This window comes from Staphylococcus sp. NWU MKU2, from assembly GCF_033283605.1.
In the GTDB taxonomy this organism is placed as follows: domain Bacteria; phylum Bacillota; class Bacilli; order Staphylococcales; family Staphylococcaceae; genus Staphylococcus; species Staphylococcus haemolyticus.
In genome coordinates, this window is record NZ_JAVSMH010000004.1 from 1 (window position 1) to 57,671 (window position 57,671).

Here is a 57,671-nt window from a genome sequence, read left to right on the forward strand (position 1 = left end):
CAAGCGCATTTTCAAATCAGTCAGCTACTGACAAAATGATAAAGTAGGCTGAGACATTTTATTTTGTCCCAGCCTCTAGATAAAAATATTATTTATTTTTTAGCTTGGTAACTATGATATATATGCCTATCATCACTAAAATCACTTGGAAAAAGTTACCAATTAACAAGACGACAATGTAAAACGGGATGATAAAAAGCAGTGCTCCAAAGAATATAGAGAAAAATAGTATAACAAAAGACATGTTCTCAGAAACGTTGATATTCAAATTGTTCCCCAACAACCACCTGATTAAATCATTTACAAACCACACACATTTCCATATACAATACATAAACACTGCCAGCAAAAATATAGAATAAGGTACTACTACTAACATTTGAATAAATGCAATGATACCGTCCATCGATTATCTCCAATTACATATAATATTTTTATTACTGTATAGCGTAGGTTGAGTATTTATTCATGCACTATCTCATTAAAATAAGCACACTGCCATGCTTGTGTCTTAGCTGCAGTGTTATTTAATCCCGTCTCCCAAGGTGGATACACTCTCAATGCCATTTTCCCTTTAGAATCATCACTTTTTAAAATACCTTTCTTGATCAATATATCCTTTGGAAATATAAACTGGCCTCTCCGATTATCATCAACAATATTCACTATTAATTGATTCTCTAAATCATCCTCATTAAAAGGCACATTCGTATTATTTTCATCTTTCTTCCACATAGCGAAAAAGTAACCCTTTTTATTAGGTGTCCTTTGAGCAAATCTACTTTTGAATAGGCCATTTCGAGTTTTTATTTCTACCGCTTCATATTGTTGATTCCATTCTTCTAATACATAAGAAACATCAGAATTTGAAAATAACAATTCTAACAAATGGTAAGATTGCATCGTCTCAATGGATTTCATAAATATCTCCTTTTATGATATTAATTTCACTTACAGCCAATATTATTTGCATTAAATATACTCTGATTTATTAAAATTAATATATAGAACTGTAGTTAAAATTACTAAGTAGACAACCATCCATATATTAATTATAAGAAAATCCTTATTTAAGATAAGCATTATATCTTCATTTAACATCATCATAAAATCACTTATCGGTGGGAAGATCCAAAGAACATAGCTTGAAATAGAAAAAGCTTCAATTATAACAACTCTTAATATTGAAAACAGAAAAATCAACATCATTATTAACCAAACAAATTTATAAGATAGTTTTGGAATTGTTTTTAATAAGGTTGTAATAAGAACGCCCACGATTATTGTAATTATATGACTATAAATACCAATTACAATTTCTATTAGATTAGGTATATGCTCAAATCTAAAAGTAATTATAGGATAAATAATTGCGACTATACCCAACGGTAAAATAAGTAATATTGAAAATATTAATTTATTAGTCAAATATGTACTTTTAGATTTTAGTTGAGTAAATAATAATTGTTTTTTTTTGGAGAGATTCTGCGTCAATAATTGTTACAGTTATCCAACCAGTTACAAATAAAAGAACCATTGATGTGCTAGCAAAACTAGACATGATTGGTTGACCAGAATAAAAATATATAATAATTAGTAACGTAAAAAATGTCACAAAAGGTGCTATTAGCTTATAAGTTCTAATATAGTTTTTAAATTGATACTTAATTAACGCCATTTTTTGTATACCTTCTTACTTCTTCAATAAAATATCCATTATGGATTAATAATGCTATCACTTGATTACTTTGAGATGAATTTACAATAATACTTCCATCTTTGCTCATTTGAAAGTCATGTTCTTTTAAAATAATAGATAATTCTTTTTCTGACACTTGTATAATTTTAATCAACATCTTCATATCCGCATTAGTTGAACTATTATCTATTAGATGATTTTGTTCAATATTATATCGATGGGTAACAAACGTATAATCTACTATTTGTTCATGTGAAGTTAGTACGATTGTTGCAAATTGTTTGAATTGAATTAATAACGACTTTAACTCTGCGATGGCATTTTTATCAAGACCAGAAAATGGTTCATCCATAATATAAATATCTGCTTTTTTAATTAAACACTGGGTTAGATTCACCTTTTGTTGAGTACCTTTAGAACATTCATGAATTCTTTTTTGCAAAAATAGTTCTAAGTTAAACAGATGCGTCAATTGACTTAATTTAATGTCAGATTGATTTTTAATACTTATACTATCAATAAAATCTAGATATTCTTTAACAGTTAAATTAATAGTCATTGGCAAATGATCTGGTGCGTAACTTATGTTACCTTTAACACTCATCAATCCACTAGAAGGTTTCATTATATTGGCTAGCATTTTTAAAGTAACACTTTTCCCTGAACCATTCTTACCTTCAATTAAAATAATAGAGTTATTTGGAAAGTTCATACTCATATTTTTAATAATTGCTTGATGATTAATTTCTTTTGAAATGTTCTTACCTTCTACAGAAAATGTTTGCATTTCAATACTCCTAAATCTAAAAGACGTTATGTTTATTGTATCTTTCTTACTTATAAAAACAAAATTTTACTATTCAAATACATTATATAATTATTCTACAATTTTCATATTTACATTTAATATCTAGACATTAAAAAGCCTATCAAAGTGTTCATACTCTGATAGGCTGCATTGTACTCACGCTATACCTCTATACTAATAACGCTTTACTTTCAATTTCATGTTTTAACTTTTCAATAAATGCTTGAATATCCATTGTTTCATTATCATCATGTGCATATTTTCTAACTGAAACAGTGTGATGTTGTTGTTCATCGTCTCCTAATACTAATGTGTATGGGATTTTATTCAACTGGCTTTCTCTAATTTTTTTGCCAAGCTTTTCTTCTCTATCATCTATAGCAACACGGATATTCTCATCTCTTAGTGCTTCTGCAACTGTACGGACGTATCCGTCATTATTATCTGATACGCCAATTAAATTCACTTGTACAGGTGCCATCCATAGTGGGAATGCACCTTTGAAGTGTTCAATTAAAATACCGAAGAAGCGGTCTAGTGAACCGAATACTGCTCTATGCAATACAACTGGTCGTTCTTTTTCATTTTGTTCGTTAATGTAAGTTAATTCGAATTTCTCTGGCATTTGGAAATCTAATTGCACTGTAGCACATTGATGGCTTCGATTTAATGCGTCTTTAATATGCACATCAATCTTAGGACCATAGAAGACTCCGTCCCCTTCATTAACAGAATAGTCTAATCCAAGGTCATCCAATACATGTGCCAATGATTGCTCCGCTTCATTCCATAAGTCTAATTCTCCTAAGTAATCATCAGGACGTGTTAATAATTCAATACTATATTCAAAGCCAAATACTGAATAAATATAATCAATTAATTTCAGAATTTCTTGCACTTCTGATTTGATTTGAGATTTCATAATAAAGATATGCGCGTCATCTTGGCAGAACGTTCTCACGCGTAGTAAACCATTCAACGCACCACTAAATTCATGACGGTGCACTTGACCAAATTCAGCAATTCGAAGCGGTAAATCTTTATAAGATCTAAGTTCATTTTTGAAAATTAACATATGTCCCGGGCAATTCATTGGTTTCAACGCGTAATCATTTTCATCCACTTTAGTGAAATACATATTCTCATGATAATGGTCCCAATGTCCTGATTCTTCCCAAAGTCGTTTGTTCATCATCAATGGTGTTCTTACTTCATCATAATCGTGTTTCAATTGAACTTCTCTCAAGAAACTTTCCATTTGATTGCGAATGAACTGACCATTAGATAGGTAGAATGGCATACCTGGTGCTTCTTCAGAGAACATGAATAATTTCAACTGTTTACCTAAGCGTCTATGATTTCGCTCTTCCGCTTCTCGTAAGAATTCAAAATAGTCATCAAGTTGATCTTTAGAACTAAACGCTACGCCGTAAATACGTTGCAACATCTTGTTATCACTATTTCCTCGCCAATAAGCACCTGATACTTTAGTTAATTTAAAGTGATTTACAAATTTAGTACTTGGTACATGTGGACCAACACATAAGTCAATAAACTCACCTTGTTGATAAAGTGATAGTTGATCATTACGATGTTCTTCAATAAGTTCCAACTTGTAAGGATTTTCTTTAAAAATGTTTTTAGCCTCAGCATAGCTTAAATCTTGTCGCACAAATTTTAAATTCTCGTTGTGTATTTTCTTCATTTCTTTTTCGATTTTATTTAAATCTGCTTCACTAATGGATTCATCTAAATCGATATCATAGTAAAAACCATGCTCAATTACAGGACCGATTGTTAATTTTACATCGGGATATAATCGAGTAAGTGCTTGTGCTAAGACGTGGGCGGCAGAATGTCGCATTACATTTAAACCTTCTTGATCTTTAAGTGTGTAAAATGTGAGTTCACAATCTTCTTGGAGAGGATGGGTTAAATCAACTAAACGGTCATTCACACGACAAACGACTGCTTCCTTATATAAAGATTGGCTAATAGATTTCGCTACATCACTAGCGCGTACACCTGCTTGATAAGCTTTATTACTTCCATCTGGAAATTGGATATTGATTTGTTGATTAGACATGATACATCTCTCCTTAAACATTCATATAAATAAAAAAACCCGTCCCTACAAGAGGGACGAGTTTGTAACACCCGTGGTTCCACCCAACATTCCATCTCAACTAAGAGATGACACTTTAGCCATGCATTAACGCGCATGAAACGTTACATGTTTCCATGTAATCTATGAAAAGGTAGTAAACTATATTTTAGATTAGGAGTATCTCAGCGTTTATTCCCTCTCTGTGAATCGTCAACATAGCTCTTGTCCTTCAATCGTGTATTAATTTTTTATAATCATATACCTATCTTAATTGTTAGTCAAATGCGCATCAGAATATCAAATTAACTACATTAATTACCTTTTTGACAGTTTATAACTTTTAAAAAAACAAAAATATCTAGCCAAAGCTATATTCACACACTTCAACTAGACATTTTCATTTAAACTTGATATTTAAAGATATTTGGATCATAGATTTTTAATACTTTTACAAATAAATAATGGAAAAATAGCGCAGAAATTAATGGAACAATGATGTACACAATGGCGATAATCAATAAGCCACTCGTTGTACCCATTTCCAATAAATTTAACGATTTAATCGGTCCAACAAGACCAATGAGTCCGAAACCTGCTGAATCGGGTGTACCTTTAATATTGAACAACCCTCCAACAAATCCTGACACACCTGCCGTACATACAATTGGAAGCATCATCATTGGATGACGAATCAGCGTCGGCATCATTAATTTTACTGCTCCAAGTAATACCGTAATCGGAATACCTGGTTTATTTACGCGCCAACTACCTACTGCAAGCATAATCGCACTCGCTGCTACACCAACTGCAGCTGAACCAGCCGCTAAGCCTGAAATGCCAATTGCCAAACCTATCCCGATTGAAGATATTGGTGAAACAATCAATATAGAGAAGATCATCGCAATCAATATAGTCATGATAATAGGTTGCGTATTCGTCAATCCATTGATAACATCTCCCAAGCCTAACGTAATCAATTTAGTGTATGGCAAGATTAATAGTCCAAGTAATCCCGCCACAGCACCACCAACGATTGGTAACACAATCATATTTAAACTACCTAATTTATGACTAATCAATAAAATGATACCGACTGCAATCGATGCAGTAATCATCGTATTAATTAAATCTCCTATACCAACAATGACCCACTTATTATCTGTGAAAGTAGATGCGCCAGATCCTACAAATGCAGCTGCACCTGTAACGGCGGTTTGTAATTGCGTTAATTTAAATTGTCCTGCAATTAATACACCTGTCAAAATTGGAATTGAATATTGAATCCCTTGCGTTACAAAGGCTACTTTCGTAAATATATCGTTATACTGACTTAAATATTCACTTAACTCTCCTAATATTGCGTTTGGAATCATACCTACTACAATTGCTAAAGCTACACCATTTAATACATTAAATATAAATGTTCTGGGTGTTATCATTTCTCTCTCGCCCATAATTCTTATACCTCAAAAAGCTTTCTCTTTTTATAAATTTTAATCTTGATTTTAAAGTATTGAATCAATAATTCAATCACATTAATTTAAATCTTTAAAAAATAAATATGTAACATTCATTATTTGTTCACAACTTGGATATTATATTACATTAACAATTACTAATGTAACCTATTTTTGATTACTATATCATTTTGCATGCAATTTCATAAAATAAATTAGGATGAATATTCATTATAATGTTTATAAATTACACTTTATGTATAGATAATACTAATATCATATTTAAGGTTGGGATACATATGCGTACTTTTCAAGAGGAAGATAAAATTAAGTTACTAGCAGATATTATTGAAATTCAGTCAGAAAATGAAAACGAAATCGAAGTCTGTCATTATATACAAAACTTATTAGCACAATACGATATACCTTCTAAAATATTAAAAGTGAGCGAGACAAGAGCGAACTTAGTAGCTGAAATCGGGAGCGGTTCGCCAATATTAGCGATGAGTGGTCATATGGACGTAGTTGATGCCGGGCGTCACGATAAATGGACTTATCCGCCATTTAAACTCACAGAACATGATGGCAAATTATATGGACGTGGAACGACGGATATGAAGGGTGCCTTGATGGGAATGGTTATCGCACTCATTGAATTAAAAATGTCTGGAGATTTACCTAAAGGAACAATACGCTTACTTGCGACAACGGGAGAAGAAAAAGAACAAGAAGGTGCCAAACGATTTGTAAAAGATGGTTATTTAGATGACATTGATGGCTTAATCATCGGAGAACCTACAGACAACGGGGTATTCTATGCACATAAAGGTTCAATGGCGTGTAAAGTGACTGCCACTGGGGTTGCTGCACATAGTTCAATGCCATTTTTAGGGAAGAATGCAGTAGACACGTTAGTCCAGTTTATAAATCAATTAAATTCAAAATATGATAATATCAAACAGCATGACCTTCAACATGAGCTAGATGTTGCACCAATGGTAAATAAATTTATGAAGGGCACTTTAAGCGAAAAAGAAGAAAACTTCGCATCAGGATTTACATTGATGGGTTCTATTATTAAAGGTGGCAAACAATTCAACTCTGTACCCGAAGAAGCCTCTATTGAATATAATGTAAGACCTGTGCCTGAGTATAATAATGACTTTGTTAAGTCACTATTCCAACAGACAGTTGATGAGGTGAATCCTGAAGCATTGTCGTTTGAAGTCGTAAGTGATCATCGTCCTGTCACAAGTGATAAAAATAGCACGTTAATTCAAGTAATTACTGAAGTTGCACCTCATTACGTGAATGAAGAAGACGTCTTTGTCGCAGCATTCATTGGTACTACCGATGCTTCAAGTCTGTTAGGTGATAATCCTAATAATGTAGATCTTGCTATTGTTGGTCCAGGTATTACGATTATGGCCCATCAAGTGGATGAATATATTGAAAAGGACATGTATCTTAAATATATCGATATCTACAAAGACGTTGCAGTGAAGTACTTGGCGAAAAAGTAATTTATAGATAGAAAATGAGACGTAGCACCGACATTCATACCTTAGTTGGTTAAAGATGTCTAATGCTACGTCTGTTTAGTTAGTGTATGTTTTAACCCTTAAAATAAATCTTTCTCATCTTCAATTAGCCATAGTCTTTTCTTTGGCCTGTTTAGCTTGACTGCGTGTATGTTTCGTGGCAATGGCTTTGATTACAATCATAGCAACACCAATGAGCGACGCTAAAATCAAAGAAAATCCACCTAATTCTTTAAATAATAAACTGCCTTTCACATAACCTGAGGCACCCTCGTCAGTGTATATCTTAGTGTTCGTATCTAACATAATGATGGCGCCATACGTTGAAGTACCTCCAAAAATAATTGCCCAAGGTATCATTTTTCCTAATCCCCAGTACTTATTACGTTTGAAAAAAGGTAAGAAAATGATAAAGTATGGGAACAAGATAAATATAAGGGCAAAGCCAACAGTGAATAAAATAATCCAAAAGAATCCTGTCGCTACCAAGTAATAACTAAAAATCTGATACACACCTAGTGTAATTAAAATGATAAATACTAAAATGAATACATATTTGATAGGGCCATCTAGTTTAGTCGCTATCCTATCATATGTATCTAATGATTTGGACTTACGATAAATAATTGTGCTTGTTAGTTTCATGATTAATACATATAAAACGGTTAATGTAATGAAGATTAGACATTCTTTACCGTATAGACCAATAACGAAGTCTAAAAGTGACATATTTGAACTAGACGACATCTCCAGCTCCTCTCCCAATATAAACATATTCATTACTCCTTTGTTATCTCGTTGTTCATGTTAAATTCAAAGTTTATTGCTTATCCAACGTTTGATATGTAATACAAGCTTGAATATATAGAGCTAACCATAACTCATCAGGATATTTACCATCATTATTCACTGTAATTTGGTTTTGTTCTCCACGCTTATTTGTTTTTTCGCTTTTCTTATAATCTAATGCCGTACGTTCAGCTGATAAAATAATATGACTATGCTCGTCTTTAATCACTGTAGAATGGAATCGATCTGGATTCTCAAAGCGATAAGTTTCCTTTGCCTTATTGACAAAACTATATGGAAATAGACATTTGAAGCCACCTTCTTTTATCATTTTATCTTTTTTTAAAGTACCTATTTCTTCACCATCTAACAGTACTCTATACATAGCATAATTAGTCATACCTTCGACACGTTCAATAATAACTGAATGGTCATCAGATCTAACTTGTGTACCGTGTAAAAGTTTTAAGCCAAACATACTTCTCGTCTTTTGACTATTATCCTTGTAGTAAGGAATATGACATAATCTTTCTTTACCATAAATAGGAATATATTGCTTATCTAAAATCATACCTGGTGCTTGGTAAAAATACTTCCCATTACCATATCCACTATGGTCAACATGGTCTAATTTATCCTCACTGTATGTCTGTTGAGATTTTTTTCAAATTGCATTAATAATCAAATAACCTACACCAAAGATGACGATTAATACAATTAAACCTGTGATTTTCATATGAAACTCCTCAAAATTTGACTTTATTAAGAAATCACTTCCATCTCTATCATACAGTTCTTTTATTTCAGAAAAAATAGTATAAATTAAAAAATTTAGATAAATTTAATATTTGATTTTAATAAATAAACCTATCTTTTTTAGGATTGTTTATAAATTTAACGCTTAGAAGGGAACACTAACCTGTTAGTGACCGTAGTCTACCTTCCCTATAACGTTCATGTTGTTTAATACCAACTGTGACGACAACTATGATAGTTTTTCCCCTATTAGCAAATGATTAACGTAAATCATTCTTTATGTTTGAAAACAAAGTCTCGATGTCTTCAATATCACTGATATTAGGTATAAATATCATTTCTTTCGCATTCGGATACGGCGATACTAATTCATATCCTTCTAGCTTTTCAAGAGGAGACTTTGTGGCTTTAACTAACAATCTATTATCATACAAACCACCTATCACTTTGTCCTTATAATAAATGAGATACTCCCCCATCATACTTCTCGTTTTAATTTTGCTTGAATTAATTTTATTTAAAAATATTTCGTGAAAACTTTTGTCTGTTGCCATTCGACATCTCCCCTTTATTCTATGGATACCCCGATATTAAATAAATTGAGCCATTTTAAATTGAAATCATAGTTATTTTGATATTAAAAATATATAATAACGCTACTACACTTAAAGGAGTTGCTATATCATGAAGACGCTACTTATTAATGCCCACCCAGATTTTAATAATGAATCAACATATACTGTTTAAAAATTTATTTTTAGATAAATATAAAACTATATTTCCAAACGTGGAAATTGAAGAATTAAATTTATATGATATTGATGTACCTCGTATCGAAGGTGATCAATTATTAAATGTTTGGAACAAGCAAAGTTCAGGCGAGTCCCTATCAGATGGTGAAACAAAAATTGCTGATATGTCGGCATTCTTATTAAATCAATTTAAAGCTAATCATCGCATTGTCATTCTAACACCACTTCACAATTTCAATATCACATCGAGATTAAAAGACTACATCGACAACATTATGATTGCTAGAGAAACATTTAAATATACTGAGGATGGTTCTGTTGGCTTAATGATAGATGATTATAAAGCACTATTATTACAAGCAAGTGGTGGTGTCTATACAAATGACGACCGTTATACGCCACTTGAATTCTCATATTACTATTTAAAAGAAATGTTTAAAGAAATCATGGGATTTGATGAGTTTTACATCGCTCGTGCCCAAGGTACGTCAGTCTTACCTGAAGACGAAATCTTAGATGCTGCAAACAAAGATTTAAACAACGTATTCGATGCGTTTTACACACAAAAATAGTTTCAATTACACAAAAAGTGAGCAAGACAATGACATTACCCTAGTTATGTCATCCCGCTCACTTTTTAAAATTTATTAAATTAATAAATCACTACACAATATTATCAATAATTTCTTTACGTAATTTACCTCTGATTTCAGCCATCGTATTTAAATTATATTTTTTATAATCCCCTGAGTTTAATCTGAACGCATGGACACCAATCACTTCATTTTTACTATTTAAGACTGCCCCACCAGAAGAACCTGGTTCTGCCATCATTTGATAATAGCCAATCGGGTTCACATTACGTGCAGTCATCGTGTATTTTCCTTTTGAATGATACATTGTGCCGGCAGGATCATTTTTATATTTACCAGTCGGCTTACCATAGTGGTACATGTGAATAGGTGTGTTTGCTTTCATAGCTTTAATCGAACTTTCTGATGCAATCTTTCTTATCTTCATATACTTTGAAATATCTTCATACGTATACACTAGAGAAACATCACCATATTGCAGCATTTGAACACCAAAGACTTCAAGTGTACGCACTATTTTAGATCCCTCTTGTAATATGTTGATACGCATATTTTGTGGTTGTGACGGTGTTAAAGGCTTATGCGCGTTTTGATCATTAACAACATGATTCGCAGTTAGAATCGTATACTTTCCAATTGCTGTACCAGTGCCATATGTTAATTGTTTTGCTTTTGGATTCCAATTATAAACTGTTGCAATATTGGCATCTTTCGCCTTAGCATGTTCAATGGTTACACCTTTATTGCCTGATTTCTTCATAATTTTTAAAGCGTCATCAATACCTGATTCTTTCGTCGTTTGACCGAAATCACGTACATTATCATCACCAGGCACATTAGATGGCCAACGCTTAGGTGCTTTATTGTAATAATTCTTTTTCGTCGTTGATGATGCTTTTTTAGACGCTTTGACTGTTGTTTGCGCACTTGGTTTCGCAGTTTTAGTCTTAGTTACAACTGCCACTTTCGTAGTTGATTTACTTTTCGTTTTAGTAGTTTGTGCTAATAATTGTGGCTTCGCAGATTGTGTACCCGTTACTTTTGATGCTTTTTGTGGTTTCTTATTTGTTGAGACAACTTTTTTGTTAACCTTAGTTGGTTGCTTTTGTATTTGCTTTTGTTTTGAAAAGTTTTGCGATGAAGGTTGTACTTTAGTACTTTTTGGTGTCACATGTGTTGAAGTAACATGTGCTCGTTTAGAAGATGCCATTGTCTTTTGTAACGAAGCTTGATTGCGATTTGTTACCTTAGACGGCGTTTGTACCTTAGTCTGAGCTACTACAACTTTATCTTTAGATACATTTACTGAGTTATTTTGGTATTTAATGACATGGTGTTGAGATGTTTGTTGTACACCTAAATGATCACTTTTAGTAGAAGCATATGCTTCATTAAATTGAAAAAGAAAAGATAAACACATCGTTATCAGAAAGACTACTAATATAAGTGAATATCTCTTTAATGCTACCCCTTTGTTCACTATACTCATCCCTACTTTCATCATGTTTCAAATCAATTAATTATTGCTTTAATTTATTATATACCTTAATTAATGCACACTACAATATTCATTTTTATAGTTTTTTTAACTTTTAATAAATATTAAAATTATATAATATTGAATTGTCATCACTTTAATTTATAACAATTTATTCACGCGTTCATAAATATACAAAAGGACAGCTAGTAGAATTTAATCTGCTAGCTGCCTATTTTTAATAAATATTAATGATTATTTAGATTTACTATCTTTTTGTTTTCTTTTTTGCAAATAAACGCCAAATACAGGTGCCATTCCGACTATTATAAAGAATAGCGTATAAAATATAATATGAACCAATGTACTTAAAGACATTTGCAATGGCCTCCTCTAATGCTACATTTCATTATCACCATAACATTAATCCCTGCCTAATTCTATCTATTATCCATAGGGAGGTAAGACTTACCTCTTCCTCTAATAAATCAAGACCTCATGACTATCATCACGAGGCCTTGATATGAAACATTAATACCTTTTTTATTATATCGTATTATTCATTCTTAAGGGCTTTTTCAATCGCTTTAACGTTCTCTTTCATAAATGATTGATACGTATTTTTGTCATCATCTTGTTGTTTCGTATGTGAGCCCATATTATAGAATTTAATTGTTTTTGCGTCAGTTTCTTTTCTAACTGTGTCGGCAACTTTGTTAGATACATTTTCTTCAGCTAAGATATATTTCACTTTATCTTCTTTAATTTGTTTAACAATATTTGTTAAATCTTTTTGGCTAGGTTCTTCAGCATTCATATTTTCAATACCTTCTTGTTTGAAGTTATATCTATCAGCTAAGTAACCAATAGAGTCATGTGAAATATAAACCGTTTTACCTTCATTACCTTTAACTGCTTCTTTCATATCTTTATCGATGCCTTTTAAGTCTTTAACTAATTTATTATAGTTATCTTCATAGTAATCTTTATGTTTACTATCTTTCTTAACTAATTCATCTTTAATTTCTTTAGCGAATTTTTGACTAATCACAGGATCTAACCAGATATGAGGATCATATTTGCCATGGTGATGGTGCTCATGTTCTTCGCCGTGTTCATGCTCTTCACCATGTTCATGCTCATGTTCATGTTCTTCGCCTTTTAATAAGTCACTATTTTTATCTAATGTTGATTCTAAAGATAATGTTTTATCTTTATCATTAATGGCTTTGGCAATTTTCTTAGCTACGGGGTCTAAATTATCACCTGTGTATACGAATAAATCTGATTTGCCAATATCAACCATTTGTTTCTGACTTGGGTCATATGTATGTGGGTCTACTCCGTTTGGATAAACTGATTCAACATCAACATATTTACCACCGATTTGTTGCGCAAATGATTTAAGTGGATAAACTGTCGTCTTAACTTCTAACTTACCTTTATGATCAGATGATTTATCACTATCACCTTTGCCACATGCTGCAAGTGATAATGCTAAAACAGCTACAAATAATAAAATAATACTTCTCTTAAACATGTACACATCTCCTAAATCAAAATCATTACGTTTTATTATTTACATTAATCCGTCTAATTGTCAATGCTAATTTTTAAAATTATTAATGTTAGACATCAGAAATGCATTTAATCTCTCTTGATTTATTCATTTTTTGAAAATGTGTATCAATTTAGGTATACTTTTTTAAATAGTAATAATTACGATTTGTTTTTTGGTTTATTTCGCTACCTCAATAACACTGTAAAATCGTAACGTTGGTATCTCATTCAAAGTTAGGAGTTTATTATGGAAATCATTATTGTTGGAGGTTTCTTAGGCAGTGGCAAGACAACAACATTGAACCACCTAATTAAAGACGCATTGAATCATGATATAAAAACCGCATTAATTATAAATGAATTTGGAAAAATGAGTGTCGATAGTCATCTCATTGAGCCAACTATTCCTATCAGTGAGATTGTAGAAGGCTGCATTTGTTGTGCTATGAAATCAAACGTTTCACAACAATTGCATGAATTATATTTAGAACATCAACCAGATCTTGTGTTTATAGAATGTAGTGGTATAGCTGAACCATTGGCTGTTGTTGACGCCTGTCTAACACCTGTCCTAGCTCCAATTACCACTATTAGAAGTATGCTTGGCATCATTGATGCAAAGTTGTACGAGAAGATAGAAACATACCCTAGAGATATTCAAGCGTTATTTTATGAACAATTAAGTCATTGCTCTACGCTATTTGTAAATAAAATTGATATTGCTGATTTTAATCAAGTCGCTCGCTTATTAAGGCATCTAGAGGTCATTAATGGAGACGCAAACATACAAGTAGGACAATGGGGAGAATTAACGTTAAACACATTGTTAAACGTGAAACATTTAGATGCTAAACAAAGAGGTACACTCCATCACGCCATCAATCATCAGTTGATAGACACGCCTCGCTCACAACCAAAAGCAGCGTTCATTGAAAGGTTAACCCAACTCCCACAACAAGTTTACCGTGTAAAAGGATTTGTTCGTTTTACAGATAATGAATTGATACATCTAGTTCAGTATGCTGGAGGAGAAATCGAATTAACACCGATTCAATTCAAATCAGATGTTCCTTTATATTTGGTAGCTATTGGGAAACATTTAGATGATATCGAGTTAGACTTATAACAATAAAAAATCCAACACGAGATCGTGTTGGATTGTCATATAAGCTTTTACTAAACAAAAGTAAAGTAAGCACTATTGAATGATAATGCCTTTATCGGTTGTTTCAATGGTTGCGTCTTTCGGGGCTTTAATCATTTTACAAACCCAATAGAAATCACCAGCACAACATCCTGCATGAAATGTTGCAAAGAAGAAAAAGAGCCCCCGTGGAAACCATCCTAAAAATAACGTCACTATAAATAGCGTTGTAATAATGACAAACGGTGCGATACTACTAATTAAAAACGTAAGCGGTGTGAACGTCCCACCTGGTATCGCACAATAAATCATACCGCTGGCTGCCCCAAAGTAGACTTTATTCTTAGGTGAAAATAGTTTGAAAAATATCCCGTGAATACACTCATGAACAACAAACATAAGTACAATAAGAATAATCACGAATAATGCGTTAACTAACAAAGAATCAAAAAATTTAGGTGCATCCGAAAACTTCATAATAATATAAAAAATAATGCCGAAAACAACAAAGCTAATATAAGAATATATAGCTAACTTATTCGCCAATTTTTTATCTTCTAACAAGTTAATTTCTTCCAAACATAACGCTCCTTTTGAAAGTTTTGTTACTACAATCGTAATATGATTTCGTGAAGTTCACAATGCATCGTTGTTTCATTTTTGATTTATTTTACTTTTAACTTTAAAGAAGCACTCTTATTATTCGCTTTATCTTTGGCATACATAACGAGTGTTGTTCCTTTTTTCTGTGGTCTTATATTAATCGTATATGTTCCTTTAGAATTAACAGTAGCACTTCCTAATTTAGTAGAACCTTTGTAAATATAAACGATTGACCCTTTTTCACCTTTTCCAGAAATCGTTCTTGGTGCCATCTTGCTGACTGTCGGCTTTTTAGGTGCTGTTCTATCTAATACAGTTATTGTTACAACTTTACTTTTATTTTTATATTTATTAACTGTATAAAGTTGTATTTGGCTATTCGCCAATTGTTTAGGTATTTTCATAAAATATTTGCCATCTATTACGGACGCTTGCCCTATCTTTTTACCATTCACATAAGCATACATCGTCATTCCCGAAGATGCTTTACCTCTTATTTCAGTTGAAAAGTCTGCAACAGGATCTACTGAAAATGTTTGTACATTCTCCGTTCTTTCAACTTTAAACTGACAATTAAGTTGATTGTTAGCATACACAGGATCATATCTCATTTCATTACCATATTTATCAGCAGCTAATATTTGATCAATATTCACAACACCTGTCTTAATATAATCCGGAAGTTTAAACTGGAATTTAACTTGCCAGTTACCATTGTCCAATAATGTCAGTGTTCTTGTAGAATGTGTAAACTGCATTGGAATGTATTGGTGTGTGCCTCTTTCATAACCATCTGGTTCAACTGTAGACATATCCGCACTTGCAAACATCAAATCACTTTCATCTTCAATCTCAGCCGTAAGCGTCACAATATCATTAGGATTATACACTTTCTTATCTAAGCTAATGTTCACCACTTTCGGATCATCATATTCTGCTTTACGTGTTGATGAAGCATCAAATGCTGAACCATCATAACCACCTAACGGATCTGCTGTACTATCATTGATTACTTTAATTACAATATTATTGAAGTTACTTTCACAGTTACTATCATAATTATCATTCCAACACTTTATATCTAAATCAAATGCCTCATCCACCATTTTATCTGGTAACTTAATTTCGATTAATGATTCCCAGTTACCATTGGGTTTCTTGTAGAATCGAGTTGTACGTCCAATATAAGCAGTTCTATCGAAATAATAAGGCGGATCACTTATATACCAACCACCATAACGATGAGAAAAAAGTTTAGCTTCATTGTAGATTGGTTTAACAAAATCTTTATTATGTTCAGTATATATTCTTACTGTTTCGCCCGGTTTATATGTTACTTTATCTGTTTCAATACCTAATATACCTTGATAAGTGGTATCGTCACGACCATATTTGTATGTGCTATTTCCTCGTATATCACTCATTCTCTCATCATTATATTCTTTAATTCTTCTAATTTCTTTTTCTTGGTCACTTGTAGCATTAGATGAAACTGTATATTTTCTATTCACTTTAATTTGTGGTGTCGTCGCTTTTGGTGCAATAGTGTTGTGAAGTGTTTTGTTTGAATGACTACTATATTTAACTGCTGTGTTTACATGTTTAGTATTATTTGATGCAGTATTTAATTGTTCTTGCTTAACTAATTTTTTGTCATTTATTTCCTTAGTAGGTGCGGTTGTAACCTTTGTTGATTGTAAATTACTAGTGCTTTTTTGTATTTTTGAAGTGTTGACTTGTGGTGCATCACTCTTAGGAATGATTGATTGTTTTGAAGTCCCCACATCCGACTTAGTTAATGGTATATGCTGTTTTTGTTGTGTTGCATTTACATTTGTATATGTTTGTTGCTTATTTTTAACATTATTTAGACTGCCAGTAGTCTTATTAATGTTATTTTGAACTTTACTATTCGTTTGATTTTGTTGAACTGATTCTTTTGACGTCGCTTGTTGATTATTTATTTTATTCTCAGCTGCAAAAGCTTTCGCTTGATTACCGCTTAAATGATGTGAGAGTACGCCTACTGCAATCATTCCTTGGCAAGCAATGATTGTTTTAATTGTCATTTTAATTAGTCGTTTTTGAGTATTTTCTTTCATCTATCTATCCCCTTAAATTTTTATGTTGCCTTTAATAATCCCACTCTTCTCCATCCCATTCAGAGGTGCTACCATCACTTTTCTCTACTATAATTGCTCGATGGGCTTTATCTTCATTTTCTTTACCATAATTAACTCTATAACTGAATTCACCTTCATCGACTGAGTGTATCCAATCACTACTATCTAACACATCATTCGCAATGGCTCTTGCTTCACTTGTGCTTGCTACTTCATCGCTATCGCTATCATCTGAATTATTACTTGGCAATTGATCGACATTCTCTATAGCTAATACCATGCCATCTTTAATTGTTACTAAGACACTAAAATCATTATCTTTATACGTATCATAAATGAGCGTATTGCCTTCTCTATCGTCAGGTTCACCGTAATGTTCAATGTAGTCGTCTTCCGTTATATTACTTGGTGTGACGATGACTTGACTTACATCATCGTGCTCATCATATAAAACAGCTATATCCCCATACTTTTCATATGTACTACCTTGTAAATAGACTGTGCCATTCGATTGTCCGTATCTCGTTTCAACACCTGAGCGGCTCATACCGTTGTATATTTCTGCATATCCATCCGTTGAAGGAGACTTAGTATATGCCTGGTCAAATTCATCACTAAAAATATCAATTTGCGCTCCTTCAGAACTACTATCTGAAGTATCTGAACTTTGACTTTGTGTCGTATCATTAGAACTGTTATGACCAGTAAATTGGTTATAAGCAAAATAAAGACCATATAAGAGTAAGCTTAGAATGGCGACTATAAGTATTGCTAACAACACTTTCCCAAAACCAGAGCTTTTATGATGGTCATTATCTTGATAATGATATGTATATCGATCATTTACTTCTTTATCTCTGGCAATTCTATTGTGATTACTGTATTGGTTATTTGGTTGATTACTTTGTTGGTTACCTTGTTGATTACTTTGTGTATTACTTTGAGATTCATGTAGCTTAGTTCCACAGTTATTACAAAATGATTGATTGTCATTGATTTTACGCCCACAATTTGTACAATATCTCATTTAACGCTGTCTTCCTTCCATTTCTAGATAATCATTTTGAATTTGGTTTACTTGATTAAGCCCAGATTTCATTAATATAAACACAAAAATCCATGCAATAATAATTAGGAAAACCATTTTCAAATTACTACTTCCTAAAACTGTTATATCTGTATCCCAAATACAATGGAGAATCACAGATACAAAGAAGAAAAATAGAAAGCGCTTATCTAAAATATTAGCCCAGGTAAAATGACGCGCATCTTTAACAATAACTGCTGCTGCACCAATGATAGACGCCCATACTAAATGTCCACCAATTGCTGACCAACCTCTTAAAATAGTAATATCCATAATTTCAGTTAAATCTGGTGTACCAGTACTCAAAATCCCATAATTCAAGATATATCCTGCTGTTTCAAATACAGCAAAACCTGCACCTATAGAGGCACCAATCAATAGACCATTTAGTATCTTGTTTGTTTTAAGATAGTTAATAAATAAGATAACTATTATGGCTTTACCAAGTTCTTCAACTAATCCTATTAAGAACGCGTCAGTAATCGTCATGATTCCATAAGTTTCTAATTCATCACTAAAAGAGACAAAATTATACAAAATGATCGTACTTAGTAGCGAAAATACGCCACCTATAAAAAACATTTTCAATACTTCAAAGAAACTAATATTCTGAAACGCATTAGATTCATAAAAAAATATCAGACCAGAAATAGGAACAATGAGTGCACCTATAAAAATCAATCCAGGTAACGCATTCGTATTCGCAAATGTATTAACTAAAATTAATAAGACCATAAAAGTGATACCTAAAGCTAAAAACACACGTGAAAAGACCCATGGCTTAGCCCATTCTTGTGACACATCTTTAATGTGTGGTGTCGTATTTTTCGTACCAGCAATAAAAATGTCATCAGATTCATGCTTAGCATGAGATTTAAATACTTCTGAAAACATATCCTTCAAATTTAAGTTCAACACTTCCTCATTACCAGCAAGTCTACCAATTGATTTGGTTGTGTTATTGAATAAATTTTTCGCCTCATATGCTAAATTCATATTTTCAGTGATTTCTACTTGTTGATTATTATGAACAAAAGCACCTGGAATCGCTTGAGTATCAGTATTCGTTAAATCATAGCCACAATTAGTACAAAACTTGTCACTCTCATCTACAATTTCATGACAACTAGGACACGTTAAATTAGGTGAAATCTCCTCTTTGTCCACTGTTTTCAAATTATCAGCCATTAAGTCATGACCACAATATTGGCAGAATTTATCATCCCTCTTTACATTACCACCACAAGCTAAACACTCCATTTAGTTGCACTCCTTATTTTTAATTATTACTAATACAAATATTTTAATTTATTTCAAGTAAAAATACTATTTAAATTTAAAGGATTTTTAAAAATTTTAAATAATTAATTAATAGGCGTTGCTATATAGAATTATTATTTATAATAACTAAATGAAGATGCTGCAACTACTTAATAAACCCTCTGAGTAATGATGCTATTTTTATTACAATAATTACTAGATTGTGACCTTTTCTAACTATTCTCTCACAATTTTTATTATTTCTATTGTTTGGAAATTCTACAATAATATTTCATATATTTGAGATTCAGAAAAAAATTGACATTGTAAACGATTAATAGTGCAAATATCGGTACTTTACTTTTAAATTAAAGCGAATTATTAGAAATCCCCATGTTCGTTAATCAGTGCTCGTTTTTATAGCTCTTATCGGCGTGTCATTATTATATATTTGTTATTTAATAGCCCTATCATACACCATTAAAATAGTTTTACAATTTGAGATAATCGATTTTTTTGAGATTTTTTATAAATACACATCGCTTCCCTAGATAATGATAAATTTTCAATTTAAAAAAACTCTATACTATCTAATTTTTCTATTAGCAACTCCGAAACAATCGACACACCTTGCTCATATTTAACACTTTCTAAAATATTTTTTTGGGGCCCTATTTCTAATATTTCTTCAAATTCAAAAGCACTTTGAATTTGTTTTAGTTCTTTTAAAATAAAGTGATATAAAGAAGATTGTTCTAATTTTATTTTAAAGGTTTCTTTAAGTCATTCCATGCAATGGGTGATTGTGACCAATATGCTTTTGATGCAACGAGTTGTAATTGATCTTTATAAATGACTTTCTTCATGAAATTGTGAGCATCGATTTTAATGTAGTTAGAAACAAAAGCAATATCTATTTGGTCTGATGCTAACTTACTCATAATTTCACTTGAACTTCCCATGATCAATTTAATTTTAAAATTATTATTTTTTTGATAAATATCATTAGTCAACTTTGGTAATAACCTTTTTCCGTACAATGGTGTTGCCCCAATAATAACTTTTGTAGTTTATTGTGTTTCATTTTGGTCTAGTACTTCAATTGCTTGATTATACAAAGTAACGATTTCTTTTGCATATTTATAAAACAACTCACCATCATGCGGGCACTGAACCCCTAAAGTGGGAACTTAATAAAAAAACAATATTCTAGGCTGCTAATTCCCTGTATTTTACAGGGGCTAAGTAGCCTAGCTTTTGTTGAATTCGATTATTATTATAGTTTTTAATGTAATTTTCAACAATATCAATTACAATTTGATTCAATGTATCATTTACTAAGCTTTGATCCTGTTTGTTATCTATTTTATATGCAACAATTTCTCCGTTATAAAGATCCATAATTGAAGATAAATACAACATGGGGTTACCGAAAGATAAATAAGTAATATTTGTTGTTAATACTTCCATTGGTTGACTTGCTTTAAATTGTCTTTGTAGTAAATTATCTGTTTTATAACAAGGTTTACCAATGCTTTTAGTCTTTTTAGGTCTAACTCGACAATTTAAATCATTCTTCTGCATGATTCTCTGAATTCTTTTATGATTAACTGCTACTGAAGACAATTGATTAATCAAGGTTGTAATTTTTCGATAACCATAGATGTATTGGTTGTCTTTACACAATTGAATGATTTTTTGCTTCAAGTCATCATTTTTATAGTTCTTGTGTTCCCATCTATAATATGTCAGTTCAGGTATTTCTAAAACATCAAGTATTATTTTTACTGAATACTTATGCTTTAATTGATCAACTAATTTTACGATTACTTTTGGTACCCCTTCCTTTCCAATTCTTTTTACTTTTTTAAAATATCTATTTCAATATCTTTTCTATTATTCTCTAATTTTAATTCTTCAACTTCTGAGAGCTCTTCAGGTTCTTTACCATAAGTATATTGCTTACCGACTTGTTGAGAAAATCTATAAGTTTCCCCATTTCGATACCATCTCCACCATGTTTCCACCTGTGTTCTATTTCTAATATTTAATGTTTCTATAATTTCTTTTATCGAATAACCAGATTTTTTCATCTCAATAGTTTTATACTTGTTTTTAATGAATAAGACACTCTTTTCATAGAAAAAACACCTCCGTATGATTCATTTTAAATGAATTCAACGAAAGTGTTTTTATATTATTCCCATTATTTGGGGGTCAGTGTCATATAATTAAAAATTATTTTTCCTTATTTGTAAGTGCCTAAGTATTCATAATAGGCACTAAACGAACTTCAATGTTTTGTTGTAAATTCTTTTTCATGGCTTGGTGGACAATATAAACGCCATTATCTCTTAACAATAAAAGTAGTAATTCTCCTTCATTAATCCAAGAGTTTAACGCGTGTTCAAAGAATTGACGTCGTTCCTCAAATTGAATTTGTGTCAATTGACGCTTCCCTTTTTTCATCATGACTTTTTGATATTGAAATAAAAAGTCATCTTTATCTCTATAGTGTTGATAAAATGTTCCCCTACTAATGCCACTTTCATCACAAATATCTTTAATACTAATGTCATCATAAGATTTAACATTTAGTAGTGTAATCATACTTTTTTTCAATTTTGGTTAATATTTTATACACACGTTTATCCATGGTTTCTTCGTTCATTTGTGTCGCCCCCATAACATTATTGAACATTTATATCTCATGTGTCTGATTATTTCAATTGATGCATGCAATTGTCGAAAATTGATTTATATTGAATATACAGTAATTAAACAGAGTGTCAAATAAGGAGGTACACAGCATGATGCAGACGATTGCTTCACTTAAAGACGCAGTAAAATCCTATGATAAACATAAAGTTTTAGACCAAATCAGTCTAGACATTAACGAAGGCGAACTTTTGGGACTAATAGGACCTAGTGGTTCAGGTAAGATGTTCTTATTCTTCTTATCTTTATTATTTTATTTATCATTTTAAATATCATCGGACTTAAGCGTTATCGCAAAGTTTAACAATCTATCATATGACTTATAAAAATTGTAGCCTGGGACATAAATTAATATCTCAGGCTACAATAAATTTTAAGGGGCTATTTAATGAACTAGTGTTTATTTACATTTACTCCTTTCTTAATTCTGTCCAACTTTCAAGCTATTATCTATCCTATAAATATATCTAATAGTCTACTTAAAAATTGGTCTTTTGTCAGTTGTTGATCGTGTTTGGCAAAGTAATAGAAATCTGATGAAAATGAGTTTAGCATCAACTTAATCTTAAACTCTAAATCTTGGGTCTGTTGTTGACTAGTGAACTGGTCTTTAATCAAATCTTTCAGTTGTTCATAAAATGGAATATTAATCATTGACTGATGTTGAGAATTTGATTTCTCAATAAAGTTTAGGACATTAAAGTTTGCCTCTTTTAAATCTAAATAAATAGATAAAATACCATATATTTTATCTCTCACAGTCGCATCTTGATGCTGATGTAGGAACGTATCCATTTCATCAAACATATCATGAACCTTTTCATCCATCATCGCTTGGCATAGTAACGATTTACTTTCAAAGTGACGATATAAAGTGCCTACACCCACACCCGCTTTCTTCGCGATTTCCGCCATATTCATCTCACTAATATCTTCACCCTGTGCTAATAGTTGAGTCGTTGTCTGTAAGATGATTGCTTTATTATGCGTTGCATCACTACGTTTTTTCCGTTGATTGATCATCTTATCCCCTTCCAAATGATGTGCTCTCTTTTATGGTTCTAGTCTATTAATTTTAACATCTAAATTGAATTCTTCTTTTAAAAATTGACGATAATTTTCACTTGTCATATCATATTTTTCTTTATCTCGTTGTTTCGTTAACGTTAAATTATTTTGAGACATTGTCGCACGACCATATGATTTAGGCATTGTAACTAGAAGACGTTTAACGAATGTAGAGTTAGGATTAATTTGATTGTATTCAATATTGTAATCAAAATCATGAATGTCTCTAGGTTCTAATTCCGCTTCGTATTCTGTATCCCACTCATTATCTTTCCATTTTTGAATGTAGAATAAGTGATCGTCTACATAAATCGCACGATATTCGCCGTTAATATCTTCAATGATAGCATCACTATCTTGATCAATAATTGGCATAGCACTGATTGGCAAGTCACCATAACCTACATCTGCGACATAATTGACACCATCAATCGGCACGATTAATGACATATGAGATCCTTTAAGACTACGTCCACCACCCGGTGTATGAATAGTTGCAGATACCATATTCGCTGTAAAGCCTTTTGCTTCTAAGTACGCTTTGAAGAAGTGATTCATTTCATAACAGAAACCACCTCGTTGATGATTAACGATTTTTTCATAAATATCGTCTACTTCTACTGATATTCTTACACCATTTTGAACATCGATATTTTCAAAAGGTACTGTTAACATATATCGTTTTAAATAATAATTTAATGCTTCTAAGCTTGGTTCATTATATTTATTTGAATCTATATTTAAATAATTTTCAAGATCTTCAATATTCATTACTAAGTATCTCCTTTTTCCTTTTTTCGTTTTTTAACACTATCTATATTATATTGAATTCATAAATTTGACAAACGGAACACATTCCGAATAAAATAAGTGATAGTTGATTCCATTTGAGAAAAGAAGTGAACTTATGACTCAGACACAACCAACACATTTAAATATAAAACAACGTAATTTAATGATAGCGGGCATGATGATTGGTGCTTTTATCGGCGTCTTAAACCAAACGTTACTTACGACGATATTGCCAGAGATTATGAAGGACTTTGCGATATCTAGTAGTACAGCACAGTGGTTAACGACCATCTTTATGTTAGTGAACGGTATTATGATTCCTGTCACAGCCTACTTAATAGAGAAGTTTTCATTACGTACATTATTCTTTACGGCTGCGACCTGTTTAATACTTGGTTCTTTAATCTGTATGTTAGGGGTTACATTCCCATTATTATTAGTTGGGCGTAGTATTCAAGCGTTAGGTGCAGGTATTTTAATGCCACTGTCTCAAACACTATTATTCATTATTTTTCCTGTTGAAAAGCGTGGTATGGCAATGGGAATCTTTGGACTTGTCATCGGCTTTGCACCTGCGATTGGTCCTACAGCAGCAGGTTGGTTCATCCATCTATTCGATTGGCGCTATCTATTTTTAGTCGTGCTCTTAATTAGTGTGGTTGACGCTATTTTCGGTTTCTTATATTTGAAAAATATTACCGAGACACAACAACCTTCGTTAGATATCTTGTCAGTCATCATGTCTACGTTAGGATTTGGTGGTTTACTTTATGGCTTTAGTTCAGCCGGTAATCTTGGTTGGTCGCATCCATCCGTTTACATGACGATTATCATTTCCATCATTATACTTGCGTTATTTATATGTCGTCAGTTGAAACTATCTTCACCGTTACTCGAATTTAGAGTATTTAAATACCGTAGTTTCACCATTTCGATGACTTTAATTGTATTAATGTTTGTACTCTTTATCGGTAATTTGACTATTTTACCTATTTACATGCAAACCATGATGCATTGGTCATCTTTAGAATCTGGTCTCATCTTATTACCCGGTGGACTCGTCATGGGCTTGTTGTCGCCTGTTACTGGTAGATTATATGACCGTGTTGGCGGCCGAAGTTTAAGTATCACTGGCATGTTATTAATTATGATAGGTGCCTTATTCATGGCACAGTTCAATCCACAGACATCCGCATGGTATGTCATTGTGACATTCTCCATCTTGATGTTAGGTAATTCCATGATTATGACACCAATGACTACACAAGCATTAAACGCTTTACCTGTATCATTGATTGCACATGGAACGGCAATGAATAATACAATTCGCCAAATTTCAGCAGCTATTGGTACGGGTATACTTGTAACACTGATGACTGGTTTCGGTCACCTTTCACCATTACACGGTGCAGCCGGCCTTATCCATGGTCTAGATATGACATTTTATATCGTTGCCTTTGTAGCACTGATAGGTGCATTCATTGCACTCTTCTCAGAAAAAAGACAATCAAATACAACTCACTAATCTTTAATATTATTTAATAGGAGGTGTTAAGCATGTTACTAAGACATGTTATTAACGCATATGTAGGAAAAGAAATTTTTAAAAGTAGTTTACCAAAAGTAAAAAATGACGATGCTATGGCACAACAATTTAAAGAAGGATTCGGATTATCACGTCGTTCAATGCGATTAGCAGGATTATTCGAATTTGTAGGTTCTATCTTTTTATTTAGTTCAATTTTAGGCAAACTTGGCCAAAAATTAGTCGTTGTGGGCACTCTAATGATTAACATAGTGATGGGTACAGCAATCTACAATCACTATAAAGCAGGACATGGTCACCAAGGTGCCAAAGCCGCTTCTAAATTCTTTATGTTAAATGTTCTTAGCTTAATCGAAGTTTTAAGTTTAAATCGTCGTCAATAAAAGATTATATTTTTTAAAACTGGATAAATATTTAATATAGTCATTTAATGAAAGGAGGACAATCATATGTCAAATGCAAAAGCGATTGATACACATGCACATTTATGGAGCGAAGACTATTTAGAGAAATTAGGCAAATTAGGTAGTCAAGGTACAGAGGTTGCTAAAGGAATTAATCAATCTGCCTCTAAAGAAGATCTAGACAAGCGCTTTAAAATGATGGACGATGCTGGCGTTGATATGCAAATCATCTCTGCCACACCACAATCACCACAATGGGGTACAAAAGAAGAAGCACATCAAAGTGCACAAGAGATTAACGATTTATATGAATCATTGATTCAACAATATCCAGACCGTTTCTTAGCATATGGTGCAGTATCTCTTCCATATGTCGATCAAGCTATTAAAGAAGCGCAAGAACTACTTAAAAAAGATGCCTTTGTAGGTATTGCGATTCCAACTATTGTGAAAGATAAAGTGTCAGTTGCCGACAAACAATTCGAACCTTTCTTCGAAGCTATGAACGAATTAAATGCAACACTTTATATTCATCCAACTGGTTGTGGTGCCCAAAGTCCACTCGTGAACGACTATCAATTAGAATGGGTGATTGGCGCACCATTAGAATCTACATTCATTACGTTACAATTAATTAAAAACGAGATTCCACAAAAATATCCAAATATCAAATTCCATATTTCACATTTAGGTGGTGCTTTACCATTCTTCATGACTCGTATTAAAGACAATTACGAAGACTGGAACGCCTTTAACATTGATCCATATGAAGTATTAAATCGTCAATTTTGGTATGATACTGCTAATTTCCATGAACCTTCTTTAATCAATACCATTGATACATTCGGTAAGGATAAGCTCATGATGGGGTCAGACTTCCCTTACTTCCAAGATGAGAAATATACACGTGGTGTAGACTATATTAAAAACAGTGATATTGATCCAGACACAATTGACGGTATTTTAAGAGGTAATGCAATTCAGCTCTTTAATATTTAATTTTATATTTCTACTACTACTTATTCATGTTAGCAATTTATAAGAAATGAAATTATTATTTGAGCTGTGTTAATTGTAGTTATGAGATTAAAAATGCTTGTTTTAATCTTATATACTTGATTAACAATAAAGGCTGTTGAAAAGACATATAGAACATAAACAATCTTTAAATTCCATGTAAATTAACTACGAAAATATACGAAAGTAAGTTCATAGAAAGTTGGGCTCATAAGAGGTAAAGATATATATAAGAGCAGAACGGATAACTAGTAATTAGCTATCTGTTCTGCTCTTTTTTGTAATCTTTAAATGCTTTTTATTTAGAAATCACATATAAAATTGAGAATCTAAGTATTGAATTTAAAAAGTTGGAATTACTTTGGATATAGATATTAATAATACCGGTTTAATAACTTTTCCAGAATTTGAATCTAAAATTGCTTGGTTAATATATTCGAAGTCATAAAATTTAACTAATTTATTAAAATCAAATTGTCCTTGCTTATATAATTCAATTAATTGAGATATTTCAAATTGAGCAATCGCATCACTCATCAATACACCTTAATGGACTTATTTTGGAGTACTAAATCTGTAAAGCTATTCATTTCTAATTTATTTTATGTTACAGCTATAGAGGCCATTACTCCTTGCGTACCAAGAACATCTATAGCAGACTACATAACAGTTGAAACTCCTATTTTGTCAACAGAAAAACTCACCCCTTTGCCATTAGTTATTTTATTTACTTCTTCAATTAAATCTTCATTAGAAATATTAATCACATGCGTGGCACCTAATTCCTTTGCAGTACTTAATCTGCGACCATGAATCTCTACAGCAATAACTTTTGTACAGCCTTGTGCTTTTGCTAACATTAATGCTGCTGAACTTACCGCACCAGTACCAAATACAACTATACTATCTCCAACTTTAGGTTTTAAGCCATTTACAATTGTTCAAGCTCCAGTTAAGAATCCACATCCTAAAGGGGCAACTAATCTTAAATCAATATCATTATCTATTTTAACTAAGTTTCTATAATTTGTAATTGTATGTGTAGAAAAAGAGCTTTACGTAAAGAAATTAGATACTGCTGTTCCATCTTGCTTTTTGAATGTGTATGATCCGTCTATTCTAGCCCCACTCATATTTAATGTAGTCCAATTTATACAAGAAGAAGGATTCTCTGAATTGCAGTTTTCACATTCTCCCCAAGTATTGTAAGCCATTAAAACTTGATCTCCAACTTTAAAATTTGTAGCTTGCTCACCTACCTTTTCGATAATTCCTGCTCCTTCATGTCCTAATAGTGCTGGAAAAGAAAATTCTGCATCACCAATTCTCATTGCTTCGTCAGAGTGACAAATATATGAAACTACCACTTTAACAATAACTTACTCACTTTGTATATCTTGAAGTTCTAAATCTCCGAATTCATAATCCCCTTTAACTTTGTTAATAACTGCTGATTGTATTAACATAATATCATCGCTTTATCAATTAATATACATATTTTTAGGTTCTATACTTAATTGGACTGATGAAAATCAGTTCAATTTTTTTATGTCTTTAAGAATATAAAAATGGCGCAAATATCTCTATAATTGTAAGTGCCTTAAACCAACAATGAGGAGAGATATTGCGCCTATGACTGATTGTATATCAAAAATACTTGGAATTAAAGATAAAAATATTAAATTTGAAGACACATTAGATGAAAAAGTCTATAAAGGAATGACCTGTTTATTCTTTTACGGTGAACTATCCTATACAGCTCCAAGGTGGGCATTATGTGGGTATAAAAATAAGGATTATTCAATCGTTAAAAATGGCAAGAAACAATCATGCATTACGCTTAATAAAATGAATGAAAGACCAGCTTATTTAGTATTAGCGAAGCAACGCTTTTATTGTAAATGTTGTGAGTCTCACTTTACTGCTAAAACAAATGTTTTTGATATGTACTGCTATATTGCTAACTCGACCAAGCTAGCGATTGTCGATAAAGCCACAGAAGTCCGTTCAGAGAAAGCCATCGCCCGTGATACATCTGTATCACCTACCACGGTCTCTAGATACATTGATATGATTGCGAATCAAATACATCAAACGCCTTAATCAATCCTCGCCCGAACACCTTATGATGGATGAATTTAAAAGAGTTAAAAATGTATCAGGGAGTATGAATTTTATTTACGCCGATGCGTTGACGCATCCTATTGTAGATATCGTAGAAGATCACCGTTTATTTTCGTTAAAACGATATTTTAATCGGTTTCCTTTAAAAGAACGTCAAAAAGTAAAAACCATTACGATTGATATATATCCACCTTATATAAATTTGATTCGTAATATGTTTCCTAATGCACATATTATTATTGATCGCTTCCATATTGTACAATCTATTCATCGTGCGCTTAATATGGCACGTGTCAGTGCCATGAATGACCTAAAAAACGCACATCGCCCAGATTACAATAAGTGTAAACGTTATTGGAAACTGGTCTTAAAACCTACGGAAAACTTAGAATCCTTTGAATATAAAAAAATGAGATTGTTTAAAGAATGGAAGACCGAAAAAGGTGTCGTCAAGCATATTTTAGCTTTAAACTCAACATTAGAACGTACTTACCACTATGTAAATCAACTACGCACCTGTATTAAAACGAATGACTTCTCGGCATTAGTGACAACTTTATCTATGATTGACTTATCACTGACTCATAAAAAATTTAAGCCAGTTGTAGGGACTTTACTCAAGTACACTGATTTCATCAAAAACACCCTCACTTATACTAATCTGACCAACGGTCCAATTGAAGGCATTAACAATAAAATTAAATTAATTAAACGGGTATCTTATGGTTATAGAAATTACAATCACCTGCGCAATCGCATAATTTTGTGTTCTAAACTTTACGCATATAGACCAAAAAAAGAGATTAAGCAATGTTTCGTTGCTTAATCTCTATAATTGAGGCCATCAGTCCAATTTGACAGAGAGCCATATTTTATCGCTTTTGTAATCGTTTTCGTAATTTTACTTCTTACTAAAAGTATTGTATTAGAAGAAATGAATAAAGCTAGTAATTATAACTTAGCAAAAATTGTTTTGTTTTAATAGATGATACTAATATCAAAGTAAATTAAAGAATAGTAATTGATTCACCCACTATCTTTAAAACCCACTTTTTTAAAAGTATATTAGAATAAATATTTTTTAGATTAAACGCTTGAAACGGGGACTCGTCTCACTTATAATGATTTTATTAAATATGTATGAAACAAATAATTTGAAGGTAAGGTTTATATGTCAAAGCGAAGTGATGCTATTAAAAATGAAAAGCTTATTATAAAAACAGCTAATGAACTTTTCAATATGTATGGTGTAGATTCGATAAGTATGAAAAAAATAGCGGAAGCCGCTCAAATTGGTAAAGGAACATTATATCGTCACTTTTCCAATAAGTCCGATATTTGTTCTGCACTGTTGAGTCAAGAAATTGAACACATGTTTAATCAGATTGATTATAAAAAGAAAATTCAAACTGATCAGCAAGAATTACTTCGTTTTATATTTTTATCTCTTATTGAAATTATGGAGAAAAATGTAAGTTTAATTAAAGAAATTGAACGTTCAGACAAAAAAAATCGTGTACTTATGCAGACACCCTTCTATGTAAAACTTAAATCAGAAGTTATGTCATGTATAACAAAAATGGATATTGTCAATGATCCTGATTTTCATGCTGATATTTTACTGAATTCTTTTTCAGCAGATGTATTTGAGTATCAACATTATGTTAAAAAGATTCCCTCCAAACAATTTGTAGATCGTATTTTGAAAATTTTTGTTCGAGGTATTCAGTCCTCAAAACTTTGATAACGAAAGGAAGATAAAAATGGATTTCAAGAATACAGCTTTAGTTTTAGTTGACTTACAAAAAGGTATTGCGAATACTGTTGAAACAGCTCCACATAGTGTCTCAACAATATTAAATAATGCTGCAAAAATGGTGGAATTATTTAGAAAGAATGAAGGTTTTATAGCATTTATTAGGGTTGATTTTATTGACGGTAAAGATGCTCTAAAGCCTAATGCGATGAAATCCTTGCCAGGAGGTAGTCCGAATCCTGATTTTGCTGAAATAGTTGATGAACTTGGGGTAAAATCAACGGATTATGTTGTAAGTAAACGAGGATTTAGTGGCTTTTTTGGCACAGACTTAGATTTACAACTACGACGTCGAGGTATTCAAAATATCGTCATTGGTGGCATTTCTACACATATGGGTGTTGACACTACTGCGCGTGATGCTTATCAAAATGCATATAATCAATATTTTGTTTCTGACATGATGTCTGCACCTGAAGCATCATTACATCAATTTTCAATTGAACAAACATTTCCATTTATGGGACAAGTTGTTACAACAGAAGATATGATTAAAATTTTAGACTCTAAAAAGTAGTAATCTTTAAAAGAACACGAAAGTCTTTATTTTGACTTTCGTGTTCTTTTATTGACAAATTCTTAAAATAGAACCAGAAAGGAAATTTATAATGAAGAAAAAAAATATATCCCCTTTATTTATTCTAATTATGGCTGGTCTGGCTGCGTTTGGTCCACTATCAATTGATATGTATCTACCAGCATTGCCTGAAGTTAAATCTATGCTAAATACAAGTACTGCTCAAGTTCAAATGACACTTACATTTTTTATGATTGGCCTGGCTTTTGGTAATATTACTATTGGAACACTATCTGATACGTTTGGTCGAAAAAATCCTTTAATATTTAGTTTAATTGTTTATATTTTATCTTCAATCGTTATTGCAATTGCACCGAATATTACAATCGTTCTTATATTTCGTTTCATACAAGGATTTGCTGGTGGAGCTGGTATCGTCTTATCAAGAGCTATTGCCACAGATTTATATAAAGGGAAAGAGCTCACGCAGTTTTTAGCAATGTTAATGCTTGTCAATGGAGCAGCACCAGTGTTAGCACCAATGTTTGGTGGTATAATTTTAAATTTTTTAAATTTCCGTATACTTTTCTGGATTTTAGCATTACTTAGTAGTTTAATGCTTATAGGTACACATTTAAAAATCAATGAAACTTTACCTCCTCAAAATCGTAGACAGGCTCATTTTAAAATTATAGCTGAAGATTTTAAATTATTATTAACACGTCAATCATTTGTCATTCCAATGATTATTCAAGGTTTTACATTTGCTATGTTCTTTGGATATATGGCAGCTTCTCCGTTTATTATGCAAAATATATACGGTCTCAGTGCCCAACAATATAGCTACATTTTTGCTTTGACGGGTCTAGGATTAATTTTCACTGCCCAAATAACAGGGCGTCTCGTTGAACACATGAATCAACATACACTCTTTCGTATATATTCAGCTATCCAATTAGTAGGGACAGTTATTACGATAATTGCGTTAACCAATCACCTTACTTTATGGATTTTATTACCATCATTTATTCTTATAGTTGCACCAGTCGCCGGTATAGGTACTTTAGGCTACGCAATAGCAATAGAAGGTCAAACGAGAGGTATCGGAAGTGCTTCTAGCTTAGTAGGTTTAATGCAATATTTAATTGGTGCTATTACAACACCACTTGTAGGATTACAAGGAGAAAATAGTTATACACCGTATATCATTGTCATTTCAATTACAATGATAATTATTGTAATTTTTCAAATTTATCATAAAGTATTTATTGAAATACATTAGTATAATATATGATAATTTAGCACTAAGGTAATCAAGTATCTATAATTGTCTATTAGTTTTACTAAATTAATTTTTGTTTTTTCTCATTGTATACATTTTAATTCATTTGTATCGCTATTGTCTTTTCTAATTGGAGGAATTTCATTAATCGTCATTTTTTATATACTCTAAACGAAACATTGAAGTTTCTATTATATTATATATATATTAATTTAGGATCTCAGATTCAGAGCTTATTGAAAATTTTTTAAAATTATGATTATAATAAAAATTTAGAGGATGTTAGATAATAATCATTTGATTTTTCTAAAGGAGATATTTATTATTTTAAAATTAAAGTAAATAAACATTAATCCTGAACACCGTGAGACGTGTTCAAGATATTATTATGGCAAAGCAATAAAGCGCAGTCCGCCGCACCAGAGATCATCATATCACCTAACGTCAAAAAAAGAATACTGGGGCTATGATGATCCATCAAGAAAAGAATGGTCAGAATTCTAACGTGTTAGAGATGAAATTGGAAAAAGAATACAAGAATTCAAAGAAACGCTCGTTTAATGTGAGCGTTTCTTTATATTTAAGTCATACTTTTTATTAATAATGATTTCATTTCTATATCTTTGATATAATAGTATACCATTTTCCCATCCTTGTAAAAATTCAGCACGTCTCTTTTATAAAGGGCTCTCAAATGATACGATGTTGAAGCTATACTTAAACCTAATGTTATAGATAAGTCACAAACACATAATTCTTTCTCTTTAATTAGAGCTAATATAATTTTCAGCTTATTTTCATCACTTATCTTTAATAATGTATTGATAAGTCGTTGAGTTTTTTCTTCATTTAAAAATCTTAAAGCATAATTCACTTTTTCCTCATGAACACAAATAACGTCACAAATTTTATTGTTACTCATATTAAGTCACACCTTAATTTATAATATAAATCCTAATATTGTTTGTATGGTTTCATTTTCAATAATAATAAATAAGCCCAATGCTATGTATATAACAGCCATAATCCAACGACTGAATCTCTCAACAACCTCACCCACACTAGGAATTCTAGCTAGTTTTTGTGCTGTGAATACTAAAATGAAAAGTAAATGTCTGATATGAGCTTATTTAAACAAAGCGCACATAAGCGTTATCAAGAGAATCATTTGATATACGTCAATTTTAAGTGTAAATATTAAAAAATCGCCTGGAACAAAAGTAATGTTCCAGGCGTGGCTATGATAAGTCTTATAATAGTTTCGCAAGTGCGACCATGACAAATTGTAATGGTAAACGAATGACATGCTGCTTAACACTATCTGTTCCATCTCTTTCATCTTTATAAGAGATGTTCTTGCGTGCAGCGTAAATATTTGCAGGAAATACGAGCCAAAGGAATCCTCGTACTACTTTTCTTACGCGTGATCTATTTTTAGCACCGAGTACATAAAAAACAATTATAAATTCTAATATGCCCGAATACTTAACTATTGCGTGTTTGAAAGGTAAATAGGACGGCACGATTTTTAAAAACATATCTTTATTTTTAAAGTGTGCAACACCACTTTTATAAAACAGTAAACTAAATATGAATCTTACGATGATATTTTTCATAGTCTTCTCTATTCTTCAGCGACTTTGACAACTTGTTTACCAAAATTCTCTCCTGTGAATAACTTTCTAAATGCAGAAGGTAAATTGTCAAAACCTTCATCTATCGTCACTTCAAATTTAATTTTACCTTCAGACACCCATTGTGCGAGTTGTTCGCTTGCTTCTTTAAAATGATCAGCGAATTGTGCTACTACAAAACCTTGCATCAATGCTTGATTTTTAATCAACGTTCCTTGGATACGTGGTCCAATATCGTCTTTTTCATTATTATATGCTGAAATTGCACCACATACCGGAACGCGTGCAAATCGATTTAAGTATTTAAACACTTCATCAGAAATTGCGCCGCCAACATTTTCAAAATACACATCAATACCATCTGGTACAGCCGCTTCGAGTTGCTGTGCGAAATCATCTTGTTTATAGTCAATGGCCGCACCAAATCCTAATTCATCTGTTAAATATGTTGTTTTCTGCTTACCACCAGCAATACCGACAACTTTTGCGCCTTTAATCTTAGCAATTTGTCCTACGACAGAGCCTACTGCACCTGATGCAGCTGACACGACAACCGTCTCGCCAGATTGTGGCTGACCAATTTGAAGCAATCCTGTATAGGCTGTCATTCCCGGCATGCCTAAAACACCCAAATATAAATGTAATGGTACATCTTTTGATGGCACAGGGGTCACATCGTCTCCATTCACTGTATTTATCTTTTTCCATGGTAATATGCCTGTGACATAATCGCCGACAGATAGACGTTCATCGTTCGATTGTGTGACTTTTCCAACAATATGACCTTGTAATGGCTCATTCACTTGGAAAGGTTGAACATAACTTTTTGTATCATTCATTCTGCCTCTCATGTAAGGATCTACAGATACATAAATGGATTCTATTTGAACCTCACCTGCATGTGGTTCTCGAGTTTCTATTGTTTCAAATCTAAATACATCGTCTTGAGGGATACTTTGTGGTCGTTTTGCAAGTACAACTTGTTGATTATTCATTTATTATTCCTCCAGATATTTAGTCGTTGCGTCTAATAATGACAAATCACCATTGATGATTTGGAATTCGTGACCTTGTAATACTTCATCAGTTAATACAGAAACAAGCACTTCTGCTACATCTTCTCTTGTAATAGACGGATTTTGTACATTTTCAAATTGCGCACTCATATTGAATTGTTGCGTTTCATGTTCGTTTGTTAAAGCGCCTGGATGCACGATGGTATATTTTAAATTTGCATGTCTTAAGTAGTCATCCGCATAATGTTTAGCAATGGTGTATGGTTTCAAGTCGCCTGACGCATCAAACGCTTCTCGGCGTGAGTCGTACGTTGATACCATAATAAAGTGTTGATGATCGATCTGTTCACTTGCTTTAATTGCTTTCACTGCACCGTCTAAATCTACAATGATTGTTTGATCGTCACCTGTGCTCCCACCAGAACCGACGGAAAAAAGGATTTGATCATACGATTTAAATAATTCTATTAATTCATCAATAGATTGTTTTGCGACATCAATGTAAGTTGCATCGATACCATCTGCTTTTAAAGCTTCAACTTGTTCTTCTTTCCTAACACCGGCAGTAAAATCAACATCTCTTGCTTTCAGTTTACGTACGAGATGTTGACCGACGCCACCATTAGCACCGATAATTAATGATTTCATGTGTATCGCTCCTTTATAAAATTATTGATTAGCTAAGATTTTTAAAGCATTTTCAGCAACTGCATGTCCTGATTGGGGATTTTGACCAGTGACAATGCGACCATCTACGACTGCAAAATTACTCCAGTCAGCCTCTTTTTTAAAATGTGCACCGTTACTAATAAATTCGTCTTCTAATAAATATGGCATGTATTCAATTGTACCATTTGCTTGTTCTTCACTATTTGTAAAACCAGTCACATCTTTATGACGAACGAGATAATCGCCATTTTCTTTAATATCGAGTAGACCAGCTGCACCATGACATACAGAAGAGAGAACGCCTTGGTTATTGTAAATACTTAGCGCAATGTCGTTTAGTTCTTTGTTATTTCTTAAATCCCAAATCGCACCATGTCCACCTGCAAAGTAAATGGCTTGATAGTCGCTAGGATTAACCTCTTTTGGAGATAATGTTTGTCCAAATTTATTCATATAATCATGATCCGTGTAGTATTCCCAGTCCTCGGCTCCCATCATTTCAGGGCTAAGACTGATAGGATCAAGAGGCACATACCCACCGTTCGGACTTACAAAATCAACATCATAACCTGCGTCATAGAAATCTTTCGCAAAGTGCGTAACCTCTGAGAACCACGCACCTGTAGGTCTTTCTAAATTATCGTATTTCGCAATGTTTGTTACAACAATTAAAGCCTTTTTCATTGTCTTTCCTCCTCATTCATGTTTATATAGAATACAATATCAGTTAAACCTTGGTTTAAGATAAAGGATATGCTTACATGAAACAATATTACATTGAATACGTTTCAGATTATTGCAATATACCTAAAAGCAAACTGCGTTATTACGAGAAAAAGAATATCTTAAAACACATCGACAGAGATAGCAATAACAAGCGTTTATACACAGACGACGATATCGAAATGATTAAATTTATCCAGTGCTTAAGCAATTTGAATATGCCATTAAAAGAAATCCGAAAAAACACAGACATGCTTTATCAAAACCAAATAGATGTCCCAAGCGTGTTACGCGCACACCTAGAATTCTTGAATGAACAACGGAATTTGATCAGTACACATATCGACTTAATTGAACAAAAATTACAAACTGCCATGACTGAGTGACGAGGGAAAAGGGAGTGTGTGAATTAAAAGAACGATGAGAAGAGTATGGAGGAATAGTTAATGAATAAGCATAAGGAAATTTTAGATTTTAAAGATGAAGTGTGTATGTAAAGGCGATAGGTGGATAGGCAAAGCTGGAATGAGTCAGAAAATTGCGTCGGGTGGATAAGCTAGAATAGAATGAGTGGGCGATGGATGGATAGGCTAAAACAGTTATAATATACCTTATACCTAAAATTACAGAGTACTAAAACTATCTTATCTGACATCTCTTGACGAGTTCTGCTTATCGGTTGTTGATGGGGTTTTTTGTAATTGATTTTTCGTACAGCTAGATAAAACGATATATTACTACTATAAATACTTTACATCTAATATCAACTAGTAGCATAAATGCTTAATATATACAAAAAGCTCTCTCAAGTTGTGGGACTTGATAGAGTATATTATTTGTTATCTTTTTACATAAAATTACTTATTGGTACTTTTGTAATTTCAATTACTATCCCATTTCATAAAATATTCATATTCTTGAGTTTCTGCTTCAAATTTCTTAGATCGTATTTCAAATTGATGTTTTGTATAAAAACGAATGGCTCCTTCATTCTTCTCATTTACATGTAAATTAAGTACATTATAATCGCTTTTTAATCTTTCCAATAAAAACCTTCCTATACCTTTATTACGGTAATTATCTGTAATAAAAAGACCTGCAATATATTGTTCAATCCACTTTATAACGAAATTACTTAATACAAATAATTATAACAAATCAAGAACCTATGTTCTCTCTATATATTCACAATTCTTAAGATATAATTATTTAAAAATTAGAAATGAGTGATTTAATGTATAGCAATTGGGGACATGAGTTACAATCAATAATTGAAAATATGGATACAAAGGAAGTAAAAGAAGCGATGAGTCAAACAAGTAAATCTTATGAGGAATTAAATAATAATCGCAACACTCGTAACAAGGTAAAATATCCAATGATTTTAACTGACATAGTTAAATATGAATTATATCTTCTTGATGGATGCAATAATGCAAATGAAGAAAATAAGCAAAAAAAGTGGGAAGATCATGATTTATTTGTGCCAACTAAAACTAACTTTTCAGCAAATTTCAAAAAGTTTTGCCTTGCACTTGGTATTGATTCTGAAAATTTTAAAATTGGAAAATTCTATGCATTTAAATGTGATAGTAAATTTGTTATACATGATATATTGTCGAATAACTCTGATTATATCCATTTTTTAAAAAATGGCGTTAATAAAAAAGATATAGAATCTACAAATAAAATTAATGATAACTTATATTATTTTATAAAAAATGAAATTACTAATCCTATTGATTATAAAACTGCTATGACAAATTACTATTTATATTTCTTAATCGATTCAAATATCGAAGTTGGTATAAAATCTAAGGTTATAGATATAATAACAGCTCCAAATGTTAGCAGTGCTCAAAAAATAGATATAATTAATTACTATATGGATGAATTAGATGAACTCAAGGACGAAGTTAATGCAAAATTAGCTGCAACCCAATCTTATAGCTATAGTGACTATTTAGAACAAGAATGCCGTGTTCAAATTGACGTAAACCTTGCAAAGTATTTAACTAAAAAAGAAACTCAAGCATCTGCCCCTAAATCCTTAGTAACTAGATTATTAAGTCAAAGCGAGCTAGTAGATCCACCAGAGTACACCAAAGAAAATCGCAATAAACTTATCTCTGAATTAAAAAAAACTTTAAATTATCATTTAAAGAAGAACATCAACGATAAAAATAACCTTGATGATTCTGAATATTTTTATATCACGTCAAAATAGTAACCATCATTATAGAAGTGCCGATGAAAAATCGGCACTTCTTTTTGTCAATATATTTCTTCATAATTTTTGTCTGGAATTTTAAAGGTTATTTTACAGACTTACTCTTCACACTATTACCTATATAGTTATATATGTATTCGGCCGATACACAAATTAATACATTCGGAGGTAAATAATTGTGAAGTACGAAGGTGAATATTTTGTAAAGCACGCACCAAGTGTTCCATTTATGATTATTGGTGAGAATAGTAAAGGGAACTTAGTTTATCTGAAAACAGGCCCGAATCCAAAGCGTCAAAAGCGTAATTGGAAAGGAGGTAACAACTAATGCCTAACAACATCTTCGAGCAATATCCACACTGGTTAGATTCAACTGCATGGTATGAACTTATTCGAGCAAAAAACAAAAATGACGAAGATAAGATAATTCGTTTATCTAGTCCCATCATCATAGAAAACAAATTTCTCGACCCTACTACAGGAGTTGAGAAATTGACTATCACGGATGGCAAAAATATTGAACGTATTGAAACGTCAGATATTCTAACGACACAAAAGTTACCTAGACTGGTTATATTTGGGTTCAGCATCAATGAAAAGTACATTAAATCGCTAGGTAATGCACTACAATTAATGCGTCAATCACTACCCATTTCTACATTGTATACAGGTGTAGGTGTCTTAAGTACTGATGAAGGTACTGTCATTTCATTAGATGAACCATATCTTTCAAAAGACATCGAGCAGTCTCAGGCTGATGAAATTATTTGTGAAACAAAGTATGACTTACAACCTAAAGGTACATTTGAAGGTTGGTGGCAAATGTATCTTGATGAAGTAAAAGGAAACTTGTTACTGGAGCTTGCTGTGATATTTGGTGTTTCTTCATTAGTGACTGCGTTTTTAAAAACAAAGCATGAAGTCGAATATTTCGGCACGATATTTTCATTTATGGGGAACTCTAGTACGGGTAAATCGACTGCAGCGGCATTAGCAGTTTCAATAGCAGGTAATCCATCTAAAGGTGACCAAACATTATTCAGAGGTTGGAACGGCACCCGTAATGCAATTGAAGGATACTTAAGTAACAACTTTGGTGTTCCTATTGCCTTAGATGAATTATCAGCAGCTACCTTTAAAGATACAAATGGTTTACTTTATTCCCTAGCAGAGGGGCAAGGTCGTCTACGTGCTAATCGAGAAGGAAATGTAAAAAATCCTCACCACTTTGGATCTAGTGTGATTAGTACAGCAGAACACACAATATTCAAAGATGCTAGTGCAAATGACGGTCTGAGAGCAAGATGCATAGAAATTTCTGATGTCTTTACAACAAGTGCTGACAATGCAGACGCCATTAAAAAAGGAACATCCAAAAACTATGGACACGTAATGCCGTTAGTAGCTGAATATCTTCTAAATCGTGAATCTAAAGTAGTCAAGTGGTTTCATAGAGAACACGATTGGTTCAAAACGCAGCTTAACAATGAAACAAACAATGTAGGCATACGTATGTTTAAGCGCTACGCCACTATTACGACATCAGCAAGAATATTGGCACGTGTAATTGCGACACCCATAGATTTGGATGCAGTAAGAGAGTACCTAATTAATTATCACGCTGATTCCGTAAGTGAAAGGTCCCTGGGGGATAAGGCCATCGATGTAATTGTGCAGTTCGTTATGAGAAATCGTGGGAAATTTGCTGAAAATGGAAAACTCTCAACAATGTTTGAAAATTATGGCCTTATTGAGCTGAAAGACGACCACATTCAAGTCAAAATGCTTAAAGATGTTTTTAAACACATGTTAGAAGAAAACCAATACCAAGATGTACAAAATGTCGTCAATGCGCTACGAGATAAAGGACATATTCAATCCGACCGAGGTCGTCAGACAACAAAGCGAAGTGTAAAAAATGCCCAAGGAAAATCCAAGACGATAGTATTCTATGTTCTTCAATTAAGTACTGAGCTTGCCCCTATTTTCGGCTTAAGCTCTAATACTGAAACTTTAATACCACCGCAATTTGATGGTAATACAAATCCAGATTTGCTTAATAACTTTATGAAACAAGCGAAAGAAAAAGAAGCAAATGATGATTTAGACCTATAAATTTGAATATTATACCGCTACAACGCGCTATGCGTTGTAGCTCATTAAATTAATCGGAGGCATAAAAATGAAAATAAACGTCAACTTATTAAATTACACAATTGATTCAGTAGAAGTCGATGATCATCAAAAACCTATTGTCGTTAATTATATCGACAGATACTACCATGTGCAACAATATGTATTAACTGAAACGGAACAGAAGCTACTAAAATTTTATCACTTGTCCCCTGAATTCATAAATGAAAAAGAGATAACAGAACATTTTGTCCCAAGTACACGGATAGAACGAATAACAATGCAACATGTTATCAATTCAATATAATTTGATATTTGGAGGTTGAACCATATGGACGAATTAATCACATTACTCGCTGATTTAGTGATTGAAGAAATTAATCATGCTGATGACTAATAATAACGCCCAACACCTGATTGGTGTTGGGGTTATGTGTAAATTCATTCATAAATATATATTATCAATTTGGAAGGAGGAAACAGAATGAAACAAGCCATTGGTTACTTACACAGAGCACTACAAAGCAACAATCCTTAGCAGCACAAAAACAAACCATCAAAGCATTAGCCGAAAAGCATAATATTCAACACATTACCTTTTATAGCGATAAACAATCAGGTAGAACTGAAAATCGAACAGGCTACCAACAAATTACTGAACTGATTCAACAGGGACAATGTGACGTATTATGTTGCTACAGACTGAATCGACTTCATCGTAATCTAAAAAATGCATTAAAACTCATGAAATTGTGTCAAAAATACCATGTTCATATCTTAAGCGTTCATGATGGCTACTTCGACATGAATAAATCATTCGATCGGCTCAAACTCAATATTTTCATCAGCTTGGCCGAACTAGAATCTGATAATATCAGTGAACAGGTCAAAAATGGACTACGCGAAAAAGCACGCCAAGGTAAAATCATTACAACTCACGCCCCTTTTGGCTATCACTATCACGATGGGACATTTACTATAAATAAGGATGAAGCACCTACTGTAAAAGCCATATTCGACGACTACGTGGAAGGTTACGGATACAAGAAAATTTCTCAACGCTTAGAAAAATCCAATCACCTCATCAACCGAAAACCTTTCCAAGTGCGTTGTATTATCCTAAATCCTAATTACTGTGGCCGAGTGCTAAATCAATATGGCCAATACGATAATATGTTCCCCCCTATTGTTTCAGTCAGCTTGTATGAATACGCTCAAAAAGTCAGAAACCAAAGACAAGTTAATCGTAGATCTTCAGACAACCAACTCAAACAAAAAATCAAATGCCCTTGTTGTGGTTCAACGCTCACCAATCTGACCATTAGGAAAAAGAAGCACGCATTGCGTTATTATGTTTGTCCAAGAAATATGAATGCTTCACGTTTTGTCTGTGATTTCAAGGGCATCAATGCACAAATGCTAGAAACAAGGGTCTTAACAACTTGTAAGGACTTTTTTCAAAATCAACAGCTCTATTCAAAAATTAATCAAACAATCCAACAACAACTAAAAAACCAAAGAACTTTGGAAACGAAACATATACTCACCCAAGAACAACTAATAGAAAAGCTCGCTCAAGGGACGATTACTGCAGATACATTCAGAGAAAAATCTCTACTGTTACACCAACAATCAAAAACCAATTCATCCATTAGCTCGACTCAAATTCAAAGGGCTTTTCAAAATGTCATTCAACAATGTTTCACGTTAAACATGTTATACCCCTATATTGATGAAATTCATATTACAGAAAACAAAACGCTTACAGGAATCTATTTCAAAAATGAACCCTTAAACATCGTCAATCAAGATATGCAATCATCGATTGCTTAATCAGAAAGGATGAAAAATCATGCAACAACTCAAACAAAAACGTGTCGGTATCTATGTTCGTGTATCAACGGAGATGCAAAGTACAGAAGGTTATAGTATTGATGGCCAAATCAATCAGATTAGAGAATACTGTCAATTTCATCATTTTGAAGTCACAGATATTTACGCTGATCGTGGTATCTCAGGAAAATCTATGAACCGCCCTGAGCTCCAACGTATGTTGAAGGATGCGAATGAAGGCCATATCGATTGTGTGATGGTGTATAAAACAAATCGACTTGCACGTAACACCTCTGATTTATTAAAAATAGTCGAAGACTTACATCGCCAAAATGTCGAATTTTTCAGCCTATCTGAGCGGATGGAAGTCAATACGAGTAGTGGAAAATTAATGCTTCAAATCCTTGCGAGTTTTTCTGAATTCGAGCGTAATAACATTGTTGAGAACGTCTTCATGGGCCAAACCCGACGTGCCCAAGAAGGCTATTATCAAGGCAATTTGCCGTTAGGTTATGAAAAAATACCCGATAGTAAACATGAACTGATGATTAATCAACATGAAGCCAATATTGTGAAATATATATTTGAAGCTTACGCTAAAGGTCATGGTTACCGTAAAATTGCTAATGCGTTGAATCATAAAGGTTATGTCACTAAAAAAGGCAAACCCTTTAGTGTGAGTTCTATAACCTATATCCTGTCTAACCCCTTCTAAATTGGACAAATTCAGTTTGCGAAATACAAAGACTGGAATGAAAAGCGTCGTAAGGGGCTAAACGATAAACCTGTCATCGCTCAAGGAAAGCATTCTCCTATTATAAGCCAAGATTTGTGGGACAAAGTCCAAATGCGTAAGAAACAAATCAAAGAAAAGCCGCAAGTACATGGTAAAGGGACTAACCTACTCACGGGTATTATACGTTGTCCCCAGTGTGGCGCAGCCATGGCCGCTAGCAATACAACGAATACACTCAAAGATGGCACTAAGAAACGTATCCGTTACTATTCCTGTAGCAACTTTCGCAATAAAGGATCAAAGGTATGTTCAGCCAATAGTGTTAGAGCTGATGTTATCGAAAAGTATGTTATGGATCAAATACTCGAAATAGTCAAAAGTGATAAAGTTATCAAACAAGTTGTCGAACGTGTCAATCAAGAGAATAGAGTCGATGTAGCTGCGCTCAATCATGATATTGCTTATAAACAACAACAATTTGATGAAATTAACACTAAACTTAAAAATCTAGTTCAAACCATCGAAGACAATCCAGACTTAACATCTGCACTCAAACCAACCATTCATCAATATGAAACACAACTCAATGACATTACAAACCAAATGAATCAACTAAAGCAGCAACAAAATCAAGAGAAACCATCTTATGATACGAAACAAATCGCTGCCCTATTACAACAAATATTTCAAAACGTAGAATCAATGGATAAAGCACAACTCAAAGCATTATACCTTACGGTCATTGATCGTATCGATATTCGTAAAGACGGTAATCATAAAAAACAATTCTACGTTACACTCAAACTCAATAATGAAATTATTAAACAACTTTTCAATGATACCCCGCTCGACGAAGTGCTCCTCAGCACTTCGTCTTTATTTTTGCCTCAAACGCTCTTTCTTCAAATCTAATACAAATGTACTGTCCTTTCGTCATTCAATAACACCTATCTAACAAATATGTTCAACACGCTAACTACTCATGACTCAATGTGAAGCTTATATTGATATGACGAAAGAACATCCCAAAATAAAATACAAGCGGGATAGTAACGGGATTGGATAACTACATGTATAAGAAGGATTACGAAAGCGTAATCCCAAATCCCATTATTATTTATAAATAAATAATATAAAAAGAAAAAAGTAAATCGTAACCACACCTACAAATCCAAATGATATATAAATATATCGCTATATTTCTCGTAAAACGAGCGGGATAACGGGATTTCCTTGTCATACCAACAATTGTCATGACTTTCGATTGGGATATTTTCTATATTTCGGTGGGATTTCTAAGCGAAACAAATGGTATTTTAAACTTATATTATCAATAAGATGTATCACATGCACACATCCATCAAATACATTAGGAGGTCATAATAATGACACTAGAACAACAACTCAAGCACTATATAACCAACTTATTCAACCTGCCAAAGGACGAAGTGTGGCACTGCGAATCTATCGAGGAAATCGCTGATGATATCTTACCCAATCAATATGTAAGACTTGGCCCACTCAGTAATAAAATACTTCAGACTAATACCTACTACTCTGACACACTTCACGAAAGTAATATCTATCCTTTCATTCTCTACTATCAGAAACAACTCATAGCCATCGGTTATATCGACGAAAATCACGATATGGATTTCTTATACCTACACAACACTATCAAGCCTCGTTTGGATCAACGATACTTACTAACAGGAGGAGAATAATATGCATAAATACATCAAAATTACACAATTAGTCATTACAATACTAAGTGAAATCATCATTTGGATGAAAGAGTCAGAACGAAAGGAAGTCTCTTATGAATAGATATATCACCCGGGGTATCGCCAACAACTTACCTAATATCTTACAACACCAATTATGGCAACTCGTATCTGAGCGAGAACAAGAACAAACCAAAGATAATACTTCAGTAGATTATTTTCATATATTCCAGTTCAATAAACATCGCAATCAATTATATATCAAACACAAACAAGAACGACCAGCGTATGTGAAAACTCAAAAGGCAAATATCAATCAACCTATCAATATCAATAAGGTCTACATTATCCGTGAAGATGATGTAGGCCTTTCTTATTATGTCATGTTATTACCAAATGAATATTAAGGAGATAAAATCAATGGAAAATATCACAAATACACTTGTCACTACTGCAATATTTGACGAAAAGAGAACTCACCGCTACTTACTAACAAAGACATGGGACAGTGAAAAACAAACACTTACAATCATCACGATGTATCCGCACTATGATGGCATTATCAATATTGACCTAACAACCCAACTCATTATGAACAAAATTTCAGAAATGGATGCATTTGGGTCCATCTATTTTGTGAATCTATACTCTAATATTACAACACCTATCAATCTCAAACATTTAGAAGAAAATGCTTATGATAATCATACAAATATTCAAATTATGAAAACAGTGAAAGAATCAGATGAAGTGATATTAGCATGGGGTGCTTACGCTAAAAAGCCCGTTGTTGAAGCACGTGTTAATGAAGTATTAGAAATGTTAAAACCTCATAAAAAGAAAGTCAAAAAGCTCATAAATCCAGCAACAAATGAAATCATGCATCCACTCAATCCTAAAGCACGTCAAAAATGGACATTAAAATAAAAGGAGGATTATCTATGAACCATGAAACTAGACAATCAGATTGGCGAACAATTGCTAGTTGCTTAAAATCGCAAGATTACGTTTCAATAGTAAAAGGGTTAGTATATCATTTCACAGTAATTGAAGATGAAGAAATACTTGATAAAATCTATGAAGATTTTATGAATGATGACTCTATAACAACGGTACTTAACAATGATTTACAGATGATTATTAACCAATACCTATCAAAATGAATATCATACTACTTACAATAAAACTAGAGCATCCTTCACTTTTACGGTGAGGGATGCTCTTATTACTATTTTTTTCTATTTTCAATTAACATAATAGGTCGTTATCAGAATTACACAAACATCTTCTGTAAGAATCCTTGTTTGCGTTGTTTTAAAAATTCGACTTTTGAAGACTGTTTTTCAATTAATTTATCAAAACTATTCAAGAATCCTCCTATTTTCAGTTGCTCTACATATTTGAGCATTAATAGTTCAATTGAATTCATATTTTTTCTAGTAATTTGTGGCTGGCCTGAACCACTTATCACATTATTATAATTGATAATACGCAAATATTGGTATAAAAAATAAAACTCAGTTTCCTTTTTGTCTAATATATTAACTACCATAGCATTACTAGTGATCCATGATTTAGTCTCACTTACATTTAAACCTGATGATGAGGAAGAAGCGTTAAATCCATTAATTTTCAATGTTAAAGTAAGCGACTTTGACACTGTCGCATCTGCAACAACAACGTATCGTCCTGATGATGTGAAAAAAGTAGTTACTTTGAACACTGGTGCAGATGATTTAGAAGTTGAAAATATACATGGGTTTGTTTATGAAAGTGATCGCGGAATCGACAAACCTGTAGAAGGCGGTCAAGGCACTAGAATCATCAAAGGTAAAACTAAGTTTGCGAATGCAGTCGTAAACGTCACTTCAAGTCTCGGTGAAGGTAATGAATTCCCAGACTTACAAGTGAATGATAGAGGAGAATTTTCATTCAATGCATCTGAAGCAGGTTATCGCTTAAATAATGGAGAAAAACTTCATTTTACAGTTGTAAACCCATTGAATGGGAACATTTTAAGTAAATTAGTCACTAAAGAAGTTCAAGTCGCTGAGTCTGAAGAACAAAAGAAAGAAAGATTGTTCGATGAGTTACTTGAAGTGACACCCGCTTATTATCAGCTAGTAGGCGATGAAATCAGAGGCTATGACACCTTGGGCAATGTCCTCACATATTTCAATGCTTATGATAAAAAAGAACTAGCGCACAATATTTACAAAGGTCACTAAAGGCAACAACAGATGGCAGAATGATGGACCAATGAAAAAATGTATTTCACTACACTCCTTTATTTATAAATAAAAAACAGCGCGAGGGTTATTTCAGTTTCTCCCTTCTGAAATAACCCTCCGCTGTCTATATTTAATGGTTAAAGTTATAAAATTGAATAGCGTTACCTCTCAGTACACCTTCAACCGCTTCCATATCTAATCCGCTCTCTTTAATGTACTGTACCCCACGTGTATATTTTTCATCTTGGAAATATGGGAAATCAGAGCCCATCATAAATTTGTCTTCTCCGAACGTTTCAATCGCATTCACTAACGAAGACCCTTGGAAGTTCGCGGTATCGAACCAAAATTGACGATTTAAAAGTTCATATGGATCGGCATTAAACGCATGCCAATCTTCATAATTGTCTTTAATACGGGTCATGAAAAATGGAAGCGCACCTCCTAGATGAGAAATGTGAAATTGAATGTTTGGATATTTTTGAGGAATTTCATTTTTTATTAAATGTAATGTGATAAATGTGGATTCTAACGGTGCACCAATGACCCACTCTAGACCGTAGTCATTGATTAATGAACTTTACGCACCACAACCGGTCGGATGAATGTACAATGTTGCGTGTAGCGCATTCATGGCTTTGAAAAAGTCTTCAAATTGATGGTCAGCAATGGACACTTTATCTTTCACAAGCGTTGGAATCGCAATCCCTACAAAAGCTTCTTTATTCAATAGGGCTTTTGCTTCTTCAATCGCTTGATCCACGTAAGGAAGTGAGACTGCCCCGTAGGCTAAAAAGCGGTCAGGATGTTTTTCCACTAATGCTTCGTATAATGTATTAATCTCATTGGCGCTTTGATGCGCTTCTTCTTTTGTACCCCATTGTGGCGATTGCGGGGTTGCTGAAAGAATTTGTAAATCGACCCCGGCATCATCCATCATTTTAAATCGTTTGTTTAAGTCATCGTCACTTTCAGATTGATGTATCCCTTTGGCCACCTCTGTCCCTTGACTTCCTAACGCTCCTAGCTTTTCTAAATAAGCTTTACTCCATAAGTGCGCATGTGTATCAATCGCTTTAACTTCACTCATTACAACAACCTCCCACTATTTATTACATCTCATATATTAGTAGTATCACTCGTCGTTATTTTCAAACGTTGTTTCACAGTTATTTCGTTGATGGAACCTCGTTTTTTACAAAAAAGGCAAGTCCAACACCGATGAGTGCCACGAGCGCCACGATGTAATAGGTCATATTCAATCCAAACACCACACTTGCTGTTCCGCTTCGAGACGTTCCTTGCGCGAGGCTGGTCATCGCTGTCACAAGCAATCCTGTACCTATAGCCGCAGAAATTTGGCGCATCGTATTATTCATCGCTGTACCATGTGCAATATATTTCATCGGTAACGCATTGAGAGCTGCCGTCGTCATCGGTGTCATAATCATGGCGTTTCCTAGCATCATGACAGAAAAACTAAAGATGATGTAGAGTATCGGCGTTGACACATGAATTTGAGCCAACAATAAAGCGCCAATCAAAATAATACTCATCCCTAAAATACTCAAACTGCGACCGCCCATTTTATCAAAAACTTTTCCCATTACAGGAGAAAGCAAGCCCATGACAAGTCCCCCTGGTAAAAGAATTAAACCTGATAATAATGGCGACCAGTGAAGCGTATTTTGCATAAATATCGGTAAAATCGTCATACTGCCGATAAATAACATAAACATTAAAATAATCAACATCATAGAAATGGTGAAATTACGATATTTGAACACTCTAAATTCTAATAAAGGTGTTTCAAGACGCAGTTGTCGTAGCACAAATAATATTAAAATCACGATAGAAAGGATGAGCGTCACATAGACGACGGGGTGTGTCCATCCAAGTTGACCTGCCACACTAAATCCATATAACAATCCCCCAAATCCAAGCGTCGTTTCGATCACCGAGATGACATCGAAGTTCGGATGCGTTAGTTGTGTCATATTTTGAAGTGTGACATAACCGAAAATAAAATCAGCGACTGCGATAAGCAACACAATTAAGAATAAGTAACGCCAGTCGAAAAAGTTAACAAACCACCCTGACGCTGTCGGCCCTATCGCTGGGGCAAAACCGATGACCAACCCAAACATGCCCATCGCTAACCCACGTTTTTCTGGGGGGAAAATAATGAAAAGAAGCGTTTGTGTGAGTGGCATCAACATGCCTGCGCCTAACGCTTGAACCGCTCTACCGACTAATAATATTGAAAAGTTTGGCCCAATAAAACATAAAAAAGAACCGACTACTACAAACCCGGTTGCTGTAAAAAATAATTGTCGTAACGTAAAACGTTCTATTAAAAAGGCCGTGACAGGAATCATAATCCCATTCACTAACATAAAAATAGTCGTAAGCCATTGGACGGTATTACTTGAAATTTGAAAATCGTGCATTATTTCAGGCAAAATGGTCGCAAGCAACGTTTGATTGAGCACCCCAATAAACGCGCCAATCATCATGACGGCAACGACACGTTGACTGCCCTTTTTATCCATCACTGTCTGTTGTATACCTGATTCCACTTTGAATAACCTCTTTTCTATAAACGGAATCAACTCTCTTTTATTTTATTCGGAATCAATTCCGCTTGTCAACCAACTGAATTCCATAAAAAACACCCACTGTCCTCCGGGTTTTCCACCGAGTGACAGCGGGTGGTCTTTAGCATATTGGTGGTGCACTTATTTTCTTGTGAACTTTATTCAATGTAACTCAACGGCAAACCGCTTTCCAATGACTGTGGCACATCAATGACCCGTTGATTCAAAGAACCTTTGTAGGCTAAATTCGGCTGATACAAGGGCTGAATAAAAGGACCATCTACTAGTACATCAATCAGAGATAACAATTGATAGCGGAGACCTGTATCACGCGCCAAATATTCAAATAAAAATCCTGTCCAGACCCACAACGTTTTGCGAGGACCAAATCGTTTACGAAAGGCTTATGCCAATTTTAATGTGATATCAACATTACAAAAAGGTTCCCCACCTAAAATGCTTAACCCCGCAATATAGTCAGGTTCACATGCCTTTAAGATTTCAGAAAGGACCTCATCCGTGAACGGCTCCCCCAATGACCGGTCTTTGAACTGAATTTCCTAAATAGCCACACGTCCGCTTCACCACATCAATCGTTTTCGGATCATGATTCCCGCAATGTGGACACATATAGCCTTGCGCCGTCGTTTCAAAATCCCCTTCAAATCCACATTCATAACAGCGGTCTATCGGGAGATTTGTCCCTAAGTAGCCGACTTTGTCATAAGCATAATCCCATACCGCTTCAAGCGCCTTTAAATTATGATTTAATTTAGGATACTCACAATAATGAATAAATCCACCACTCGCGTAATGCGCATAGTCTTTTTCAAAATCAATCTTTTCAAAAGGCGTCACATCTTTACGGACGTCATAATGAAACGAATTAGTATAATACCCTTTATCTGTAATGTTTGGAATAGCTCCAAATTTTTCATAATCTAAACGGCAAAAACGATCCGTCAATGATTCACTCGGTGTACTATAAATGCTAAACCAAATCTCCGTTTCTTCTGTCCATTGCTCTTGATAATCTTTCATTTCTTTTAATATCTCTAATGTGAACGCTTTGGCTTCATCATTCGTTTCCCAGGTAGGTCCATAAAATACAGTGGCAACTTCATATAAACCAATGTATCCCATAGACACTGTCGCCCGTTGGTGTTTAAACAGTTTAGCAACGGCCTCCTCAGCTTGAAGTTTATATTTAAATGCGCCGCTTTTATATAAAATCGGGGCGTTTTGAGGCGTCGCTTGAAGCACACGTTCTATTCGATACAGGAGCGCTTCATGTAGAATGTCCATACGTTCATGGAACAATTGCCAAAACGCGTGTTTGTCCCCGTGAGATTCAATCGCGATTCGAGGCAGATTGAGCGTGACCACACCTAAATTACAACGTCCATTGTTTTCAAAATGCCCCTCTACATCACGCCAAGCCGGCAAGAAAGAACGACATCCCATCGGCGCTTTAAAATCCCCTAAAATGTCTACGAGTGCATCATAATTTAGAATATCTGGATACATGCGTTTCGTCGAACATTCGAGTGCCAATTGCTTAATATCATAATTCGGATCATCTTTACTAAAATTAACGCCTTTTTTAATCGAAAAGACCAATTTTGGAAAAATGGCAGTCATCCGATTTTTACCGAGCCCTTTAATCCGTGTTTTTAAAATCGCCGTTTGAATTTTTCGGCTCAATGCATCAGTTCCGAGTCCGAAACCAAGAGTGACAAATGGCGTTTGTCCATTTGAAGTGTATAATGTGTTAATTTCATATTCTAAACTTTCAATCGCATCATGGATATCTTGAGTCACTTGTTGATCGATATAGGCTTCTTGCGCCTCAGCTTTCACAAATTGTTCAGCGACTTCACAGTGATGCGCCTCATTATGACGGGCATATGTACTCAGCAATTCGTCAACACGGTCTACTGTACATCCCCCGTATTGACTGCTAGATACGTTCGCAATAATTTGAACAAGTTGCGCCGTCGCCGTTTGAATCGATTTAGGGGAAGTCACATTCGCATTTCCAATTTCAAATCCATGGGAAAGCATGGACTCCGCATCAACGAGATAACAATTCGTCAACGGTTGAAACGGATGATAATCTAAATCGTGAAAGTGAATGTCACCATTTATATGCGCTTCTGCCACGCGTTGAGGTAATAAATGTTCTAACGCATAGGACTTTGAAACCACCCCTGCGGTTAAATCTCGCATTGTTGAAAACGTGTTGCTATCTTATTTGCATTCTCATTCACTACCGTTGGATCTTTTGTGATGAGACCTTGTAAGGCAACCTCAAGTTGTTTCATTTCACCACTCCATTCTATATATAGTATCTATCGTTAATTTAAAATACTATATATAGTAGTTCAAACAAAAATAGAAGTGTTAACATAACTGTCATAGCATTGTTGAGAAATTTTGAACTTTGAAGCGTAAACAATTCTAAAATGAATGAGATTATAAAAATTTCAAAAATCAACTCCACCGTTGGAGATATGAAAAAACAACGAACAAAGCCTCACACAATGTTCGTTGTTCAATAGGAGAAAATTACTTATCAATTATTGATTTTTCACGTCAATCGTTGCTTTAATATACTTTTCTGGGTTCTGTTGCAAAGTTAGAAAGATAAGTATCTAACCTTATGTTTAAAATAATACTTCGTATTAACTAGCTAGCATGATGCTAATTACACGGCATGGCGAAAACCCGTAGATCTGAAGAGATCTGCGGTTCTTTTTATATAGTCCATAAATACATTCAATGCCTTTGATCGTATTCTTTGCCGTATTGATACTTTGATAACTTATTTTCTTTGATTTGATATGACGATGATCTTGTTCAATGAGATTATTTAAATATTTAGAGGTACAATGACAGTTGGGGGTAAGTTTAAAATCTTTAATCACTTTGGACATCGCCACCTTCGTTGAAGGTGCTTGGTCTGTAATTATCATTTGAGGTTTGCCAAATTGTTGAATAAGACGTTTAATAAACGTATATGCTGAGTGATTATCTCGTTTCTTACGTAACGAAATATCTAGTGTATGGCCATCTGCATCAATAGCGCGATATAAATAATGCCATTGCCCTTTAATTTTGATATACGTCTCGTCTATATGCCATTTATAATAGGCTTGCTTATTCTTTTTCTTCCAAATTTGATACAAAATAGGAGCATATTACTGTACCCATCGATAAATTGTTGAATGATGAACATAGATGCCTCGTTCTCTCAATATTTCAGATATATTTCGATAACTTAATGCATATCTTAGATAGTAGCCAACGGCTACAGTAATGACATCTTTGTCAAATTGTTTATATCTGAAATAATTCATCCTCTGCACCTCATTTTTGTTTACTATTTATTATACTATATTTCTAACTTTGCAACAGAACCTAACATATTCATAAATATTCCAACAAATCCTAGAAAAATGAATTTAACAGTACCATGAGTATGTGGAACGACGCACTGTTGTATCAAAAAAAGTACTATAAATGTGATGACACATTTTATAAATATACTTCTTTTATTTATACTTAATAGCAATAATAGAGAAAATAAAGTTAAACTTATCCTTAAAATACTTTGTGAACTTCCACTAGAAATTAGTATCGTACTAATTGTGATGGTTAATAATATCTTTGTTCTAGGATCTAATTTTGCAAATACGTTTCTATCATCATTCAAAGAATTGGCAACTAGCTTCACACTAGCCCCGCCTTTTTGAAATGTTTGCTAAACATTTTTTACCTAACCATGCTCCTACGAGACCACCTAATATCGTTAGAATAAACATAACCGGCAAAGTCCATAGCGGTGTAATAGATTCTAAAACGTTAACATAATCTTGGCCATAAGACTGTCCTACTTCTTTGAAATACTGATCTCTAGCGATAAACATTCTTAATACAAATCCCATTATCCATAAAGAGAAACCAGCATATCCCCATGCAATATACTTCCAATTTTTATAGTTTCCAGCTTTCATTATGAGGTCTCCAAGTAAACCGCCGATAATTCCAGCAGGCAACATAATCAAACCACTACCCATAACTGTGAAAGCAAGTCCTAAGATAGTACCCGTTAGTGTTATCATGCCAAATTTTTCTATTTTCATTACGTATAAAATAAATGGAATACCGCACACAATTGGACAAATAAAGCCTAAAAAAGGTATTAAAAATGGAATGTAACCAATCATAAATGTTACAAAAGAGACTACTAAATAAATCGCTGTAAAAATACCGACATTAATTAAATCTTTAACTGATAATTTTTTCATACTCTATATCTCCTTTGAAAATTCTATTTCATATTACAAAGCGAAATAATTCCGTTTTAATATGTAAAATCTATTACCCTTTATGATGCTTAACGCTAAATAAACCTTATATTATGAAAATAGTTATTACTTCTCATATAGATTACACCTATCGCCAATGTTAATTTTCAAAAATAATAAAATATTACATCATTATAACAAACTATATGATAATGATTATCAATATCATATATATTGAAATAAGAAACTACGTTTACTAAGCAACGTTTTTAAATATACTTATATACTCATTTATTCATTGAAATGTCTCTTAAGAAGGATTATAATATTTAAATCGTAATGATTACGTTTTAAATACAGAACTTATAGAAAGGCAGTGTTAAGATGACTAACCATCATCGCGTTATTATTATTGGAGCTGGAGCGGCTGGTATTGGGATGGCAGTGACATTTAAGGATTTTAACATGAAAGACGTACTCGTCATCGAAAGTGGTACAATCGGTCAATCATTTAAACAATGGCCTAAATCTACTAAGACCATAACACCTTCCTTTACAACTAATGGTTTTGGGATGCCAGATATCAATGCGATTGCTAAGGAAACGTCTCCCGCGTTCACCTTCAATGAAGAACATGTATCTGGAGACACTTATGCAGAGTATTTATGTATTGTCGCTCAACACTACGATATCGAAGTTGCTACACAAACTAAGGTTTCAGACGTCGCCTACGTAGACGGTAAATATAAATTAACGACAAATAAAGGCGTCTATTCAGCCGATTATATCTATGTAGCTACCGGCGATTATGCATTTCCTAACCAACCTTTCGCCTATGGTCAGCATTATAGTGAGGTTGATGATTTTAACAATCTAAACGGTAATGACTTCGTTATTATCGGAGGCAATGAAAGTGCATTTGATGCAGCTATAAATCTCGGTAGTCGTGGTGCTTCTGTGTCAATTTACACAACATCTACAGGCTTTGATCATGATGATGCAGACCCTAGTGTTCGATTATCACCTTATACACATCAACGTCTACGTGAAGCCGTACGTCAAGGCGCTCATATAGAATTGAATGTAGGTTATAAGGCAACAGAAATTAATCTTCACGATGGTGTATATCAAGTTCAATTTGAAAATGGTCATACTGCAACTTCATCATGCGAACCTATCATTGCGACAGGTTTTGACGTCACACGTAATCCTTTAATCCAACAATTATTTACCGTTAAAGACAATGATGTACGATTAACCGAATTAGACGAGTCCACACGTTACCCTAACGTCTTCTTAATTGGAGCAACCGTACGTCATGAAGAAGCGGTACTATGCTATATTTACAAATTCAGAGTACGTTTTGCAGTATTAGCTAACATTTTAATGAGCCGGGAAGACTTACCCGTTGATGCATCGCTCATCGACACTTACAAGAAGAACAATATGTACCTAGACGATTACAGTTGCTGCGAAGTGGATTGCTCATGTTAGATGTGGCTTTTAATTTAAGAGATGGTAGTTATACTCCAATTCCTGATGAGCCACATACGTTATCTCTTGAAAATTATTCAAAATTAACAACACGACAACAACAATTACTCCGAAGCTATATCGTAAAACATCAACTAGAAGTTTCTTTAAACGAAAGTGTACCATCTTCACCACACCATAGCTCACAAATAATCGAACGACTAGAAGATTTCGTGAAGGAGAGTAAAGACTATCAACCTAAGAGCTACGAGACATTACTAGGATGGTTTATTATTCTAATGATGTTTGCCTTTCCCGTCTATCTGGCCTATCACTTTTCAGATTGGTTACAAACCAATTATGTTTCAGAGTGGATTACCATACTTTCTCAATATCCCGTCTTCCAAATTGAGTGGCTAAACAACATCTTATTTGGTGATTATGGTGTCTTATCTCTAGGAACATACTCACTCGTCTGGGCATTACCAGTCGTTATTATGATTAGCTTATCGACGGCCACAATCAATCAAAGTGGCTTAAAACATATGTCATGTGGTCTATTGAACCCACGATGACACGTATTGGTTTGAATGGATCTGACATCGTTCCATTGCTAGAAGGATTTGGCTGTAACGCCGCAGCAATTACGCAAGCCGGTCATCAATGTAGCGTATGTACTAAAACTCAATGTATGAGTTTAATTAGCTTCGGGTCATCATGTAGCTATCAAATTGGCGCTACACTATCCGTGTTTAGCATTGCACACCAAACATGGTTATTTATACCTTATTTAGCTATGGTCTTTATCGGCGGTGTTTTACATAATAAACTGTGGATGAAGCAAGGGAGTTTAATGCCTACGCAAGTCGTCTATCAATCAACGGGGCTACACTGGCCCAAACTAAAAGCATTAGGCGCTCAAATGTGGGGCAATGTTCAAATGTTTGTAGTTCAAGCGTTACCTATTTTTATCGCTATTTGTCTAGTTGTCAGTATTTTATCTTTAACACCTATATTACATATCATTTCGTATGTTTTTACGCCGATGTTAGCTTTATTAGATATTCCAACACAACTATCGCCAGGGGTTTTATTTTCAATGATTAGAAAAGACGGCATGTTGTTATTTAACATGCATGACGGTCAATTGATTCAACAACTCTCTGCTTGGAAATTATTATTACTTGTATTCTTTAGTTCAACCTTTACGGCCTGTTCAGTAACTATCACGATGTTGATTCGCCAACTAGGCTGGCGGGAAGGTCTAAGAATCACTGTAAAACAAATGATTACATCCGTTTGTTGTGTCGGTTTACTAGGTG

At 33.4% G+C, this 57,671-nt stretch carries 49 protein-coding genes and 13 pseudogenes (1 of these 62 running past the window's edge); 25 read left to right on the forward strand and 37 right to left on the reverse strand.

The genetic code is table 11. The features are described 5' to 3' along the window. Positions 1-462: 462 nt before the first annotated feature. The 5 genes from SBL15_RS07445 to SBL15_RS07465 form a co-directional block, all read right to left on the reverse strand. Positions 463-921, reverse strand: coding sequence for a MepB family protein (locus SBL15_RS07445; protein WP_107634678.1), 459 nt, complete (start codon positions 919-921; stop codon positions 463-465). A 517-nt stretch (positions 922-1,438) separates the two neighbouring features. Beyond that, positions 1,439-1,678 (reverse strand): hypothetical protein, encoded by a 240-nt coding sequence (locus SBL15_RS07450; RefSeq protein ID WP_233664277.1) that lies wholly within the window; start codon positions 1,676-1,678, stop codon positions 1,439-1,441. Next, positions 1,665-2,486: an ATP-binding cassette domain-containing protein gene (locus tag SBL15_RS07455; protein WP_317955636.1), complete on the reverse strand. Its 822-nt coding sequence runs from the start codon at positions 2,484-2,486 to the stop codon at positions 1,665-1,667. The genes SBL15_RS07450 and SBL15_RS07455 overlap by 14 nt, the downstream gene beginning before the upstream one ends. 190 nt (positions 2,487-2,676) lie before the next feature. Further along, on the reverse strand, positions 2,677-4,593 hold the full coding sequence (gene thrS, locus SBL15_RS07460; RefSeq protein WP_317955638.1) for a threonine--tRNA ligase: 1,917 nt from the start codon (positions 4,591-4,593) through the stop codon (positions 2,677-2,679). Positions 4,594-5,015: 422 nt separating this feature from the next. Beyond that, positions 5,016-6,068, reverse strand: a complete 1,053-nt coding sequence (locus SBL15_RS07465) for a PTS transporter subunit IIC (protein ID WP_317955640.1) — start codon at positions 6,066-6,068, stop codon at positions 5,016-5,018. 302 nt (positions 6,069-6,370) lie between these two features. Between SBL15_RS07465 and SBL15_RS07470 the strand changes: the two genes are divergently transcribed. Then, complete coding sequence (locus SBL15_RS07470; RefSeq protein ID WP_107636107.1) at positions 6,371-7,594, forward strand: ArgE/DapE family deacylase; 1,224 nt, start codon at positions 6,371-6,373, stop codon at positions 7,592-7,594. Positions 7,595-7,714: 120 nt separating this feature from the next. Here SBL15_RS07470 and SBL15_RS07475 read toward each other — a convergent pair whose 3' ends face one another. From SBL15_RS07475 to SBL15_RS07485, 3 genes are all read right to left on the reverse strand, one after another. After that, positions 7,715-8,386 carry a hypothetical protein gene (locus SBL15_RS07475; protein WP_107636106.1) on the reverse strand — a complete coding sequence of 224 codons (672 nt, stop codon included), beginning with the start codon at positions 8,384-8,386 and terminating at the stop codon, positions 7,715-7,717. Between the two features lie 46 nt (positions 8,387-8,432). Further along, entirely contained in the window at positions 8,433-8,972 is a 540-nt protein-coding gene (locus SBL15_RS07480) for a hypothetical protein (RefSeq protein WP_317955642.1), read from the reverse strand. 445 nt (positions 8,973-9,417) lie between these two features. After that, complete coding sequence (locus SBL15_RS07485) at positions 9,418-9,711, reverse strand: TfoX/Sxy family protein (RefSeq protein WP_107614008.1); 294 nt, start codon at positions 9,709-9,711, stop codon at positions 9,418-9,420. Between the two features lie 130 nt (positions 9,712-9,841). On the opposite strand from SBL15_RS07485, the pseudogene SBL15_RS07490 reads away from it, so the two are divergent. Continuing rightward, positions 9,842-10,481, forward strand: a pseudogene (locus SBL15_RS07490) (FMN-dependent NADH-azoreductase). A 91-nt stretch (positions 10,482-10,572) separates the two neighbouring features. Here SBL15_RS07490 and SBL15_RS07495 read toward each other — a convergent pair. From SBL15_RS07495 to SBL15_RS07505, 3 genes are all read right to left on the reverse strand, one after another. Further along, complete coding sequence (locus SBL15_RS07495; RefSeq protein WP_107614006.1) at positions 10,573-11,922, reverse strand: trypsin-like peptidase domain-containing protein; 1,350 nt, start codon at positions 11,920-11,922, stop codon at positions 10,573-10,575. A 312-nt stretch (positions 11,923-12,234) separates the two neighbouring features. Then, entirely contained in the window at positions 12,235-12,357 is a 123-nt protein-coding gene (locus tag SBL15_RS07500) for a hypothetical protein (RefSeq protein ID WP_259341614.1), read from the reverse strand. Between the two features lie 178 nt (positions 12,358-12,535). After that, on the reverse strand, positions 12,536-13,519 hold the full coding sequence (locus SBL15_RS07505) for a metal ABC transporter solute-binding protein, Zn/Mn family (RefSeq protein ID WP_107612340.1): 984 nt from the start codon (positions 13,517-13,519) through the stop codon (positions 12,536-12,538). A 267-nt stretch (positions 13,520-13,786) separates the two neighbouring features. Here SBL15_RS07505 and SBL15_RS07510 point away from each other — a divergent pair, with 267 nt between their 5' ends. Further along, positions 13,787-14,665: a CobW family GTP-binding protein gene (locus tag SBL15_RS07510; RefSeq protein ID WP_107612339.1), complete on the forward strand. Its 879-nt coding sequence runs from the start codon at positions 13,787-13,789 to the stop codon at positions 14,663-14,665. Positions 14,666-14,737: 72 nt separating this feature from the next. On the opposite strand, the gene SBL15_RS07515 is transcribed toward SBL15_RS07510, so the two are convergent. The 7 genes and pseudogenes from SBL15_RS07515 to SBL15_RS07545 form a co-directional block, all read right to left on the reverse strand. Then, on the reverse strand, positions 14,738-15,262 hold the full coding sequence (locus SBL15_RS07515; protein ID WP_107612338.1) for a DUF3267 domain-containing protein: 525 nt from the start codon (positions 15,260-15,262) through the stop codon (positions 14,738-14,740). An 86-nt stretch (positions 15,263-15,348) separates the two neighbouring features. Further along, a complete protein-coding gene (locus tag SBL15_RS07520) occupies positions 15,349-17,388 on the reverse strand; it encodes an Ig-like domain-containing protein (protein ID WP_107612337.1) in 2,040 nt (679 codons plus the stop codon). A 31-nt stretch (positions 17,389-17,419) separates the two neighbouring features. Continuing rightward, entirely contained in the window at positions 17,420-18,436 is a 1,017-nt protein-coding gene (locus tag SBL15_RS07525; protein ID WP_119472263.1) for a zinc ribbon domain-containing protein, read from the reverse strand. Then, the gene (locus SBL15_RS07530) at positions 18,437-19,756 is read right to left on the reverse strand and encodes a PrsW family glutamic-type intramembrane protease (protein ID WP_107613552.1); all 1,320 of its coding nucleotides are present in this window, start codon (positions 19,754-19,756) and stop codon (positions 18,437-18,439) included. Positions 19,757-20,517: 761 nt separating this feature from the next. Next, positions 20,518-20,814, reverse strand: coding sequence for a LysR family transcriptional regulator substrate-binding protein (locus tag SBL15_RS07535; protein WP_107613553.1), 297 nt, complete (start codon positions 20,812-20,814; stop codon positions 20,518-20,520). Between the two features lie 151 nt (positions 20,815-20,965). Further along, a pseudogene (locus SBL15_RS07540) lies at positions 20,966-21,896 on the reverse strand (IS3 family transposase). Between the two features lie 122 nt (positions 21,897-22,018). Beyond that, on the reverse strand, positions 22,019-22,366 hold the full coding sequence (locus SBL15_RS07545; RefSeq protein WP_226861110.1) for a TetR/AcrR family transcriptional regulator: 348 nt from the start codon (positions 22,364-22,366) through the stop codon (positions 22,019-22,021). A 200-nt stretch (positions 22,367-22,566) separates the two neighbouring features. Between SBL15_RS07545 and SBL15_RS07550 the strand changes: the two are divergent. Then, positions 22,567-22,698, forward strand: a pseudogene (locus SBL15_RS07550) (ATP-binding cassette domain-containing protein); the annotation flags it as partial. Between the two features lie 226 nt (positions 22,699-22,924). Here SBL15_RS07550 and SBL15_RS07555 read toward each other — a convergent pair. Next, on the reverse strand, positions 22,925-23,497 hold the full coding sequence (locus SBL15_RS07555; protein WP_182476494.1) for a TetR/AcrR family transcriptional regulator: 573 nt from the start codon (positions 23,495-23,497) through the stop codon (positions 22,925-22,927). Positions 23,498-23,527: 30 nt separating this feature from the next. After that, the gene (locus SBL15_RS07560) at positions 23,528-24,313 is read right to left on the reverse strand and encodes an arylamine N-acetyltransferase (RefSeq protein WP_053016936.1); all 786 of its coding nucleotides are present in this window, start codon (positions 24,311-24,313) and stop codon (positions 23,528-23,530) included. A gap of 136 nt (positions 24,314-24,449) precedes the next feature. On the opposite strand from SBL15_RS07560, the gene SBL15_RS07565 reads away from it, so the two are divergent. From SBL15_RS07565 to SBL15_RS07575, 3 genes are all read left to right on the forward strand, one after another. After that, on the forward strand, positions 24,450-25,859 hold the full coding sequence (locus tag SBL15_RS07565) for a DHA2 family efflux MFS transporter permease subunit (RefSeq protein WP_317955644.1): 1,410 nt from the start codon (positions 24,450-24,452) through the stop codon (positions 25,857-25,859). A gap of 32 nt (positions 25,860-25,891) precedes the next feature. Continuing rightward, positions 25,892-26,263, forward strand: coding sequence for a DoxX family protein (locus tag SBL15_RS07570; RefSeq protein ID WP_023374382.1), 372 nt, complete (start codon positions 25,892-25,894; stop codon positions 26,261-26,263). A 66-nt stretch (positions 26,264-26,329) separates the two neighbouring features. Next, on the forward strand, positions 26,330-27,283 hold the full coding sequence (locus tag SBL15_RS07575) for an amidohydrolase family protein (RefSeq protein ID WP_053016934.1): 954 nt from the start codon (positions 26,330-26,332) through the stop codon (positions 27,281-27,283). A gap of 360 nt (positions 27,284-27,643) precedes the next feature. On the opposite strand, the gene SBL15_RS07580 is transcribed toward SBL15_RS07575, so the two are convergent. The 3 genes from SBL15_RS07580 to SBL15_RS07590 all read right to left on the reverse strand — a co-directional run bounded on the left by SBL15_RS07580 (position 27,644) and on the right by SBL15_RS07590 (position 28,668). After that, a complete protein-coding gene (locus SBL15_RS07580) occupies positions 27,644-27,838 on the reverse strand; it encodes a hypothetical protein (RefSeq protein ID WP_223197198.1) in 195 nt (64 codons plus the stop codon). A gap of 122 nt (positions 27,839-27,960) precedes the next feature. Then, entirely contained in the window at positions 27,961-28,161 is a 201-nt protein-coding gene (locus tag SBL15_RS07585; protein ID WP_107366725.1) for a zinc-binding dehydrogenase, read from the reverse strand. A gap of 195 nt (positions 28,162-28,356) precedes the next feature. Then, positions 28,357-28,668 (reverse strand): alcohol dehydrogenase catalytic domain-containing protein, encoded by a 312-nt coding sequence (locus SBL15_RS07590; RefSeq protein WP_133171193.1) that lies wholly within the window; start codon positions 28,666-28,668, stop codon positions 28,357-28,359. Positions 28,669-28,933: 265 nt separating this feature from the next. On the opposite strand from SBL15_RS07590, the pseudogene SBL15_RS07595 reads away from it, so the two are divergent. From SBL15_RS07595 to SBL15_RS07610, 4 genes and pseudogenes are all read left to right on the forward strand, one after another. Continuing rightward, a pseudogene (locus tag SBL15_RS07595) lies at positions 28,934-30,251 on the forward strand (ISL3 family transposase). A 345-nt stretch (positions 30,252-30,596) separates the two neighbouring features. Beyond that, positions 30,597-31,169: a TetR/AcrR family transcriptional regulator gene (locus SBL15_RS07600; protein ID WP_076690068.1), complete on the forward strand. Its 573-nt coding sequence runs from the start codon at positions 30,597-30,599 to the stop codon at positions 31,167-31,169. A gap of 19 nt (positions 31,170-31,188) precedes the next feature. After that, the gene (locus SBL15_RS07605) at positions 31,189-31,758 is read left to right on the forward strand and encodes an isochorismatase family protein (RefSeq protein ID WP_107612334.1); all 570 of its coding nucleotides are present in this window, start codon (positions 31,189-31,191) and stop codon (positions 31,756-31,758) included. Between the two features lie 91 nt (positions 31,759-31,849). After that, positions 31,850-33,040 (forward strand): multidrug effflux MFS transporter, encoded by a 1,191-nt coding sequence (locus SBL15_RS07610; protein WP_107612333.1) that lies wholly within the window; start codon positions 31,850-31,852, stop codon positions 33,038-33,040. Between the two features lie 580 nt (positions 33,041-33,620). On the opposite strand, the gene SBL15_RS07620 is transcribed toward SBL15_RS07610, so the two are convergent. From SBL15_RS07620 to SBL15_RS07645, 6 genes and pseudogenes are all read right to left on the reverse strand, one after another. Further along, on the reverse strand, positions 33,621-33,962 hold the full coding sequence (locus tag SBL15_RS07620; protein ID WP_031919605.1) for an ArsR/SmtB family transcription factor: 342 nt from the start codon (positions 33,960-33,962) through the stop codon (positions 33,621-33,623). Positions 33,963-33,980: 18 nt separating this feature from the next. Beyond that, positions 33,981-34,151, reverse strand: a pseudogene (locus SBL15_RS07625) (cadmium resistance transporter); the annotation flags it as partial. Positions 34,152-34,290: 139 nt separating this feature from the next. Continuing rightward, complete coding sequence (locus SBL15_RS07630) at positions 34,291-34,656, reverse strand: hypothetical protein (RefSeq protein WP_317955646.1); 366 nt, start codon at positions 34,654-34,656, stop codon at positions 34,291-34,293. 8 nt (positions 34,657-34,664) lie between these two features. After that, positions 34,665-35,669 carry an NADP-dependent oxidoreductase gene (locus tag SBL15_RS07635; RefSeq protein ID WP_317955648.1) on the reverse strand — a complete coding sequence of 335 codons (1,005 nt, stop codon included), beginning with the start codon at positions 35,667-35,669 and terminating at the stop codon, positions 34,665-34,667. A 3-nt stretch (positions 35,670-35,672) separates the two neighbouring features. Continuing rightward, positions 35,673-36,338, reverse strand: a complete 666-nt coding sequence (locus SBL15_RS07640) for an NAD(P)-binding oxidoreductase (RefSeq protein ID WP_002434095.1) — start codon at positions 36,336-36,338, stop codon at positions 35,673-35,675. A 21-nt stretch (positions 36,339-36,359) separates the two neighbouring features. After that, positions 36,360-37,043: a type 1 glutamine amidotransferase domain-containing protein gene (locus SBL15_RS07645; protein ID WP_107611667.1), complete on the reverse strand. Its 684-nt coding sequence runs from the start codon at positions 37,041-37,043 to the stop codon at positions 36,360-36,362. Between the two features lie 77 nt (positions 37,044-37,120). On the opposite strand from SBL15_RS07645, the gene SBL15_RS07650 reads away from it, so the two are divergent. Next, a complete protein-coding gene (locus tag SBL15_RS07650; protein WP_075100229.1) occupies positions 37,121-37,468 on the forward strand; it encodes a MerR family transcriptional regulator in 348 nt (115 codons plus the stop codon). A gap of 495 nt (positions 37,469-37,963) precedes the next feature. On the opposite strand, the gene SBL15_RS07655 is transcribed toward SBL15_RS07650, so the two are convergent. Further along, positions 37,964-38,206, reverse strand: coding sequence for a GNAT family N-acetyltransferase (locus SBL15_RS07655; protein ID WP_313770493.1), 243 nt, complete (start codon positions 38,204-38,206; stop codon positions 37,964-37,966). Positions 38,207-38,316: 110 nt separating this feature from the next. On the opposite strand from SBL15_RS07655, the gene SBL15_RS07660 reads away from it, so the two are divergent. The 10 genes and pseudogenes from SBL15_RS07660 (at position 38,317) to SBL15_RS07705 (ending at position 46,901) form a co-directional block, all read left to right on the forward strand. Continuing rightward, positions 38,317-39,309, forward strand: a complete 993-nt coding sequence (locus SBL15_RS07660; RefSeq protein WP_241959375.1) for a hypothetical protein — start codon at positions 38,317-38,319, stop codon at positions 39,307-39,309. 181 nt (positions 39,310-39,490) lie between these two features. Further along, positions 39,491-39,640 carry a hypothetical protein gene (locus tag SBL15_RS07665; protein WP_182703541.1) on the forward strand — a complete coding sequence of 50 codons (150 nt, stop codon included), beginning with the start codon at positions 39,491-39,493 and terminating at the stop codon, positions 39,638-39,640. Next, positions 39,640-41,427: a cassette chromosome replicative helicase gene (gene cch1 / locus SBL15_RS07670; protein WP_317955655.1), complete on the forward strand. Its 1,788-nt coding sequence runs from the start codon at positions 39,640-39,642 to the stop codon at positions 41,425-41,427. The genes SBL15_RS07665 and cch1 overlap by 1 nt, the downstream gene beginning before the upstream one ends. Before the next feature lie 67 nt (positions 41,428-41,494). Further along, positions 41,495-41,752: a hypothetical protein gene (locus SBL15_RS07675; protein ID WP_107611664.1), complete on the forward strand. Its 258-nt coding sequence runs from the start codon at positions 41,495-41,497 to the stop codon at positions 41,750-41,752. A 177-nt stretch (positions 41,753-41,929) separates the two neighbouring features. Beyond that, positions 41,930-43,278: pseudogene (gene ccrA / locus SBL15_RS07680) on the forward strand (cassette chromosome recombinase CcrA). 19 nt (positions 43,279-43,297) lie between these two features. Next, positions 43,298-44,926, forward strand: a pseudogene (gene ccrB / locus SBL15_RS07685) (cassette chromosome recombinase CcrB). A gap of 473 nt (positions 44,927-45,399) precedes the next feature. Continuing rightward, positions 45,400-45,738, forward strand: coding sequence for an SAUGI family uracil-DNA glycosylase inhibitor (locus SBL15_RS07690; protein WP_107611662.1), 339 nt, complete (start codon positions 45,400-45,402; stop codon positions 45,736-45,738). A gap of 95 nt (positions 45,739-45,833) precedes the next feature. Continuing rightward, complete coding sequence (locus tag SBL15_RS07695; protein WP_107519034.1) at positions 45,834-46,145, forward strand: DUF960 family protein; 312 nt, start codon at positions 45,834-45,836, stop codon at positions 46,143-46,145. Positions 46,146-46,158: 13 nt separating this feature from the next. Further along, positions 46,159-46,665, forward strand: a complete 507-nt coding sequence (locus tag SBL15_RS07700) for a DUF1643 domain-containing protein (RefSeq protein ID WP_107611661.1) — start codon at positions 46,159-46,161, stop codon at positions 46,663-46,665. Between the two features lie 14 nt (positions 46,666-46,679). Continuing rightward, positions 46,680-46,901: a hypothetical protein gene (locus SBL15_RS07705; RefSeq protein WP_107525800.1), complete on the forward strand. Its 222-nt coding sequence runs from the start codon at positions 46,680-46,682 to the stop codon at positions 46,899-46,901. 230 nt (positions 46,902-47,131) lie between these two features. Here SBL15_RS07705 and SBL15_RS07710 read toward each other — a convergent pair. Beyond that, positions 47,132-47,290, reverse strand: a pseudogene (locus SBL15_RS07710) (hypothetical protein); the annotation flags it as partial. Here SBL15_RS07710 and SBL15_RS07715 point away from each other — a divergent pair. Continuing rightward, entirely contained in the window at positions 47,268-47,966 is a 699-nt protein-coding gene (locus SBL15_RS07715) for a hypothetical protein (protein ID WP_107636088.1), read from the forward strand. The pseudogene SBL15_RS07710 and the gene SBL15_RS07715 sit on opposite strands and share 23 nt — an antisense overlap. 133 nt (positions 47,967-48,099) lie before the next feature. On the opposite strand, the pseudogene SBL15_RS07720 reads toward SBL15_RS07715, so the two are convergent. The 6 genes and pseudogenes from SBL15_RS07720 to SBL15_RS07745 all read right to left on the reverse strand — a co-directional run bounded on the left by SBL15_RS07720 (position 48,100) and on the right by SBL15_RS07745 (position 54,876). Beyond that, a pseudogene (locus SBL15_RS07720) lies at positions 48,100-49,059 on the reverse strand (amidohydrolase family protein). 79 nt (positions 49,060-49,138) lie between these two features. Further along, positions 49,139-50,521: an MDR family MFS transporter gene (locus SBL15_RS07725; RefSeq protein WP_182703536.1), complete on the reverse strand. Its 1,383-nt coding sequence runs from the start codon at positions 50,519-50,521 to the stop codon at positions 49,139-49,141. Positions 50,522-50,724: 203 nt separating this feature from the next. Beyond that, positions 50,725-51,099: pseudogene (locus tag SBL15_RS07730) on the reverse strand (4Fe-4S single cluster domain-containing protein); the annotation flags it as partial. Then, positions 51,080-52,890 (reverse strand): annotated as a pseudogene (nrdD, locus tag SBL15_RS07735) (anaerobic ribonucleoside-triphosphate reductase). The pseudogenes SBL15_RS07730 and nrdD, both read right to left, overlap by 20 nt. A 360-nt stretch (positions 52,891-53,250) precedes the next feature. Then, positions 53,251-53,925, reverse strand: a pseudogene (locus SBL15_RS07740) (IS6 family transposase). Positions 53,926-54,303: 378 nt separating this feature from the next. Beyond that, entirely contained in the window at positions 54,304-54,876 is a 573-nt protein-coding gene (locus tag SBL15_RS07745; protein WP_317955657.1) for an MptD family putative ECF transporter S component, read from the reverse strand. A 384-nt stretch (positions 54,877-55,260) separates the two neighbouring features. On the opposite strand from SBL15_RS07745, the gene SBL15_RS07750 reads away from it, so the two are divergent. Together SBL15_RS07750 and SBL15_RS07755 are read left to right on the forward strand one after the other, a co-directional pair. Further along, positions 55,261-56,370 (forward strand): NAD(P)/FAD-dependent oxidoreductase, encoded by a 1,110-nt coding sequence (locus SBL15_RS07750; RefSeq protein WP_053016932.1) that lies wholly within the window; start codon positions 55,261-55,263, stop codon positions 56,368-56,370. Continuing rightward, positions 56,364-57,671: pseudogene (locus SBL15_RS07755) on the forward strand (nucleoside recognition domain-containing protein); it runs 35 nt beyond the window's last position. Before SBL15_RS07750 ends, SBL15_RS07755 begins: the two are co-directional and overlap by 7 nt.

What these genes read in the sequence shown, in the direction of transcription:
- SBL15_RS07445 (WP_107634678.1), bottom strand. Translation starts at nt 921, where the DNA reads ATGAAATCCATTGAGACGATGCAATCTTACCATTTGTTAGAATTGTTA.
- SBL15_RS07450 (WP_233664277.1), bottom strand. Translation starts at nt 1,678, where the DNA reads ATGGCGTTAATTAAGTATCAATTTAAAAACTATATTAGAACTTATAAG.
- SBL15_RS07455 (WP_317955636.1), bottom strand. Translation starts at nt 2,486, where the DNA reads ATGCAAACATTTTCTGTAGAAGGTAAGAACATTTCAAAAGAAATTAAT.
- thrS (WP_317955638.1), bottom strand. Translation starts at nt 4,593, where the DNA reads ATGTCTAATCAACAAATCAATATCCAATTTCCAGATGGAAGTAATAAA.
- SBL15_RS07465 (WP_317955640.1), bottom strand. Translation starts at nt 6,068, where the DNA reads ATGGGCGAGAGAGAAATGATAACACCCAGAACATTTATATTTAATGTA.
- SBL15_RS07470 (WP_107636107.1), top strand. Translation starts at nt 6,371, where the DNA reads ATGCGTACTTTTCAAGAGGAAGATAAAATTAAGTTACTAGCAGATATT.
- SBL15_RS07475 (WP_107636106.1), bottom strand. Translation starts at nt 8,386, where the DNA reads ATGTTTATATTGGGAGAGGAGCTGGAGATGTCGTCTAGTTCAAATATG.
- SBL15_RS07480 (WP_317955642.1), bottom strand. Translation starts at nt 8,972, where the DNA reads ATGATTTTAGATAAGCAATATATTCCTATTTATGGTAAAGAAAGATTA.
- SBL15_RS07485 (WP_107614008.1), bottom strand. Translation starts at nt 9,711, where the DNA reads ATGGCAACAGACAAAAGTTTTCACGAAATATTTTTAAATAAAATTAAT.
- SBL15_RS07495 (WP_107614006.1), bottom strand. Translation starts at nt 11,922, where the DNA reads ATGTGTTTATCTTTTCTTTTTCAATTTAATGAAGCATATGCTTCTACT.
- SBL15_RS07500 (WP_259341614.1), bottom strand. Translation starts at nt 12,357, where the DNA reads ATGTCTTTAAGTACATTGGTTCATATTATATTTTATACGCTATTCTTT.
- SBL15_RS07505 (WP_107612340.1), bottom strand. Translation starts at nt 13,519, where the DNA reads ATGTTTAAGAGAAGTATTATTTTATTATTTGTAGCTGTTTTAGCATTA.
- SBL15_RS07510 (WP_107612339.1), top strand. Translation starts at nt 13,787, where the DNA reads ATGGAAATCATTATTGTTGGAGGTTTCTTAGGCAGTGGCAAGACAACA.
- SBL15_RS07520 (WP_107612337.1), bottom strand. Translation starts at nt 17,388, where the DNA reads ATGAAAGAAAATACTCAAAAACGACTAATTAAAATGACAATTAAAACA.
- SBL15_RS07525 (WP_119472263.1), bottom strand. Translation starts at nt 18,436, where the DNA reads ATGAGATATTGTACAAATTGTGGGCGTAAAATCAATGACAATCAATCA.
- SBL15_RS07530 (WP_107613552.1), bottom strand. Translation starts at nt 19,756, where the DNA reads ATGGAGTGTTTAGCTTGTGGTGGTAATGTAAAGAGGGATGATAAATTC.
- SBL15_RS07545 (WP_226861110.1), bottom strand. Translation starts at nt 22,366, where the DNA reads ATGATTACACTACTAAATGTTAAATCTTATGATGACATTAGTATTAAA.
- SBL15_RS07555 (WP_182476494.1), bottom strand. Translation starts at nt 23,497, where the DNA reads ATGATCAATCAACGGAAAAAACGTAGTGATGCAACGCATAATAAAGCA.
- SBL15_RS07560 (WP_053016936.1), bottom strand. Translation starts at nt 24,313, where the DNA reads ATGAATATTGAAGATCTTGAAAATTATTTAAATATAGATTCAAATAAA.
- SBL15_RS07565 (WP_317955644.1), top strand. Translation starts at nt 24,450, where the DNA reads ATGACTCAGACACAACCAACACATTTAAATATAAAACAACGTAATTTA.
- SBL15_RS07570 (WP_023374382.1), top strand. Translation starts at nt 25,892, where the DNA reads ATGTTACTAAGACATGTTATTAACGCATATGTAGGAAAAGAAATTTTT.
- SBL15_RS07575 (WP_053016934.1), top strand. Translation starts at nt 26,330, where the DNA reads ATGTCAAATGCAAAAGCGATTGATACACATGCACATTTATGGAGCGAA.
- SBL15_RS07580 (WP_223197198.1), bottom strand. Translation starts at nt 27,838, where the DNA reads ATGAGTGATGCGATTGCTCAATTTGAAATATCTCAATTAATTGAATTA.
- SBL15_RS07585 (WP_107366725.1), bottom strand. Translation starts at nt 28,161, where the DNA reads ATGTTAGCAAAAGCACAAGGCTGTACAAAAGTTATTGCTGTAGAGATT.
- SBL15_RS07600 (WP_076690068.1), top strand. Translation starts at nt 30,597, where the DNA reads ATGTCAAAGCGAAGTGATGCTATTAAAAATGAAAAGCTTATTATAAAA.
- SBL15_RS07605 (WP_107612334.1), top strand. Translation starts at nt 31,189, where the DNA reads ATGGATTTCAAGAATACAGCTTTAGTTTTAGTTGACTTACAAAAAGGT.
- SBL15_RS07610 (WP_107612333.1), top strand. Translation starts at nt 31,850, where the DNA reads ATGAAGAAAAAAAATATATCCCCTTTATTTATTCTAATTATGGCTGGT.
- SBL15_RS07620 (WP_031919605.1), bottom strand. Translation starts at nt 33,962, where the DNA reads ATGAGTAACAATAAAATTTGTGACGTTATTTGTGTTCATGAGGAAAAA.
- SBL15_RS07630 (WP_317955646.1), bottom strand. Translation starts at nt 34,656, where the DNA reads ATGAAAAATATCATCGTAAGATTCATATTTAGTTTACTGTTTTATAAA.
- SBL15_RS07635 (WP_317955648.1), bottom strand. Translation starts at nt 35,669, where the DNA reads ATGAATAATCAACAAGTTGTACTTGCAAAACGACCACAAAGTATCCCT.
- SBL15_RS07640 (WP_002434095.1), bottom strand. Translation starts at nt 36,338, where the DNA reads ATGAAATCATTAATTATCGGTGCTAATGGTGGCGTCGGTCAACATCTC.
- SBL15_RS07645 (WP_107611667.1), bottom strand. Translation starts at nt 37,043, where the DNA reads ATGAAAAAGGCTTTAATTGTTGTAACAAACATTGCGAAATACGATAAT.
- SBL15_RS07650 (WP_075100229.1), top strand. Translation starts at nt 37,121, where the DNA reads ATGAAACAATATTACATTGAATACGTTTCAGATTATTGCAATATACCT.
- SBL15_RS07660 (WP_241959375.1), top strand. Translation starts at nt 38,317, where the DNA reads ATGTATAGCAATTGGGGACATGAGTTACAATCAATAATTGAAAATATG.
- cch1 (WP_317955655.1), top strand. Translation starts at nt 39,640, where the DNA reads ATGCCTAACAACATCTTCGAGCAATATCCACACTGGTTAGATTCAACT.
- SBL15_RS07675 (WP_107611664.1), top strand. Translation starts at nt 41,495, where the DNA reads ATGAAAATAAACGTCAACTTATTAAATTACACAATTGATTCAGTAGAA.
- SBL15_RS07690 (WP_107611662.1), top strand. Translation starts at nt 45,400, where the DNA reads ATGACACTAGAACAACAACTCAAGCACTATATAACCAACTTATTCAAC.
- SBL15_RS07695 (WP_107519034.1), top strand. Translation starts at nt 45,834, where the DNA reads ATGAATAGATATATCACCCGGGGTATCGCCAACAACTTACCTAATATC.
- SBL15_RS07700 (WP_107611661.1), top strand. Translation starts at nt 46,159, where the DNA reads ATGGAAAATATCACAAATACACTTGTCACTACTGCAATATTTGACGAA.
- SBL15_RS07705 (WP_107525800.1), top strand. Translation starts at nt 46,680, where the DNA reads ATGAACCATGAAACTAGACAATCAGATTGGCGAACAATTGCTAGTTGC.
- SBL15_RS07725 (WP_182703536.1), bottom strand. Translation starts at nt 50,521, where the DNA reads ATGGATAAAAAGGGCAGTCAACGTGTCGTTGCCGTCATGATGATTGGC.
- SBL15_RS07745 (WP_317955657.1), bottom strand. Translation starts at nt 54,876, where the DNA reads ATGAAAAAATTATCAGTTAAAGATTTAATTAATGTCGGTATTTTTACA.
- SBL15_RS07750 (WP_053016932.1), top strand. Translation starts at nt 55,261, where the DNA reads ATGACTAACCATCATCGCGTTATTATTATTGGAGCTGGAGCGGCTGGT.